At 62.7% G+C, this 54438-nt stretch carries 50 protein-coding genes, 2 tRNA genes, 1 pseudogene and 1 riboswitch; of the genes and pseudogenes, 34 read left to right on the forward strand and 19 right to left on the reverse strand.

Annotated features, from left to right (window positions below):
• A pseudogene (locus J1C49_RS17080) lies at positions 1-91 on the forward strand (IS5/IS1182 family transposase); the annotation flags it as partial.
• 71 nt (positions 92-162) lie between these two features.
• On the opposite strand, the gene thyX reads toward J1C49_RS17080, so the two are convergent.
• Positions 163-1068: an FAD-dependent thymidylate synthase gene (gene thyX, locus J1C49_RS17085; protein WP_227447053.1), complete on the reverse strand. Its 906-nt coding sequence runs from the start codon at positions 1066-1068 to the stop codon at positions 163-165.
• Between the two features lie 203 nt (positions 1069-1271).
• Here thyX and J1C49_RS17090 point away from each other — a divergent pair, with 203 nt between their 5' ends.
• The 5 genes from J1C49_RS17090 to J1C49_RS17110 all read left to right on the forward strand — a co-directional run bounded on the left by J1C49_RS17090 (position 1272) and on the right by J1C49_RS17110 (position 6014).
• Positions 1272-2384, forward strand: a complete 1113-nt coding sequence (locus tag J1C49_RS17090) for a hypothetical protein (protein ID WP_227447054.1) — start codon at positions 1272-1274, stop codon at positions 2382-2384.
• Between the two features lie 5 nt (positions 2385-2389).
• On the forward strand, positions 2390-3853 hold the full coding sequence (locus J1C49_RS17095) for a M48 family metallopeptidase (RefSeq protein ID WP_227447055.1): 1464 nt from the start codon (positions 2390-2392) through the stop codon (positions 3851-3853).
• A gap of 154 nt (positions 3854-4007) precedes the next feature.
• Complete coding sequence (locus tag J1C49_RS17100; protein ID WP_227447056.1) at positions 4008-4442, forward strand: VOC family protein; 435 nt, start codon at positions 4008-4010, stop codon at positions 4440-4442.
• Positions 4442-5188, forward strand: coding sequence for a DUF1194 domain-containing protein (locus J1C49_RS17105; protein WP_227447057.1), 747 nt, complete (start codon positions 4442-4444; stop codon positions 5186-5188). The genes J1C49_RS17100 and J1C49_RS17105 overlap by 1 nt, the downstream gene beginning before the upstream one ends.
• Positions 5175-6014 (forward strand): DUF1194 domain-containing protein, encoded by an 840-nt coding sequence (locus tag J1C49_RS17110; RefSeq protein WP_227447058.1) that lies wholly within the window; start codon positions 5175-5177, stop codon positions 6012-6014. The genes J1C49_RS17105 and J1C49_RS17110 overlap by 14 nt, the downstream gene beginning before the upstream one ends.
• Before the next feature lie 160 nt (positions 6015-6174).
• Here J1C49_RS17110 and J1C49_RS17115 read toward each other — a convergent pair whose 3' ends face one another.
• The 3 genes from J1C49_RS17115 to J1C49_RS17125 form a co-directional block, all read right to left on the reverse strand.
• Positions 6175-6672 carry a MarR family winged helix-turn-helix transcriptional regulator gene (locus J1C49_RS17115; protein WP_227447059.1) on the reverse strand — a complete coding sequence of 166 codons (498 nt, stop codon included), beginning with the start codon at positions 6670-6672 and terminating at the stop codon, positions 6175-6177.
• Positions 6673-7373: 701 nt separating this feature from the next.
• Complete coding sequence (locus J1C49_RS17120; protein ID WP_227447060.1) at positions 7374-7676, reverse strand: succinate dehydrogenase assembly factor 2; 303 nt, start codon at positions 7674-7676, stop codon at positions 7374-7376.
• Positions 7677-7686: 10 nt separating this feature from the next.
• Positions 7687-8076, reverse strand: a complete 390-nt coding sequence (locus J1C49_RS17125) for a helix-turn-helix transcriptional regulator (protein ID WP_227447061.1) — start codon at positions 8074-8076, stop codon at positions 7687-7689.
• An 87-nt stretch (positions 8077-8163) separates the two neighbouring features.
• Here J1C49_RS17125 and J1C49_RS17130 point away from each other — a divergent pair, with 87 nt between their 5' ends.
• Entirely contained in the window at positions 8164-9366 is a 1203-nt protein-coding gene (locus J1C49_RS17130) for a pyridoxal phosphate-dependent aminotransferase (protein WP_227447062.1), read from the forward strand.
• 194 nt (positions 9367-9560) lie between these two features.
• On the opposite strand, the gene J1C49_RS17135 is transcribed toward J1C49_RS17130, so the two are convergent.
• Together J1C49_RS17135 and J1C49_RS17140 are read right to left on the reverse strand one after the other, a co-directional pair.
• Positions 9561-9836 (reverse strand): hypothetical protein, encoded by a 276-nt coding sequence (locus J1C49_RS17135; protein ID WP_227447063.1) that lies wholly within the window; start codon positions 9834-9836, stop codon positions 9561-9563.
• Between the two features lie 301 nt (positions 9837-10137).
• The gene (locus J1C49_RS17140) at positions 10138-10605 is read right to left on the reverse strand and encodes a YHS domain-containing (seleno)protein (protein ID WP_227447064.1); all 468 of its coding nucleotides are present in this window, start codon (positions 10603-10605) and stop codon (positions 10138-10140) included.
• 372 nt (positions 10606-10977) lie between these two features.
• On the opposite strand from J1C49_RS17140, the gene J1C49_RS17145 reads away from it, so the two are divergent.
• Positions 10978-11769 carry an inositol monophosphatase family protein gene (locus J1C49_RS17145; RefSeq protein ID WP_227447065.1) on the forward strand — a complete coding sequence of 264 codons (792 nt, stop codon included), beginning with the start codon at positions 10978-10980 and terminating at the stop codon, positions 11767-11769.
• Positions 11770-11951: 182 nt separating this feature from the next.
• Here J1C49_RS17145 and J1C49_RS17150 read toward each other — a convergent pair whose 3' ends face one another.
• From J1C49_RS17150 to putA, 3 genes are all read right to left on the reverse strand, one after another.
• On the reverse strand, positions 11952-12329 hold the full coding sequence (locus J1C49_RS17150; protein WP_227447066.1) for a GFA family protein: 378 nt from the start codon (positions 12327-12329) through the stop codon (positions 11952-11954).
• Between the two features lie 112 nt (positions 12330-12441).
• The gene (locus tag J1C49_RS17155) at positions 12442-13185 is read right to left on the reverse strand and encodes a rhomboid family intramembrane serine protease (protein WP_227447067.1); all 744 of its coding nucleotides are present in this window, start codon (positions 13183-13185) and stop codon (positions 12442-12444) included.
• Between the two features lie 411 nt (positions 13186-13596).
• The gene (gene putA, locus J1C49_RS17160) at positions 13597-17031 is read right to left on the reverse strand and encodes a bifunctional proline dehydrogenase/L-glutamate gamma-semialdehyde dehydrogenase PutA (protein WP_227447068.1); all 3435 of its coding nucleotides are present in this window, start codon (positions 17029-17031) and stop codon (positions 13597-13599) included.
• Positions 17032-17142: 111 nt separating this feature from the next.
• Between putA and J1C49_RS17165 the strand changes: the two genes are divergently transcribed.
• The 3 genes from J1C49_RS17165 to J1C49_RS17175 all read left to right on the forward strand — a co-directional run bounded on the left by J1C49_RS17165 (position 17143) and on the right by J1C49_RS17175 (position 18382).
• Positions 17143-17613 carry an Lrp/AsnC family transcriptional regulator gene (locus tag J1C49_RS17165; RefSeq protein ID WP_227447069.1) on the forward strand — a complete coding sequence of 157 codons (471 nt, stop codon included), beginning with the start codon at positions 17143-17145 and terminating at the stop codon, positions 17611-17613.
• Complete coding sequence (locus tag J1C49_RS17170) at positions 17603-18217, forward strand: tetratricopeptide repeat protein (RefSeq protein ID WP_227447070.1); 615 nt, start codon at positions 17603-17605, stop codon at positions 18215-18217. The genes J1C49_RS17165 and J1C49_RS17170 overlap by 11 nt, the downstream gene beginning before the upstream one ends.
• Positions 18218-18296: 79 nt before the next feature.
• Positions 18297-18382 (forward strand) — tRNA-Leu (locus J1C49_RS17175).
• 355 nt (positions 18383-18737) lie between these two features.
• On the opposite strand, the gene irrA is transcribed toward J1C49_RS17175, so the two are convergent.
• A complete protein-coding gene (gene irrA / locus J1C49_RS17180) occupies positions 18738-19187 on the reverse strand; it encodes an iron response transcriptional regulator IrrA (RefSeq protein ID WP_227447100.1) in 450 nt (149 codons plus the stop codon).
• Positions 19188-19478: 291 nt separating this feature from the next.
• On the opposite strand from irrA, the gene fabA reads away from it, so the two are divergent.
• Positions 19479-19988 carry a bifunctional 3-hydroxydecanoyl-ACP dehydratase/trans-2-decenoyl-ACP isomerase gene (gene fabA, locus J1C49_RS17185; RefSeq protein WP_227447071.1) on the forward strand — a complete coding sequence of 170 codons (510 nt, stop codon included), beginning with the start codon at positions 19479-19481 and terminating at the stop codon, positions 19986-19988.
• 61 nt (positions 19989-20049) lie between these two features.
• Here fabA and J1C49_RS17190 read toward each other — a convergent pair whose 3' ends face one another.
• Complete coding sequence (locus J1C49_RS17190; RefSeq protein WP_227447072.1) at positions 20050-20511, reverse strand: hypothetical protein; 462 nt, start codon at positions 20509-20511, stop codon at positions 20050-20052.
• A gap of 208 nt (positions 20512-20719) precedes the next feature.
• Between J1C49_RS17190 and J1C49_RS17195 the strand changes: the two genes are divergently transcribed.
• The 3 genes from J1C49_RS17195 (at position 20720) to J1C49_RS17205 (ending at position 23252) form a co-directional block, all read left to right on the forward strand.
• A complete protein-coding gene (locus J1C49_RS17195; RefSeq protein WP_227447073.1) occupies positions 20720-21949 on the forward strand; it encodes a beta-ketoacyl synthase N-terminal-like domain-containing protein in 1230 nt (409 codons plus the stop codon).
• Between the two features lie 66 nt (positions 21950-22015).
• A complete protein-coding gene (locus J1C49_RS17200) occupies positions 22016-22804 on the forward strand; it encodes an enoyl-ACP reductase (RefSeq protein ID WP_370639430.1) in 789 nt (262 codons plus the stop codon).
• 136 nt (positions 22805-22940) lie between these two features.
• Positions 22941-23252: a hypothetical protein gene (locus tag J1C49_RS17205; RefSeq protein ID WP_227447074.1), complete on the forward strand. Its 312-nt coding sequence runs from the start codon at positions 22941-22943 to the stop codon at positions 23250-23252.
• 33 nt (positions 23253-23285) lie between these two features.
• Here J1C49_RS17205 and J1C49_RS17210 read toward each other — a convergent pair whose 3' ends face one another.
• Complete coding sequence (locus J1C49_RS17210; RefSeq protein WP_227447075.1) at positions 23286-24173, reverse strand: hypothetical protein; 888 nt, start codon at positions 24171-24173, stop codon at positions 23286-23288.
• Positions 24174-24424: 251 nt separating this feature from the next.
• Between J1C49_RS17210 and miaB the strand changes: the two genes are divergently transcribed.
• The 15 genes from miaB (at position 24425) to J1C49_RS17285 (ending at position 39948) form a co-directional block, all read left to right on the forward strand.
• Positions 24425-25726, forward strand: coding sequence for a tRNA (N6-isopentenyl adenosine(37)-C2)-methylthiotransferase MiaB (miaB, locus tag J1C49_RS17215; protein WP_227447102.1), 1302 nt, complete (start codon positions 24425-24427; stop codon positions 25724-25726).
• A gap of 105 nt (positions 25727-25831) precedes the next feature.
• Positions 25832-26809: a PhoH family protein gene (locus J1C49_RS17220; RefSeq protein WP_227447076.1), complete on the forward strand. Its 978-nt coding sequence runs from the start codon at positions 25832-25834 to the stop codon at positions 26807-26809.
• Positions 26810-26957: 148 nt separating this feature from the next.
• Positions 26958-27461 carry an rRNA maturation RNase YbeY gene (ybeY, locus tag J1C49_RS17225; RefSeq protein ID WP_227447077.1) on the forward strand — a complete coding sequence of 168 codons (504 nt, stop codon included), beginning with the start codon at positions 26958-26960 and terminating at the stop codon, positions 27459-27461.
• Between the two features lie 42 nt (positions 27462-27503).
• The gene (locus tag J1C49_RS17230; RefSeq protein WP_227447078.1) at positions 27504-28490 is read left to right on the forward strand and encodes a hemolysin family protein; all 987 of its coding nucleotides are present in this window, start codon (positions 27504-27506) and stop codon (positions 28488-28490) included.
• Positions 28483-30063, forward strand: a complete 1581-nt coding sequence (lnt, locus tag J1C49_RS17235; protein ID WP_227447079.1) for an apolipoprotein N-acyltransferase — start codon at positions 28483-28485, stop codon at positions 30061-30063. Before J1C49_RS17230 ends, lnt begins: the two co-directional genes overlap by 8 nt.
• A 22-nt stretch (positions 30064-30085) precedes the next feature.
• Positions 30086-30133, forward strand: a riboswitch (SAM-SAH riboswitch).
• Positions 30134-30138: 5 nt separating this feature from the next.
• Entirely contained in the window at positions 30139-31317 is a 1179-nt protein-coding gene (gene metK / locus J1C49_RS17240; protein ID WP_227447080.1) for a methionine adenosyltransferase, read from the forward strand.
• A gap of 144 nt (positions 31318-31461) precedes the next feature.
• Positions 31462-32091, forward strand: coding sequence for a hypothetical protein (locus tag J1C49_RS17245; protein ID WP_227447081.1), 630 nt, complete (start codon positions 31462-31464; stop codon positions 32089-32091).
• 44 nt (positions 32092-32135) lie between these two features.
• Entirely contained in the window at positions 32136-32861 is a 726-nt protein-coding gene (locus J1C49_RS17250; RefSeq protein WP_227447082.1) for a tRNA (guanosine(46)-N(7))-methyltransferase TrmB, read from the forward strand.
• Positions 32862-33055: 194 nt separating this feature from the next.
• Complete coding sequence (aroA, locus tag J1C49_RS17255) at positions 33056-34405, forward strand: 3-phosphoshikimate 1-carboxyvinyltransferase (RefSeq protein ID WP_227447083.1); 1350 nt, start codon at positions 33056-33058, stop codon at positions 34403-34405.
• Positions 34406-34428: 23 nt separating this feature from the next.
• Positions 34429-35037, forward strand: a complete 609-nt coding sequence (locus J1C49_RS17260) for a d(CMP) kinase (protein ID WP_227447084.1) — start codon at positions 34429-34431, stop codon at positions 35035-35037.
• A 450-nt stretch (positions 35038-35487) separates the two neighbouring features.
• Positions 35488-37167: a 30S ribosomal protein S1 gene (gene rpsA / locus J1C49_RS17265; RefSeq protein ID WP_227447085.1), complete on the forward strand. Its 1680-nt coding sequence runs from the start codon at positions 35488-35490 to the stop codon at positions 37165-37167.
• A 131-nt stretch (positions 37168-37298) separates the two neighbouring features.
• Positions 37299-38360, forward strand: a complete 1062-nt coding sequence (locus J1C49_RS17270; RefSeq protein WP_227447086.1) for a hypothetical protein — start codon at positions 37299-37301, stop codon at positions 38358-38360.
• A gap of 241 nt (positions 38361-38601) precedes the next feature.
• Positions 38602-38883, forward strand: coding sequence for an integration host factor subunit beta (ihfB, locus tag J1C49_RS17275; protein WP_227447087.1), 282 nt, complete (start codon positions 38602-38604; stop codon positions 38881-38883).
• A gap of 3 nt (positions 38884-38886) precedes the next feature.
• Complete coding sequence (locus J1C49_RS17280; protein ID WP_227447088.1) at positions 38887-39255, forward strand: lipopolysaccharide assembly LapA domain-containing protein; 369 nt, start codon at positions 38887-38889, stop codon at positions 39253-39255.
• A gap of 36 nt (positions 39256-39291) precedes the next feature.
• Complete coding sequence (locus J1C49_RS17285; protein WP_227447089.1) at positions 39292-39948, forward strand: phosphoribosylanthranilate isomerase; 657 nt, start codon at positions 39292-39294, stop codon at positions 39946-39948.
• A 400-nt stretch (positions 39949-40348) separates the two neighbouring features.
• Here J1C49_RS17285 and J1C49_RS17290 read toward each other — a convergent pair whose 3' ends face one another.
• Together J1C49_RS17290 and J1C49_RS17295 are read right to left on the reverse strand one after the other, a co-directional pair.
• Positions 40349-41407 carry a quinone-dependent dihydroorotate dehydrogenase gene (locus J1C49_RS17290; RefSeq protein ID WP_227447090.1) on the reverse strand — a complete coding sequence of 353 codons (1059 nt, stop codon included), beginning with the start codon at positions 41405-41407 and terminating at the stop codon, positions 40349-40351.
• A gap of 70 nt (positions 41408-41477) precedes the next feature.
• Positions 41478-41816, reverse strand: coding sequence for a DUF952 domain-containing protein (locus J1C49_RS17295; RefSeq protein ID WP_227447091.1), 339 nt, complete (start codon positions 41814-41816; stop codon positions 41478-41480).
• A gap of 156 nt (positions 41817-41972) precedes the next feature.
• Here J1C49_RS17295 and J1C49_RS17300 point away from each other — a divergent pair, with 156 nt between their 5' ends.
• Positions 41973-43538, forward strand: coding sequence for a bifunctional UDP-sugar hydrolase/5'-nucleotidase (locus tag J1C49_RS17300; RefSeq protein WP_227447092.1), 1566 nt, complete (start codon positions 41973-41975; stop codon positions 43536-43538).
• Positions 43539-43908: 370 nt separating this feature from the next.
• Here J1C49_RS17300 and J1C49_RS17305 read toward each other — a convergent pair whose 3' ends face one another.
• Positions 43909-45714 carry an ABC transporter transmembrane domain-containing protein gene (locus tag J1C49_RS17305; RefSeq protein WP_227447093.1) on the reverse strand — a complete coding sequence of 602 codons (1806 nt, stop codon included), beginning with the start codon at positions 45712-45714 and terminating at the stop codon, positions 43909-43911.
• A gap of 288 nt (positions 45715-46002) precedes the next feature.
• A tRNA-Gly gene (locus tag J1C49_RS17310) sits at positions 46003-46076 on the reverse strand.
• Between the two features lie 73 nt (positions 46077-46149).
• On the opposite strand from J1C49_RS17310, the gene J1C49_RS17315 reads away from it, so the two are divergent.
• Entirely contained in the window at positions 46150-46845 is a 696-nt protein-coding gene (locus tag J1C49_RS17315; RefSeq protein WP_227447094.1) for an SDR family NAD(P)-dependent oxidoreductase, read from the forward strand.
• A 181-nt stretch (positions 46846-47026) separates the two neighbouring features.
• Here the strand turns inward: J1C49_RS17315 and J1C49_RS17320 are convergent, their stop codons facing one another.
• From J1C49_RS17320 to J1C49_RS17330, 3 genes are all read right to left on the reverse strand, one after another.
• Complete coding sequence (locus tag J1C49_RS17320; protein WP_227447095.1) at positions 47027-48082, reverse strand: hypothetical protein; 1056 nt, start codon at positions 48080-48082, stop codon at positions 47027-47029.
• Between the two features lie 459 nt (positions 48083-48541).
• A complete protein-coding gene (locus J1C49_RS17325) occupies positions 48542-50833 on the reverse strand; it encodes a TRAP transporter fused permease subunit (RefSeq protein ID WP_227447096.1) in 2292 nt (763 codons plus the stop codon).
• Between the two features lie 25 nt (positions 50834-50858).
• Positions 50859-52088: a TAXI family TRAP transporter solute-binding subunit gene (locus tag J1C49_RS17330; RefSeq protein WP_227447097.1), complete on the reverse strand. Its 1230-nt coding sequence runs from the start codon at positions 52086-52088 to the stop codon at positions 50859-50861.
• Positions 52089-52170: 82 nt separating this feature from the next.
• Here J1C49_RS17330 and J1C49_RS17335 point away from each other — a divergent pair, with 82 nt between their 5' ends.
• Together J1C49_RS17335 and J1C49_RS17340 are read left to right on the forward strand one after the other, a co-directional pair.
• Positions 52171-52560 (forward strand): MarR family winged helix-turn-helix transcriptional regulator, encoded by a 390-nt coding sequence (locus tag J1C49_RS17335; RefSeq protein ID WP_227447098.1) that lies wholly within the window; start codon positions 52171-52173, stop codon positions 52558-52560.
• Entirely contained in the window at positions 52557-54203 is a 1647-nt protein-coding gene (locus J1C49_RS17340) for a sulfatase-like hydrolase/transferase (protein WP_227447099.1), read from the forward strand. The genes J1C49_RS17335 and J1C49_RS17340 overlap by 4 nt, the downstream gene beginning before the upstream one ends.
• Positions 54204-54438: the final 235 nt, after the last annotated feature.

A 54438-nucleotide genomic window follows, 5' to 3' on the forward strand; every position in this document is an offset into this window, starting at 1 on the left:
CGCAACCCGCTACGACAAGACCGCTGAAAGTTTCCTCGGCTTCATAGACATCACGTCCATCCGCCTCTGGCTGCGTCTTTTGTCAACATGACCTAGAGCTATAGTTGTCCGTCGGATGGATTTGAGCTCAGAGTCGTCAAATATCAGCGAAAGCAATTCAAATTACCCCAAAATCCCCATGAACTCCCGCCATTCCCCCTTCGACATCCCCGACGTCTCCTGCGTGACTTCTTCGCCCTTGAGCATGCGTCGCAAGCAGTCCAGAGCGGTGCCGGACAAAGTCGCGCCGCCCATGCGGTAATCCTCAAAGGCGCGGTAGGCAAAAGGCACCCAGTCGGCCACGAGTTTGCAGATCTCTTCGGCATAGACGCGGATTTCGTATTGGGCGTGGGCATCGGCGCGCAGGCGCAGGAAATGCAGAAGGTTGTGCAGGTCGACCTTCCAATACCATTGGGTGTAGACATTGGCGGGCAGGTTCATGCGGGCCAATTCGCGGGCGAGGCCCTGTTGGCCGTCATCGGAAATCATCTCTTCGTAATGGTCATAGCAGCGCATGGCGTCGTCGCGCAGGTAGCGCAACACGCGGTCGGCCTCTTCGCCGGAAAGCGCCTCGCCCCGGCCCTGGTTGTTGGTCACCGATTGCGCATTCAACGCGTCGCGCTCGGGGATGTAGAATTCGCGGTCGAGGATCGAATAGCGCGCGGAATATTCATTCACGTTGGCGGTGCGGTGGCGGATCCACTGGCGGGCGACAAAGACCGGCAGTTTGACGTGCAGCTTGATTTCGCACATCTCGAAGGGCGTCGAGTGCCAGTGGCGCATGAGGTAGCGGATGAGGCCTTCGTCATTGGAGACGGACTTGGTGCCCTTGCCGTAAGAGACGCGCGCGGCCTGACAAATGGCGGCATCGTCGCCCATGTAATCGATGACGCGGACGAAGCCGTGATCGAGCACCGGGTGGGCGGTGTAGAGATGGGCTTCCATGCCGGGCGCGGTGGCGCGCAGGGTCTGAACGGGCGTCGCGCGGGTGGCGTCGATTTCGGCCTGCTGTTCGGGCGAGAGGGGCATGGCGCGAATCCTTTTCCTACCAGATGAGTCGCGGGCTACTTTATCTTGTGGTCCGGGCCGATCAAACACCCAAGTGGTGGTGGCGATATTTTGGCGACAGGGGGGTGGAAAAGTGGCGGTCGCGGGGTTGCCGCGATTGACTTTTCCACAGGGTCTGGGGATTTTCGTTCCAAACAAAACGTAAAAAACGTTGAGGCAGCAGTATGACTTTCCGATATGTAGGCGCTCTTTGCGCCCTGCTCGTGCTTGCGGGCTGCGACACCGGGGGCAATCCTCTGGAGGATCCCGAGGACGAGGCGACCGAGGGCGGCGGGGACGGCGCGGGCGGTGGCGAGACGCCGACCGATGAGGGCGCGCCCATTGACACGGATCGGGTGCTGCCGCCGGGCACGGCCAGCCCAGAACCGCGTGTCAGCATCTTCCGGCGTGAACAGCAGGACCTGGACGACCAGACATCCGACACGTATGGCAACGGCTTCGCCCAGAACTTCGCCTATGACAGCGCGACGGATACGTTTTTCGTTGACGGGCTGGCCTTTGACGGCAGCCAGCCGGAGGGCACGCGGTTCGCACGCGGCGTTCCGGGGACGCTGGCGACAAATTTCGCGCTCTACGAAGGGCCGGCGGTTGAGCCCGACTTCTTCTCGGGTGTGCCGATTGGCCAGTTCCGCCACCGCGCGCTTTACGGCATCAGCGACAGCGGCAACACCGAATTCGCGATTGTCCGCACGGGCAGCTATATCGAATACGGCTTCGGCGGCTTCATCTACCAGCGCAACAACGGTGTCGAATTGCCCGAAGGCGGGCAGGCGTCCTATAGCGGCGACTATGCCGGGATCCGGGACTTCCTTGGCCAGGGCGGGTTGGAATATGTCGAAGGCGACATGGAGCTCGATATCGACTACGGCGCGTTTGACGGCAATTGCACAGCCGATGCGGCCTGCGGCAACGCGGTGCGCGGCGTGGTGCTCAACCGGACGGTCTATGACGTGGACGGCAACGACGTGACGGCGACGATCGTCGACGCGCTCGACGAGGCCAACGAAGACGTGACGGTCACCGAATTGCCGGTGCTGCGGTTCCGCATCGGGCCGGGTGTCATGGACATCAACGGCGAGGCGACCGGTGAGGTGTTCTCTGTCGTGGCTGGCGACAACTACGAGGAAGGCACCTATTACATGGTCATGTCGGGTGACCACAACACGGCCGAGGGCGAGATCGTCGGCGTGGTCGTGGTCGAAGCCGACGATGTGCGCGCCGAGGACGGGATCACCGTGCGTGAGACCGGCGGTTTCATCGTGAACCGGAACGAGTAGAGCCGATGCGTGTGGGGGCACGCCGGGTCGGGCTTTGGGCGGGCGGCATCATGCTGGCCGCTCTCGGATTTGGCCTTGCAGCAGACGGCACCATGGCCGCGCCCGATACGGGCGCGGTTTCCCGCGTTGAGGGCGGCGCTTCGGACGGTGCCGGGGTCAGGCCGGAAGGCAGCGCCATGTCGCCGTCGCAGATGCGCATGCTGGCCATGCAGGCGCTGGACGCCGGGCGCCCCGACGTGGCGGGCGCCATCGCCAACGCATTGTTGCAACGCGACCCGGAGGACAGCCTCGCGCTTGCCATCGCCGCCAAGGCCAATCGGGCGGTCGGCAACCTGCAGGGCGCACGGGAGTCGGCGCGGCAGGCGTGGCGCGTGGCCGAAACAGACGAAGAGCGCTATGAGGCGGCGATGGCGCGGGCGCAGGCGCTGGCCTCCGGCAACAACCGCACGGCGGCGATGCTGTGGCTGCGTCGGGCGGCACAGAACGCGCCGACCAAGGGCCACGAGGCGGTGGCGCGGGACGATTTCCGCTATGTCCGGGCGCGCAACCCGCTTGGGGTGTCGCTGCATTTCTCGCTGGCCCCGGTCTCCAATCTCAACAACGGATCGCGTCGCGAGCAGGGAACCTTCCAGCTGCCGGCTTTTGGCGTTGTCGAGGCCGATCTCGACGGCACCGCGCAGGCGCTTTCGGGGATCGAGTTGTCGGCGGGTGTGACGCTGCGCTACCGGCTTGGGCGGACCGAAAAGGGCCACCAGACCGACCTGGTCTTTGGCGCCTCCACCCGGCAATACCAGCTGTCCGACGATGCCAAGGACAAGGCGCCCGACGCCAAGGGCAGCGACTATGCTTTCAGCCTCGTTCAGGTGGGGCTGTCCCATCGCGGGCGCTGGGACGCGAAGCGGCCTTTCCGGTTGTCGGCGATGGTCGGTCAGACGCGCTATGGCGGCGAGGATTACACGCGGTTCTATGATTTTGGCGGCAAGCAGAGCTTTGCCTTCGAGAACGGCGTTCTGAGCTTTGGCGCGGGGTTGCGCCGGTCGGAGGCGCTCAGTGTGCGGACGACGGATTCGGATCGCTGGCGGGCGGATCTGAGCTGGACGCAGCCGGTCTGGGACAATCATCGGCTGACGCTGGCGCTTGAGGCAGAGCGCGGCGTGTCTGACTCCTCGTCGCTCGATTACGAAGGGGCTGCGGCGGCGGCGCGGCTGGCGCTGGGACAGCCGGTGATGGGGATGGGGCTCGAATTCGGCGTGAGCTATGGCGAGCGGTGGTACGATCAGGGGCCGGTGGCCGGGCTTGGACGGCTTGACGCGCGGACCACGCTTGACGCCACCGCGGTGATCGATCCGCTGGAGCAGTTTGGCTTTGTGCCCACGGTGTCGGTCACGGCGCGACGGGTGGAGAGCGATTTCGGGCAATACGATTCCGACGAGTTCGGTGTACGGATCGGGCTGCGCTCCGCCTTCTGAGACCGCCCGCGCCCCCGGAGATGGCCGGACGGAAAGCGCGCCGCATCGACGCCGGTTCCGGGGTGGGCGATGCGTTTGGGGAAAAGCCGCTTCCACTTTCCGCTCTGCGCTCTAGTGTTATGCCAAACACGCAACAACAAGGGGGCGCGGCGCCATGGGCATTCGCTATCTGCATACGATGGTTCGGGTGAAGGACCTGGAGGCATCCATCGCATTTTACGAACTTCTGGGTCTCAAGGAGCGGCGGCGCTCTGAGAATGAAAAAGGGCGGTTCACGCTGGTTTTCATGTGCCCCCCGGAGCAGGCCGATGGCCATGCAGATGTCGAGCTGACCTATAACTGGGATGGCGATGACGGGTTGCCGTCCGACAGCCGGCATTTTGGTCACCTGGCCTATACGGTTCCCAATATTTATGAGGCATGTCAGACGCTTATGGATGCGGGGGTGACCATCAACCGCCCGCCGCGCGACGGGCACATGGCCTTTGTGCGCTCGCCTGACAACGTGTCGGTCGAGCTCTTGCAGCAGGGCGATGCGTTGCCGCCGCAGGAGCCGTGGGCAAGCATGGAAAACACCGGACATTGGTGATGCGTGCCGCGCATCTGCCACGGGCCTTGGGGCTGGCGATCGTTTGCGCGGCCGCATTCTGCGTGTCGGCGCTGGCGCCGCAGGGGGCCGCCGCGCAGCCGATGTGCCGGCTGGCTCTGGCGCTGGCGCTGGATGTTTCGTCTTCGGTGGACGGGCGGGAATACGCGTTGCAGCGCGATGGGCTGGCCGCGGCGCTCCTGGATCCGGAGGTGAAGGGCGCGATCCTGTCTCAGGGCGGACCCGTGGCGCTGGCAGTCTATGAATGGTCCGGGCGGCGGCAATCGGTTGTGATCCAGGATTGGGTTTTGTTGCAGGACGAGGCGGCGATCGAGCAAGCGTCGGCCCGGATCGCGGCGGCGGAGCGGTCCTACACCCGCTTCCCCACGGCGCTCGGCTATGCGCTGGGGTTTGGTGCGGGGCTGTTGCGCGAGGCCCCGGCCTGTGAGCGGCAGGTGATCGACGTGTCGGGCGACGGCATCACCAATGACGGGTTCTGGCCGCAGCTGGCTTACAAGCATTTTCCGTTTGACGGGGTGACCGTGAACGGGCTGGCGGTTCTTGGTGCGGATCCGATGGTCATGGATCATTATCTTTACGAGTTGCGGCATGGGCCGGGGGCCTTCGTGGAAACCGCCGATGGTTACGAGGGGTTTCGCAACGCCATGGCGCGCAAGCTGTTTCGCGAGATCCGGGACCGGGTGGTTGGCCAGGGTGCCCCGGTGATGCCGGTTGATGCGCCTGGCTGACCGGGGCACGGCGTCTGAAGCGCCGCGCGGCGTTGCGATGGCGGTTGCGCGCTGGGGCCGGGGCGCGCTTCGGGGCGCGGGTCTTTGCGCGCTTCTGGCGGTGAACGCAGGGGCGGCTGGCGCGTCCTGCCGTCTGGCCTTGGCGCTTGGGCTCGACGTGTCGGGATCGGTCGATGCGCGCGAATACCGGTTGCAAGTGGATGGGTTGGCCGCGGCGCTCGGCGATCCGCGGGTCGTGGAGGCCTTTCTCGCCTTGCCGGATCATAGGGTGCAGCTTGCGGTGTTCGAGTGGAGTGGCCCGGCGGATCAGCGGGTCATTCTCGGATGGAGAGAGATTGCGGAGCCTGCGGATCTGCGCCGGATTGCGGGGGCGCTGCGTCTGGTGCGGCGTTCGGTGGTCGAGGACAGCACCGCGCTGGGCGCGGCCAAGCTTTTTGGCGCGGCGCTTTTGCGGCAACGGGATGGCTGTGCGCGGCTGGTGCTGGATTTGTCCGGGGACGGTGTGTCCAATGTGGGCCCGCATCCGGCATCGGTGCGACCGGAGCGGGTCACGATCAATGGCCTCGTGATCGGCGTGCCAGAGCGGCGGGATCAGCGGAGCCCGGGGCTGGGGGAGCTTTCCGCCTATTACAATGCCCATGTCATCGAAGGACCCGGCGCGTTCGTGGAAACGGCGCTTGGCTTCGAGGCTTTTGCCACGGCGATGACGCGCAAGCTGCTCCGCGAGGTAGAGGCTGTTGTGTTCGGGCAGGGAGGGGACGTCCGGCACGGAGGTTTTGAAGATCCGCGTGAGGCCCGTTTTTCCGGGGCCGTGTCCGATGAATGAGAGGGACGGGGTTGACTGAAATGAAGAAACAAATCTTGGCAGCGAATAAATGACTGCCTTGGGTGGCCGTCCTTCTGGACGGAGGCACGCGCCCGGTCAATCAGGGGCGTGGAGCGATGCTTGATCGGTCTGGCATCTTTGATGGGGATCCGTGCCGCTATCAGTAGATGTAGCGGATCTGGTCTGTCCAATATCGTTCCACCCGGCGGAGCGAGGAGGTGATATCCTCAAGCCGCGTCATGTCCAGAACCTGCTTGTTTTGCAGCCCGTCCGCATGGCGCGAGAACAGCTCTTCCACGATGTTGCGGATTTCGCGGCCCCGCTGGGTCAGACGCACGCGCACGGAGCGGCGGTCAATCTCGCAGCGCTGGTGGTGCATATACCCCATTTCGACAAGTTTCTTGAGGTTGTAGCTGACATTACTGCCCTGATAATAGCCGCGGGATTTCAACTCCCCCGCGGTAACCTCGTTTTCTCCGATGTTAAAGAGCAGGAGGGCCTGCACCGCGTTGAGATCGATGATCCCGACGCGCTCAAACTCGTCCTTGATAACATCGAGCAGCAACCGGTGCAGTCGTTCCACCAGTGCCAATGCGTCCAGATAGCCCGTCATGAAGGCTTGTTCGGGGCCTTTACCTACCGCCGAGTGAATGCTCATATCCGTCTCCGCCTGTTTGCTTTCGGCTGAACTTTGAGCAAAATTCCGAATATTGCGTTAAATCGCCTGATGGTTTCGGAAAAACCGTTTTGGATTTGACTCAACGCAGGCGGTTCAGAGGGAGAGTCGGCCCGGTTTGACGGGCGCGCCCGGCCGCAGGCGGACCGGGTCGTCGTGAAGGGTGAAAGACGCTCTGGCGGATCGTTTGATGCGCCCCGGTTTGGCGGGGCGGGTGGTGCTGAGTGTGGACGCGCCTGCGTGGCGCCATGCGCCATTCGGGACCCGGGCAGGCCACGGACCCGAAGCGAGGTCGGCACGCCGCGCAGTCGACGCGGCGCACAAGGACCGGCGTGCCAGAGGGAAAACGAGGCCGAGAGCCGGGGAAGATCAAGGCGCGGGCCAACCGGACCGCCGACACAGGCGGCCCACCGCGAGAAGACGACCTTTGCCACATGCGCCCTTCCGCCAGAGCTGTCCCGCCACAAGACACGGGAGCGCCCCAGGACGCGCACCGGCCCAAGACGCGGACAGCCCCAACACGCGCAGAGTCTCGAGACGCAGCCCGTCCCAAGACACGGGAGCGCCATAAGGCGCGGCCCTCCCAAGACGCGGACCCGCCACGGGACGGGGCCCGTATCACGGGCGGGGACATCACCGGGCTTCAGCCGCCGCGCGCTTTGTGCCCGTCGCGCCGGCCGCGATCAGCCGCGTGTGGCGATATCCTGAATGGCCGCGACGATTGTCTGATGCGGAGCGGGGGCGGCGGCCTGGCCGCTGATCCAGCGATAAAGATCCTGATCGTTTTCCGACAGCAGGGCCTCGTAGGAGTCGAGCCGCGCGTCGTCGAGCTCGGCAAGCGCGGCATCGGTGAAGCGGATCAGGAGGATATCCATCTCCTTGGTGCCGCGCCGCATCGAGCGCATCCGAAGCCGCTTGATCCGTGTTTCCCGGTCCTCGCCCTGTGGTGCGGTTTCGCGCAGGGCGCGCTGCTCGTCGGGTGTCATGCCAAACCTCTCAGTCGCTGTCTGCCCGCTGATGTTGGCGCAGGCGTTTTTCCAGGCGAGCGGCTTTTTCCGCGCCCGCCCGAAGATGCAGCCGCAGAGCGCGAAGCTCAAGCATGATGTCGTCGATATCCGGGGATCCGGCCTCTTCCGGGGCTGTGAGGTCGTCGCCTTCGCCGGTGATGAGCCAGACCATCGACACATTCAGAATGCCCGCGGTGGTCGACAGCTTGTTGGCGCGCGGTTCGGACATGTCCTGCTCCCAGGCCTGAATCGTGCGCAGCTTGACGCCAAGCCGGCGCGCCAGATCGCTTTGGGACATGCCGGCGGCTTCGCGTGCCGCGGCGAGCCTGTCACCGAAAGTGGCCGCTTCCGGGCCATACCAGTCTATCGCATCGTCCATCGCCATACTCCTTGCAGTGCGCTCCGCGCTTGATCGGACGGAGGCCGCATCCTAAGACGGGGCAGACCCCCAACAGGCGGAGCCCCGATGTCATTCCTATCCGACACGCTTGCGCGCGTGAAACCGTCCCCCACCGTCGCAGTCACACAGCTTGCGCGAGAGCTCAAGGAACAGGGGCGTGACATAATCTCGCTTGGTGCCGGTGAGCCCGACTTTGACACACCCGAGCCGATCAAGGCTGCTGCGATTGCGGCAATCAAGGCGGGAAAAACGAAATACACCGCGCCAGACGGGATTGCGGAACTCAAGGCCGCGATCTGTGCCAAGTTCGCGCGTGACAACGCGCTCACCTACACGCCCGCCCAGATCAGCGTCAGCACGGGCGGCAAGCAGGTGCTGTACAACGCGCTGATGGCGACGCTGAACCCCGGCGACGAGGTGGTGATTCCGGCGCCTTACTGGGTCAGCTATCCGGATATGGTGCGGCTTGGTGGTGGCGAGCCGGTGATTGTCGAGGGGGAACGGCAGCTGGGCTACAAGATCACGGCCGAAGCGCTGGAGGCGGCGATCACGCCCCGGACCAAATGGGTGATCTTCAATTCGCCGTCGAACCCCACCGGTGCGGGCTATGCGCGCGACGAACTCAAGGCGATCACCGATGTGCTGATGCGGCACCCCCATGTCTGGGTCATGTCGGACGACATGTATGAACATCTCGCCTATGACGGGTTTCAATTTGTCACCCCCGCGCAGGTGGAGCCCGGTCTGTATGACCGGACGCTGACCGTGAACGGCGTGTCGAAAGCCTATGCAATGACCGGCTGGCGGATCGGCTATGCCGGCGGGCCGAAGATCCTTATCGACGCCATGCGCAAGATCCAGTCGCAATCCACCACCAACCCGTCGTCGATCAGCCAGTGGGCGGCGGTCGAGGCGCTGAACGGCGATCAGGGGTTCCTAGCAGAGCGCAACGCCGCCTTTGTCGCGCGGCGCGATCTTGTGGTGTCGCGGCTCAACGGCTGCGCCGGGGTCGAATGCGCGGTGCCGGAAGGGGCGTTCTACGTCTATCCGTCGATTGCCGATTGCATGGGCAAGACCTCTGAAGGGGGGCGCCGGATCGAGACGGATGAGGATTTCTGCACCGCGCTGCTTGAAGAGCAGGGGGTGGCGGTGGTGTTTGGCGCGGCCTTTGGGCTGTCACCAAATTTCCGCGTGAGCTATGCGGCGTCGGAGGCGGACCTGACAGCGGCCTGTGACCGGATCGAGGCGTTCTGCAAGGGCTTGCGCTGATCGTCCGGCGCAGCGCGGGCGCTTGCGCCCGGTGGCCTCGGGAGCGCGCGGCTTGATCAATCAGCGGCGCGGGCCACGCGGCGCTGAGGGCGTCTCTGACGATGGCAAAACCCCCGCGATGAGGGGCGGGCCCTCGAAATCCCAAGGGCTGGGCGCGGGGAGGGCGACGGTTTGACGGGACCGCGGGGCCTGCGTCAGCCGATGCCCAGACGGGAACGGGCATCGCGGCGCATCTCGCGCACCAGATCGTCATTGATCGCTTCCCAGGCCTTGAACCCGGCATAGCCAAGACGGTTTTGCGCCGCGCGTTCGGGCGTTCCGACGCGGGCGGGTGCTTCATCGATGAATTCGAGCTTGATGGCGTCGTAATTGGCCATGCAGCGCGTGACTTCGGCGGGCGAAAGGTTGCCATGCGCGGCGGCCTGATCGCAGAGGTAATAGAGCGAGAGCATTGCAATGAGAGAGGACATCGGGAGGCTCCTTGGCAGTTGTGTCGTGCTCCTCCCTGTGACGGGCGGGTCGGACATCAGCCTAGGACCCAATCCTTACGCGGTCTTAACGCAGCGTTCGGTCATACACGCATCATAGCACAGGTCCCTTTTGTGAAGCCTTAATCGCTGTCTTGCTATGGCGGGCCACCGCGAGGGTGCCCGGAAACGCAGCGCTGTGCCGTATTTCCGGGCGGTTTTTGGACGCGGCGCCGGAGCGTCCGGGCGACAGCGGCGCCGCCGCGTCGGACAGGCGGCGCCAACGCAGACGGGCGCAGCCCGATCAGCCGAGAATGCCCGGCCAGTTGCTGCGTGCCTTGGCGATATTGGCCTCGAGATCCTCGAGAAAGAGCGCGCGGGCGCGCAGGTTTGCATTCAGGTACAAAGCACCGTCATGGATTGTCCAGGCCTCCGGCGTGGTCGGGGCCAGATAGCCGCGCGAGGCGGCGAAGGCGCAATAGCCGCCAAATTGCGGGGCGAAGCGGGTGGGATCGGTCTTGAAACGTGCCGCGTTCTCGGCGTTGGCAAAGCGCCAGGTGGCGCCTTTCCAGTCGAGTGCCGTGCCGCGTTGACCGGGCACGGGGCCTTGCTCTGCGAAATAGGCGACGGGATCGGAGCCGTCGATTGCAATGCCGCGCTCGGCGTAGATTTCAGGTTCCGCGGCCATGGCGTGGCGCGGCAGCAGGGCGAGGGCCGGTGCGGCCAGGGCGGCACCGAGCAGGGTGCGGCGGGTCAGGGACGGGGTGATCATGGTGTGGACCTTTCGGGACAAGGCGTTTCAGGGATGGCGGGCTGCCGGGGTCGTATGCCTGAAAACATGCGCCGGGCTTGATCCGCATGCCAGCAATGCTCGCGGCTTGGTGATGCGCCGTGGGCGGTCTGGCCTGGGTCTTGATAGAGCATGACCTTGGGTAAAATATTGGTTTCATGAAATATTCAGGCGAGAGTCCTTCTGGACGGCTGGCCTGGTCGCGCGCGGCATGTAACGCTTTTCCCGTGTCTGAGAAGCCTTGTGTTTCAATGCGCGGTCCAGAGCGGCGCGCACACGCTTGCCCCTTGGCAATCGCGGCATGCGGGCGTATAGCCGCGCCTTGATCCGAAGACACCGCGGGAGCCGTATGTCATGCAAGGCAGTGCCAACCTCAATATTATGATGAAGGCCGCGCGCAAGGCGGCGCGGTCCCTTGTCAAGGATTTCCGCGAGGTCGAGAACCTGCAGGTGTCGATGAAAGGGGCGGGTGATTTTGTCAGCCGCGCCGATCACGCCGCCGAGGAGATCTTGCGCGCCATGCTCATGGAGGCGCGCCCGTCCTACGGTTGGCTTGGCGAGGAAAGCGGCGAGACACCGGGGCAGGACCCGACGCGGCGCTGGATCGTCGATCCGCTCGATGGGACGACGAATTTCCTGCATGGCTTGCCGCATTGGGCGATTTCCATTGCGCTGGAACACAAGGGCGAGATCGTCTCCGCGGTGGTGTATGACGCGGCCAAGGACGAGATGTTCTACGCAGAAAAGGGTTCTGGCGCGTGGTTGAATGACAGCAAGCGCTTGCGGGTGTCCGGTCGCGCGCGGATGATCGAGGCGGTGTTTGCCACCGGTGTGCCGTTTGCAGCCAAGCGGACCCTGCCTGCAACGCTGAAGGATCTTGCGCGGTTGATGCCGGAATGCGCCGGCGTGCGGCGGTTCGGCTCGGCAGCGCTCGACCTCGCCTATGTCGCGGCTGGGCGCTACGATGGCTACTGGGAGCGGGAGCTCAACATCTGGGACATCGCTGCAGGCACGCTGATCGTAAAGGAAGCGGGTGGGCTGTTGCAGGGCGTGCGCGAGGATCAGGACCCGCTGGAGAGCGGCTCGGTTCTTTGTGCAAACGGTCAGTTGTTCGATCCACTGGCGCGGATCATTCGCGCCGCCTGATATCGGGAGCGCAACAGGGCGAAGACTGCCCTGTCTGGGCTTTGCGACCAGCGCCATGGTGCCGCCGAGACCATCGTGGCCTTGTCCTCGACAGTGCCGGTGCCCCTGTCCTTGACCAATTCCGTGTCCGTGGCGATGCCCGGCCCAAGTGCAGGTGCGTGGTTTTGGCCACTGCGCCAGTATCAGCCGTCGCTGCGGTCGGACGGGTGGTTGATACCGTCCACCCAGGGGACGGGTTCCACATCCTGCGGCAGCACGCCCTCCAGCGCATAGAGATTGACGCCGAATTCATTCGGGTTCGAGCGGCGCTTGTGGAACATGTAGATGCCGCAACGGGCGCAGAAGTGATGCTGTGCGGTATGAGTGCCAAAACTGTAGAGCGTCAGCGCGTCGGCCCCGCGAATGACCGCGACCCCGTTCAGCGGTGCCGAAACGGCAGGGGCTCCGCGGCGGCGACAGAAAGAGCAATCGCAGCGGCGCGCGGTGTTGAACCCGTCGCTCAGAGTGACGCTGAGTTCGACCGCGCCGCAATGGCAGGTGGCCTTGATCGGGTCTGACATGACCGGTGTCCTTTCTCGGGGAAGGCGTGGGATCTCGGGGGGGAGGCGTGGGGGGCGGTGTTTGACCTGATGCTGGCCGCACCGGGTCAGCGGACGGGCATGCGGCGCGGGATCAGCGGCGCGGCACCCGGGGCACGGCGCTGCGGGCCAGCCTGTATTGCGCTTCGGGATGCGGTGGGTGCCCCTCGGTGTCGACCCAGAAGCGCGGGCCGCCGCGCCGAAGCCAGATGGGCACCGTGAGCACGAGTCCCACGAGGAAGCCGCCGGCATGGGCCCAGTAGGCGACCCCGCCCATATCCGCCGGTTGGCTGAACCCGCCAAAGAGCTGCATGGCAAACCAGACGGCCAGAACGATCCACGCAGGCAGAGGCAGGATCTTGAAGATCACGACGAGGATGATGAGGATGTCGATCCTGGCCTTGGGAAAGAGCAGCAGATACCCGCCCATCACCCCGGCGATGGCACCGGATGCGCCGATTGTCGGCACCTGGGAATAGGGCTCCGACAGGTAGTGCAGCAGCCCGGCACCGACGCCCGCGGCAAGATAGAAGACAAGGAACGGCACATGGCCCATCTCGTCTTCCATGTTGTCGCCGAAGATGAACAGGAACAGCATGTTGCCCGCGAGATGCATGAAGCCGCCATGCAGGAACATCGAGGTCACGATACCTTCGAACCCCTGACCCTCGGAGATCAGCGCGGGGATCAGCGCATAGTCGAAATAGAGCTGCGCCAGCGCCCGCTGGTCGGACTCGTATTGCAGCGTCCAGACGAAGATCGCGATATTGGCGATCATCAACGCGTAGGTGATATAGGGCGTGCGGCCGGACGGGTTGTGATCGCGGATCGGTAACATACCCGAGAGAGTGGCACGCAGGCCAAGGAGGTCAAGCGACGATCACGCCCCGCACGCCGAAATGCGGCATGGGCCCGGTTTCAGGCACGGCAAGGCGCCCATTCGGTCTGCGCCAGCGAAGCAGAACCGACCCATCCTGTCATCCCGGCCGGTGCGGAGGGTGGTGAGCAACGATGACGGGACATCCGCACCAAAGCGGTCTGCCCCGCGCCCGTGGCGCCGCGTGCGGCCCATGTCGTGACACGTGGGGCGCCCGGCAGGAAAGGGCGACCAGCGCGGGGCCATCCCCTTGGCCCTGAACTCCGACGGGCACCCGGAGGCTGGCCCGCGCCGCGCCCCCACGTGCCCGGCCGCGGTGTGGTGTCTGTCGAGAGGGGGAGGCGCAGGCCGGGTCTGGCGTGCGCCATACCGTCACGTTTGCCCGGCCAGAAGGGCCGCATTGCCGCCGGCGGCGGTGGTATCGATGCAGACATGCCGTTCCGCGCGCGCGTGCCCGTGGTCCGGCATGCCCGTGATCAGCGTCAGGATCGGCCCGGACCGTGCGGCCAACGCGCGGCGGTAGGCGCGGCCCACGTCGTCCGGCCCCCACCAGAGAATGGCGGAAATCCCTTCCAGCGTTTCAAGCACTGCGGGATCCACATGCCCGGTGGCGCAGACCGCAACGCCGCCAAGCGCCTCGACCGCGGCGCGCTGCGCCTCGGCGGTATCCTGTCCCGGACCAAGACACAAAACCGGCGGGCGGGCGAAATGCGTGAGCGTGTTGCCTTCGCCGGTCGGGCCGGGCAGGCCTTGCTGAACGGGGGCAGGAGCCGCAGCGGCGTTCTCCAGCGCGGCGCGCAGCGTCTCTGGCGCCATCGGTGCGGACCACGCACCGGCGGCGCCCGGCGCCGGATATGCGCGAAAGCGATCGAGGTAGAACGGCCCGCCGGCCTTGGGGCCTGTGCCGGACAGCCCTTCACCGCCAAAGGGTTGTGATCCGACAATGGCGCCGATCTGGTTTCGGTTCACATAGAGATTGCCCGCCTGCACGCGCTCGGTCACGTGTTGGACGCGGTCGTCGATGCGGGTCATCAGCCCGAAGGTCAGCCCGTAGCCGGTGGCGTTGATCGCGTCGATCACCGCGTCGATCTCGCGCGCGGCAAAGGTGGCCACATGCAGCACAGGCCCGAATATCTCGGACTCCAGATCGCCGATTCCGGTCACGCGGATCAGGGTCGGCGCCACGAAATGCCCGCTGTCGCGGGTGGGGTAGCTTCGGATGACCCGCCCCTCCGCCTCGGCTTGGGCGATGTGGTTGAGAATGCCCTGCCGGGCTTCGGCGTCGATCACCGGCCCGAGATCGGTCGAGATCTGCCACGGGTCGCCCGTCACCAGCGCATCCATCGCCCCGGTCAGCATGGTCAGCAAATCCTCTGCGATATCCTCCTGCACATAGAGGCAACGCAGCGCGGAGCAGCGTTGACCGGCGGACTGGAAGGCGGATTCGACGATGGCCTGCACCGCTTGTTCGGGCAGCGCGGTGCTGTCGACGATCATCGCGTTGAGGCCGCCCGTCTCTGCGATAAAGGGCGTTCCGGGTGCAAGATGGGTGGCAATGGCGCGGTGTATCGTCATGGCGGTTTCGGTGGAGCCGGTAAAGGCGACGCCGCTGACGGACGGGTTGGCGGTCAGGGCCGCGCCCACATCCCCGGCGCCGGGCAGGCATTGCAGCGCGCGGGGGGGCACGCCGGCTTCGAGCAGCAGGGCCACCGCCCGGTGGGCGATAAGCGGCGTCTGTTCAGCGGGCTTGGCAAGCACGCCATTCCCGGCGGCGAGGGCCGCGCTGATCTGTCCGGTGAAGATCGCAAGCGGAAAATTCCACGGCGAGATACAGGCAAAGACGCCCCGCGCGGGCCCCTCGGCACGGGCGGCGTAGTAGCGCAGGAAATCCACCGCCTCGCGCAGCTCCGCGATGGCGTCCTGCAGTGTCTTGCCCGCCTCGCGGTGGAGCAGGGCAAAAAGCTCGCCAAAATGTTGCTCGTAAAGGTCGGCGCCCCGGTTGAGCACGGCGGCGCGGGTCGCCGGGTCGGCATCCCACGCAGTCGCGGCGTCGGCGGCGCGCGTCACGGTCTCGGCATTGGCCCAGGTCACTTGCCCGACCGTGTCCGCGGGCCGGGCGGGGTTGACCACCGGGCTGGCGGGGCCGGTGGGCGCGTCGCAGGCAACCACGGGCGTTGCCGTCCAAACATGCATGGCGAACCGGTCGCGCGCCTGAGTCATCCGGGCAAGATCGTTGGGGTCGCGCAGGTCGAACCCCTTCGAGTTTGGCCGCTCCGGCGCAAACAGGGCGCGGCCGGTGGTCAGACCCGCCGTGATCGAGGCCGCGAACGGGTCTGCGGCGACAACCTCCGGCGAAACGTCCGCGTCGACGATCTGGTTGACGAAAGAGCTGTTGGCACCGTTTTCCAGAAGGCGCCGCACCAGATAGGCCAGAAGGTCGCGATGCGCGCCCACCGGCGCGTAGATCCGGCAGCGGGTGCCGTTTTTCTGGCGCGTGATGTCATGCAGGGTTTCACCCATGCCATGCAGCCTCTGGAACTCGAAATCCGCCGGGTCGCGCCCCATGGCTTCGGCCATATGCAGGATCGCCGCCACCGTATGCGCGTTATGGGTCGCGAATTGCGGGTAGATCCGATCCGTCAGGGAGAGCAGCTTGCGGGCATTGGCGATATAGGAGATGTCTGTGGCGGCCTTGTCGGTGAAGACGGGAAACCCGGTCATGCCGGCGACCTGCGCACGTTTGATTTCCGTGTCCCAATAGGCGCCTTTGACCAGCCGCACCATGATCCGGCGGTCGAGCCGGGTCGCCAGCGCGTGCAGCCAGTCGACCACGTGGCCGGCGCGCTGTCCGTAGGCTTGCACCACAACGCCAAACCCGTCCCAACCGGCCAGCGAAGGCTCCGACAGCACGGCCTCGATCACGTCGAGCGAAAGCGAAAGGCGGTCCGCTTCTTCGGCGTCCACGTTGAGGCCGATCCCGGCGCTGCGCGCCAGTTGCGCAAGGGTGCGCAGACGCGGGACCAGTTCGGCCATCACCGTGTCCCTTTGCAGCAGGTCGTAGCGGGGATGCAGCGCGGAAAGCTTGACGGAAATGCCGGGATTGGTGCGGATGTCATTGCCGGTCGCGGCCTCCGCGATGGCGGTGATCGCGCGCGAATAGCTCAGGTGGTAGCGGCGCGCGTCGCGTTCGGTGCGGGCGGCTTCACCGAGCATGTCGTAGCTGTAGGTATAGCCCTTGGCTTCCATCCGCGCAGCGCGGGTCATCGCGTTCTGGATCGTTTCGCCGAGCACGAACTGCGCGCCCATTTCCTTCATCGCGCGCCCGACGGCGGTGCGGATGACCGGCTCACCCAGCCGTTTGATCGCGGCTCGGAGATGGCCGACCGGTCCGGGCGCATCGTCGTCCAGCACTTTGCCCGTCAGCATCAGGGCCCAGGTCGACGCATTGACCAGCGGCGAGGTGGAGTGCCCCAGATGCCGGCCCCAATCCGACGGGGCGATCTTGTCTTCGATCAGCGCGTCGATGGTCTCTGCATCGGGCACGCGCAACAGCGCCTCGGCCAGGCACATGAGCGCGACACCCTCATCGGTGGACAAGCCGTATTCCGCGAGGAACACTTCCATCAGGCCCGGTTGCGTATGGCCGCGAATGGCCCGCACGAGATCGGCCCCGCGGGCGCTGATGGTCGCGCGGTCAGCGCTGCTCAACCCGGCTTCCGCGATCAGGCGCGCAAGGGTTTCGTCCTGATCGGCATAGGTGGCGGCGTCGATCGACTGGCGCAACGTATCGCTGTGGTCCTTGGGCATGGCGCTCTCCAGAAGTTTCGGGCAGTCTATCGCAAAGCTTTCAGGCGTTTTGCCCGAAGTGTGGGTGATTTGAGGCCGAAACGTCTTTGTTTCGCGGGAGGCGCGCGCAAAATGAATATGGATGACCTTGACCAATTCGACCGGTCGATTCTCAAGATCCTGGCGAGTGACGGACGGATCTCGATCACCGAGCTTGCGCGGCGGATCGGATTGTCCAAATCGCCCACGCAGGCGCGGCTGCGGCGGCTGGAAGAGGCCGGCGTGATCCGCGGTTATCGCGCGATCCTCGATCCGATCCAACTTGGTGTCAATCACGTGGCTTTCGTGGAGGTGAAGCTGACCTCGACCCGCGAAGGCGACCTTGCGGCATTCAACGAAGCGGTCACGCGGGTGCCGGAGATCGAACAGGTGCATCTGATCGCGGGAAACTTCGATTACCTGCTGAAGGTGCGCACCTCGGACATGTCGCGCTATCGGCGCGTTCTGGCGGAGGTGATCTCTATCCTGCCCTGTGTCGCATCGACCTCGACCTACGTGGCGATGGAGGCGGTCAAGGAGGCCGGTCTGGCAGATGTCACTTGACCGACGCCCGGCGCGCATCACCTTTGTTTGCATGACGATACGCATGGGATTTCCGGCCAAAGCGGCCGCACTTGTTCTGGCGCTCTGCGTCCTGCCACGTGAGGCGGTTGCGGATGGGTGCCCCGTGGCCCCCGATCATTCCGAGACCCTAGCCGCACATCTGGCAGATCTTCAGACCGTGCAGGACGAGATGGCGGCGCGGGCGATTTCCGCGCAGATGTGGGAATTGTGGCTCCAGGCGCCCGATGAGCCGAGCCAGATGATGCTGGACGAGGGTATGCGCGCGCGCAACGTGTCGGACTTCCTGCGCGCCAAGGACCGCTTTGACCGGCTGGTGGGATACTGTCCGTTCTATGCGGAGGGATACAACCAGAGGGCATTCCTCCACTTCCTGCGCGGTGACTATGCGGCGGCGCTGCCGGACCTGGAACAGGCCTTGTCCATCAACCCCGAACATATTGGCGCGCTCTCGGGTAAGGCGCTGACATTGTTGAGGATGGGGCGCGATGAAGAGGGCCAGCGCGTGTTGCGCGAGGCGCTGGACTTGAACCCGTGGTTGGGCGAACGGGCCTTGCTGCGCCCGCTGCCGGGTGACGACCTCTGATCCGCGCACAATTTTTTGGTGCAAATTGGCGCGGGGGATCTGGCATGCCACGCGGGCTCTGGCTAGGGTAGGCCTGCTGGCCCGTGTGGTGGAATGGTAGACACAGGAGACTTAAAATCTCCAGGCCGTATGGCCGTGCCGGTTCGAGTCCGGCCGCGGGTACCAGCTTTTGGGCGCAATCGGAACAGATGCGCGTCTTCGTCACAGATTTCAGAGCACTGGACGGATGATGCAACCCCGCGGGTCGAGGGCGATACATCCTCGCGCGGACGGTTGGTGGGGGGACTGGTGCAGCGCGCACGCGGTTCGGTTCCGCCACGTGGTGTGCCCTGCGAATCTCCGGGCCAGAGACGCAGGCTTTACCGTGGAAAGTGTCGTTGCGAATGCACGGAAGTGGTGCCTGTGACGCCGGGCCAGTAAGCCGCCGCGAGCACGGTTTCTGGTGGGCCAGATATCAGGATTGCCGTTTCCGGAGGAGCGGCCGCAAGTCGGAGGAACCCGCGGGAAGAGAGATGGGGGGTCAGCGTGTCTTTCGCAGACGAATCACAACATCGACCGATGCGATTTCCGCACCGTCCGGCGCAGTCGGCAGGCGGGAAATCTCGAGCTGGTCAGCCGGCGCGTCCGTCAGCCGCCCTTCGTCTTCCCAGAAGAAATGCGGGTGGTCATGGGTGTTCGTGTCGAAATAGCTCTTGGAGCCATCCACGGTCACTTCCTGAATGAGGCCCGCATCGCAGAACGCCTTGAGCGTGTTGTAGACCGTCGCCAGCGAAACCGGATCTCCGTCATCCTTGGCAGCCTCGAACAGGCTTTCCGCAGTAACATGGCGGTCCTGCCCGTCGCCAACGAGAAGGGACGCCAGCGCAACCCGTTGGCGTGTCGGTCGCAGGTTTGCGCCGCGCAGCCAGCTCTGAGCCCGCTCCTGCCGGAGATGCGTGTCGCTGGTGGTGTGATCCGCGTGAGCCGCCATAAGGTCCGATGCCATCGCTGTTGTGCCTGTCTGTTCCATATAAAGCGCGCAGGCCGCCAATTTCAAACGAATTTGCAACCGGTTCTCAAGAACCGGCCCCGGGCTGCCGGAATCGAGACGGATCGCGACCACAGGCCGCATGTGCGCCTGGTGCGATCGTCCTGCCTTGGCAGCGGGGCGGCGGGGACATCGCCGTTGGCACGCCGGGCGCCGCCCTTGCAGGCTGCAGCTGTGCAATGCTATGGGCGGCGCTGATCCAACCCTAGTAATCCTTGATAGGAGCGCATCCGCATGGCCGATTATCCCACCAGTTTTGGCAAGGAAGACCTGCTGAAATGCGCCCGAGGCGAGCTTTTCGGTCCGGGCAATGCACAGTTGCCGGAGCCGCCGATGCTGATGATGGACCGCATCACCGATATTTCGGGCGATCGCGGGTTGCACGGGAAAGGGCATGTGGTGGCGGAGTTCGACATCACGCCGGACCTGTGGTTCTTTGACTGCCACTTTCCGGGCAATCCGATCATGCCCGGGTGCCTTGGCCTTGACGGGTTGTGGCAGCTGACCGGCTTTAATCTCGGCTGGCGCGGCTGGACGGGGCGCGGCTATGCGCTGGGCGTGGGCGAGGTCAAGCTGACCGGTATGGTGCGGCCCGATCGCAAGATGTTGACCTACAAGGTGGATTTCACCAAGGCCGTGCAGACTCGCCGGCTCACCATGGGGGTCGCCGATGGTATCGTCGAGGCCGATGGCGAGGTGATCTATCAGGTCAAGGACATGAAGGTCGCGCTGAGCGAGAGCTGAGCGGAGGCGCAGAGATTCTGCGTCGATCGCGCATGGGCGGCGGCGCGGGCCTCTGTGTGTGTCAGGTCCGCACGAGGCGCCGCAGCGTGCGGTTGAACGCGGCTTCCTGCGTGGCATAGCGGCATTCCGGAATCCGCCAGATCCCGTTTTCGTGCCGGAGCGTGCCGTGGCCGATCACCTCTTCGCTGAGACGGTAATCACGTGTCACATGCCGTGACACAAACGTCGCCTCGATCAGATCGCTGGTGATGAACTGGGCCGAGACCGTGTGCCGAGCGAGGTCGATCACCCCGCGTTCGTCGAGATAGGCGCGCATGTCGTCAAAGAGCCTGCGGATGTCTTCCTCGGTCTTCAGATCCACATCTCCGTCGAACGTGCCCAGCCTGTGCGGCAAGGACAGCCGCTTTCGATACCGCGGGAAGTCCCGGTTCATATAGGCGAGCCGGATCTCTTCGAGCAGGAAATCGACAACCTGTTTTGCCGTGCGAAACACAGGATCCCTGTCGTGTCGCTCGCTTGTCACGATGCGTATCCTCGTTTCGGGGTTGGCTGGGGCGGCTGGCGCCATGGCTGCGCAGACTGTGCCCGCGGCGCGCCCGTCGCTCAAGACTTGGTTCCGGACAGGGGCGACAACCGGCGGGAATTCGCGGAAAACCGTCGGGCTTCTATCGCCTTGCGCCCTTGCGGGGCGCTGTCATAAACAAGCGGCAGCCAAACAAAGGAGTGCGCCCATGCGCCGCGTTGTCGTCACCGGTCTCGGTATCGTGTCGTCCATCGGAACGAATGCTGATGAAGTCCTGGCTTCGCTCAAGGCGGGGCAGTCCGGGATTTCAGCCTCGGAAGAGATGGCCGAGCACGGGTTCCGCAGCCAGATCTCGGGGCAGATCGACCTCAATCCCGCCGATCATATCGACAAGCGCACATTGCGCTTCATGGGGCCGGGTTCGGCCTATGCCTATATCGCCATGGAACAGGCCATCAAGGATGCCGGCCTCGAGACTGCCGAGGTCGTCAACCCGATGACCGGCTTGATCGCGGGATCCGGTGGCCCCTCGACCTCTGCCATGCTTGCGGCACACCAGACCGTGCTCAAGAGCGGTGCAACCAAGCGGATCGGGCCCTTTGCGGTGCCGAAATGCATGTCGTCTACGGTGTCGGCGAACCTCGCGACCGCGTATCAGATCAAGGGCATGAACTTCTCGATCACCTCGGCCTGCTCGACCTCGTTGCATTGTATCGGCATGGCGGCGCAGCAGGTGGCGCTTGGCAATCAGGACGTGATGTTCGCAGGCGGCGGCGAAGAGCTCGACTGGACGCTCTCCTGCTTGTTTGACGCGATGGGCGCGATGTCGTCGAAATACAACGACACTCCGGAAAAGGCCTCGCGTGCCTTCGATGCGGGCCGCGATGGGTTCGTGATTTCGGGCGGCGGCGCAATTGTGGTGCTGGAAAGCCTTGAGCGGGCACAGGCGCGTGGCGCGAAGATCTATGCGGAAGTGACCGGGTTCTCGGCCACCTCTGACGGCGCGGACATGGTGGCCCCCTCGGGCGAGGGTGGCGAGCGCGCCATGCGCGGCGCTCTGCGCACGCTGCCAGAGGGGCGCGCGGTCAGCTACATCAACGCGCATGGCACCTCGACCCCGGTGGGCGATGTCGGCGAGATCGAAGCGGTGCGCCGGGTCTTTGGCGAAGGTCAGACCCCCCCGGTCTCTTCGACCAAGTCCATGACCGGCCACAGCCAAGGCGCCACGGGAGCGCAGGAAGCGATCTATTGTCTGCTCGCGCTGGAGCATGATTTCATCATCCCGTCGATCAATGTCGAAACGCTCGATCCCGCGCTGAAACCCGAAGAGATTGCCACGGCGCGGGTCGACAATGCCGGGCTGGATACGGTGATGACCAACTCCTTCGGATTTGGCGGCACCAACGGCTCGATGCTGTTGTCCAAATTGCGGGATTGAACCCGCGTGCCGGGCTCGGGCCCGATTTGAATACGATCAAGCATTTCAGACGAAAGGATCGCGTCCATGATGTCACTTGAGGGAAAACGCGGGCTCATCATGGGCGTTGCCAATGAACGCTCGATCGCTTGGGGCATCGCCAAGGCTTGCGCGGAAGCGGGCGCAGAGCTTGCCTTCACTTATCAAGGTGAGGCGTTCGGGAAGCGGCTGGAACCACTGGCGCAGTCTGTCGGGTCGGATTTCATGGTCGATGTCGATGTGACGGACGATGCGTCTCTCGATGCCGCGTTTGACGCGCTGGCACAGCGTTGGGACAGTCTCGATTTCGTCGTCCATGCCATTGCGTTTTCCGACAAATCCGAGCTCACGGGGCGCTTTCTGAATACCAGCCGCGCCAATTTCAAGAACTCCATGGATATCTCCGCCTACAGTTTTGTGGAGGTGGCCCGGCGGGCGCATCCGATGATGGTGGAGAAGGGCGGCACGCTGCTGACCCTGAGCTACATGGGCTCCACGCGCGTGACGCCGAATTATAACGTGATGGGCGTGGCCAAGGCCGCGCTCGAAGCCTGTGTGAAATACCTCGCCAACGATCTCGGGCCGGAAGGCATCCGGGTGAATGCGATTTCACCCGGTCCGATGAAGACCCTTGCCGGTGCGGCGATTGGCGGTGCGCGCAAGACCTACAAGCACACCGATCAGAATGCCCCCCTGCGGTCCAACGCGACGCTGGATGCGGTTGGCGGCACAGCGGTATACCTGATTTCCGATGCCGGGGCCTGCACGACCGGAGAGACGATCCGCGTCGATGGTGGCTTCCATGTGCTGGGCATGCCGCAATACGACAACCTGTAGCCGGTTCTGGCCCGCCTGGCGGGCAACCCGCTGCGGAGCTTGCGGGAATCGCGGGGTCGCGGTTAGGCTTGGGGCAGTCTTCCGAAAGGGATTTGTGATGCGCCTCGTACCCGGTTGTGCCGTTTTGACGTGTTTCATGCTGGTCGCATGCGGTGATGGCGTCGTCATGCCCGGCGGTGCGGGTGGCGGAGCTGGGGCTGCCGATGGCGAAGCCAACCGGCTTGACGCGGGCATGACCGAGGCGGAAGTGCTGGAGAAGATGGGCCCGGAAAATGGCTTCGAGCGCAATCCGGTCAATCTCGATCAGACCTGCCTGAGCTTCAACTACGGCAGCGAGGCCGCTCCAAGATACGTGCATGCCCTGATGGAAAGGAACGTGCTCGTGCGCGCGACGGACGGCCATGGCGCGCTGTGCACCTTCGAAGCGGGTGCCGCCGGTCAGGCGTAGCCGGCGCGGCATCCCCTGACGGGCCGTATGCCCTCAGAACCACTGCCCGGGCTCCATCAGGCCAAGATCAAGCAATTGCCGCGAATGCCACCTGAAAGCGGTGGAGTGCCGCCAGTGAAAGCTGTCGATATCGAAGGTCGATCCGGGATTGGTCTTGAGCGCCTTCGCGGTCCGGAAAGACGCGACCGCCGCCGTCAGGGAATTGTGCCATGGACAGGCATAGGTGTTGTATTCCGGGTCTGACAGCGTGTGATCCGGTCGCAGCCGCAAGCCGGGCCGCGCCCGGAACAGGCTGATCCGGTCGATCCGGCGCTTGTCTTCGGGCACATGCTCCTCGAACCGCCATCGCAGACCGCCGAACACATTCAGTTGGCGGTCGAGCGTGCGGTCGGGATCAGCCGGATCCGGCCGGGCGAGCGCGTAATACCCGACCCTATCCAGCATGGCCCGGTCTCGGGACACGGCATTTGGGGCCGCTGCGAGGTCATCGGCGTAAAGGTCGATCACATAGGTCAACATCGCGGCACGCCGTTCCTCGGCATGGTGGGCGAGCATTTCCCCGACCGAGCGCGACTCGCAGAACGGGTAAAACAGGAATTCCGCATTATAGCAGTAGAAGAGCCATCGCCCCGGCGTGGCCTCGATCACACGATTGACGGCCTCGGGCATCGCGTCCGGGCGCGCCGTGGCATGGGGGACCAGATGGATGTGGGTTTCAAATTCGCGTGTTTCCTCCGGCATGTCAGGCAGGGCCAAGCCGGCGGGCAAAAAGGCGGCCACGGTTTCAAACCCCTTCTCGCAATGGTGCCGCAAGGTGCTTCCAAGTTCGACGCCATCCTCCGCGAAGATCAGCGCAATTGGCCCGGTTTGCGGGCTGCGGCGCAGAAAGAGCGCAAAACTGTCAAGGCCGTCATGCTGCATTGCGGGCGCGTGTGTCTCCTTGCCGGGCGGGATACCGGATACCGGTGGGATATCCCATCGCGGGTGAAGATCGGGTTACCAGACGTGACCGGCGCGGGCCCTCCTTGTCGCCCAAGGCGCGGGGCCATTGCGCAAGGCAGAGGTTTCGCGCTATGGCGCGCGTTCAACCGGCCCCTTGGCGCATGACCGTCGCGGCAGCAAAGCGGCGCATCGAAGGCATCGGGATCCGGCGGATATCGGCGAGGCACGAGATGACTAAGAAGCTCTACATCAAGACCTATGGCTGTCAGATGAACGTCTATGACAGCGAGCGTATGGCCGAGGCCATGGGCGGCGAAGGTTATGTCACCACGTCGACGCCGGACGATGCCGACATGATCCTGCTCAATACCTGCCATATCCGTGAAAAGGCCGCGGAGAAGGTGTATTCCGAGCTTGGCCGCTACAAGACCCTCAAGGCAGAGAACCCGGATCTCAAGATCGGCGTGGCCGGTTGCGTGGCACAGGCCGAAGGCGCGGAGATCATGCGCCGTCAGCCGATGGTCGATCTTGTGGTCGGCCCGCAAAGCTACCATCGCCTGCCCGCTCTCGAAGCCAAGGCGCGTGCCGGGCAAAAGGCGCTCGACACGGATTTTCCCGAAGAGGACAAGTTCGAGCACCTCAAGGCGCGTCCCAAGGCCAAGCGCGGCCCGAGCGCCTTCCTGACCGTGCAGGAAGGCTGTGACAAGTTCTGTGCTTTTTGTGTCGTGCCATACACACGCGGAGCCGAAGTGTCGCGCCCGGCGGATCGCATCGTGACCGAGGCGCGCGATCTCGTGGCGCGCGGCGTGCGGGAGATCACCTTGCTGGGCCAGAACGTCAATGCCTACCATGGCCATGAGGGCGGGCTGGCCGGGCTGATCTACGCGCTGAGTGACATCGACGATCTTGCCCGGATCCGGTTCACCACTTCGCACCCCAATGACATGGACGAGGCTTTGATCGCGGCGCATGGCGACTGCGAAAAGCTGATGCCATATCTGCATCTGCCGGTTCAGGCGGGCTCCGACCGGATCCTCAAGCGCATGAATCGCCAGCATACGCGCGACGATTATTTCCGCATCATTGACCGGCTGCGCGCGGTGCGCCCCGACCTGCATCTCTCCGGAGATTTCATCGTCGGGTTCCCCGAAGAAACGGATGCGGATTTTGAGGATACGCTCGACCTGATCGAACGCGTGCAATACGGCTCGGCGTTTTCATTCAAATACTCCACCCGCCCCGGCACGCCGGCAGCGGAGCGCGATCAGGTATCCGAGGCCGTCAAGGACGAGCGGCTGCAACGGCTTCAGGCGCTCCTGACCCGCCAGCAACGCGCCCTGCAGGACGCGATGGTGGGCCGCGATGTCGCGGTGCTGTTCGAAAAGCCCGGCCGCATGCCCGGACAGATGGTCGGCAAATCGGAATACCTGCATGCGGTGCATGTCGAAGCCGAGGGCGTTTCTGCTGGCGATCTGCGCCGCGTGCGGATTGTGGAAAGTGGCCCGAATTCGCTCAAGGGTGCCCTGATCTAGTTTAATTGCACCGCGGATCGCATGCGGGGCGCGGATTGCGCCTTGCGCCCATGATCCGGTCGGGCCACCATATCGCCAAACCGCCGCGCGCCGCAGGAGACCGGATTGGATACAGCGCCTTCAACCGAAGCGATCCTCGAATTCCCCGACAACCGATTGCTGATCGATCTGTGCGGCGAATATGACCGCAACCTGACAGATATCGAAGCCCGGACAGGCGTGCAGATTCTGCGCCGTGGCAATGTTCTGACCGTGCATGGCACGCCCGAGGCGCAGGCCGAGGCGACGGAAGTGCTGCATGCGCTCTACGAGCGTCTCGAAGCGGGCCGCGATGTTGGCGGCGCGGAGATCGATCGGCAGTTCCGCATGGCCACGGAGGCTGACGTGCCGGAAGGTCAGCTGGAGATGTTTGCCGGCGGGCCGGTTGAAATCAAGACGCGCAAGAAACTTGTCGAGCCGCGTACCGATGCGCAAAAGGCTTATGTACGGGCGCTCTATGCCAATGAGCTGGCGTTCGGAATCGGCCCGGCGGGCACCGGTAAAACCTATCTGGCGGTTGCTGTGGGCGTGAACATGCTGATCACCGGGCAGGTCGACAAGATCATCCTCAGCCGTCCCGCGGTCGAGGCGGGCGAGAAGCTCGGCTATCTTCCCGGCGACATGAAGGACAAGGTCGATCCCTACATGCAGCCGCTATACGATGCGCTGAATGATTTCCTGCCCGGCAAGCAGCTGGCCAAGATGATCGAGGAAAAGACCGTCGAGATCGCACCGCTGGCCTTCATGCGGGGGCGCACCTTGTCGAACGCCTTCGTTGTGCTCGACGAAGCCCAGAATGCCACGTCGATGCAGATGAAGATGTTTCTTACCCGTCTGGGTGAAGGCTCGCGCATGGTGATTACCGGCGACCGCACGCAGATCGACCTGCCGCGTGGAGTGCCTTCCGGTCTGGCCGATGCGGAACGCCTGCTCAACCGGATTCCGAATATCGCCTTCAACTACTTCACGTCCAGCGACGTCGTCCGCCACCCGCTGGTGGCGGCCATCATCGAGGCCTACGAACAAGATGCGGCCACGGGCTGACCGGCGCCACATCGAGAGCGTATTGTTCAAGGACGCGTGTGGTCGGTTTCTTTGGGCCGGAAATATCCCGGGGGTCCGGGGCTGGCCCCCGGCGCTTCGATGCTGTGCGACGTTCTTCTGAAGGGGGCAGACTGATGAAGGCAAACCGGTGATTGTCGATACGATCTACGAGGATCCGCGCTGGGAAGACGCGGGCCTTGCGGCGTTGGCGGAGTGCGCGCTGGATGCAATGGCCGCACATCTCGGTCTTGACCCCTCGGGCTATGAACTGGCGCTTCTGGCCTGTGACGATGCCCGGATTGCCGCTCTGAACGGCAATTTCCGCGACAAGCCACGCCCGACCAACGTGCTGTCCTGGCCCGAGGAAGACCGGAGCCCCGAAACGCCGGGCGCAGTGCCGGAGCGTCCGGACCCCGGCAGCGCGGAGGATCCCGCCTATCTCGGGGATATAGCCATTGCCTATGACACCTGCGCCCGCGAAGCCATGGCGCAGGGCAAGCCATTTCCCGCTCATGTCATGCATCTTGTTGTTCATGGCGCGTTACATCTTCTGGGTTATGATCATGTCCGTGACGCAGACGCCACGCTTATGGAGCGGGTTGAGGCGGAAATACTTGGCAAACTGGGTCTGCCCGACCCATATAGGGAGTGACGGAACGGGATGCTTCCGGCTGCAACGGATTTGGCAGAAGACATGGGTGATACTGACGGCTCGTCTAAAGCAGCGCAAAGCGCGCGCATCGAAGAGCATAACGACCACGCTACCCCTCATCGCAGCGATGAGGACATGCAACATCACAGGCCGGGATTTTTCCGACGGGTCTTCGGCTGGCCGAAGGCTGACATGGTCGGGTATGAAGCCGACACGCCACGCACCGCCACCGACACCGTGGCGCACACGCATGGGATGATCAACCTGCGCCGCTTGCGGGTCGAAGATGTCGCCATTCCCAAGATCGAAATCATCGCCGTTCCGGTCACCATCACCAAGAACGATCTGGTGCAGGTCTTCCGCGACAGTGGCCTGACGCGCTTGCCCGTCTACGAGGGCACGCTCGACACGCCCATCGGGATGGTGCATCTCAAGGACCTCGCGCTGCTGCACGGGTTCGACGGCACGTCGACACGATTCAACCTCAAACGCATGTTGCGTCCGCTCGTCTATGTGCCGCCCTCCATGCCGATCGGGGTCCTTCTCACCAAGATGCAGACAGAGCGCCGGCACATGGCGCTTGTCATCGATGAATACGGAGGGGTGGACGGGCTCGTCACAATCGAAGACCTGATCGAACAGGTCATCGGGGAGATCGAGGATGAGCACGACACCGACGAGGCCCAGAACTGGACCCGGGAGAAATCGGGCTGTTACCTGGTGCAGGCCAAGACTCCGCTGGACGAATTCGAATCGGAAATCGGACTCGCCCTGACCGATCACGACGACATCGACGAAGAGGAAATCGACACGCTTGGCGGTCTCGTCTTCATGCTGGCGGGCCACGTGCCCGCACGCGGCGAAGTGGTGCCGCATCCGGAAGGCGTCGATTTCGAAGTGGTGGACGCGGATCCGCGCCGGATCAAACGCTTGCGGGTGCGCCTGCCGGGCAGTCTTTCGGGCGCGGTAACCAAACCGGCGCCGCAACCCCGTCCCACAGAAGCCACACCGCAAGCCGAGCATGGCTGAAACGGCGGAGGCGCGGCCCCGGCGCGCGCCCCTGTCGCGTGCGATCCGCATCGCAATCGGCTTTGTGGCGGGCCTGCTTCTCGCGCTGGGCACGGCACCTTACAACCTTCTGATCCTTGCGCTGGCGGGCCTCGTCATGGCCTGTTGGCTGTTTTTGCGCACGCGCTGCGGGCGCAGCGCGGCACTTGCAGGCTGGACCGTCGGGCTGGGCTATTTCGGTCTCTCGCTCGGCTGGATCGTGGAGCCGTTCCTCGTCGACGCGGCCGTGACGGGCTGGATGGCGCCCATCGGGCTGCTTGGCCTGGGCGGTGGGCTGGCGCTTTTTTGGGGCCTCGCCTTTTGGCTGGCCGCGCAGTTCGGGCGCGTGCGGGCGCCGGCGCTGGTTGTCGCGTGGTGTGCGGTAGAGCTTCTGCGCGCCTATGTGTTCACCGGGTTCCCATGGGGATTGCTGTCCTATGTCTGGCTCGACACGCCGGTGCTGCAATGGGTCTCGGTGATCGGACCGCACGGGCTTGTGGCGGCGACCGTGGCGCTGGGCATGTTGCTCGCTCTGGCGGTGGATGGTCTTCAGCGCGGTGCCGATGCAGGGCGGACAAACCGAAGCGTCGCGCTGGCAGGGCTTGGCGCAGTGTTTGTCGGGGGGCTCTGGTTTGGCGGGCTGTCACTCTTGCCACCCCCGGACAGCCTTGAAAACCGTCCCTTCATCCGGTTGATCCAGCCCAATGCCCCGCAGCATCAGAAATGGGATCCGGCCCACATCCCGACCTTCTTTGACCGGCAAATGCGGTTTACCGAGGCACCAAGCAACGCAGCGACGCCGCCCGTTCTGATCGTCTGGCCGGAAACGGCCCTACCGGTTCTGCTCAACCGGGCAGACGCCACCCTGGCGTTGATTGCGCAGGCATCAGGCGGTGTGCCCGTGGCGCTTGGCATCCAGCGCGAGGACGCCGGCAATTGGTATAACTCCATGGTCGTTCTGGATGCACAAGGCGGTGTGGCACAGACCTATGACAAGCACCATCTGGTGCCGTTTGGCGAATACATGCCCTTTCCGGCCTTCTTCCGGATGTTCGAGATCGGCGGCCTCGCAGCGCGGGCCAATAGCGGATATGCGGCCGGGCCCGGCCCCGACTTGCTCGATCTGGGACCGGGGCTGGGCCGGGCGCTGCCGCTGATCTGTTACGAGGCGGTCTTCCCCCAGGATGTCCGGGGCACGCCGGACCGGCCGGACTTCCTGTTGCAGCTGACCAATGACGCGTGGTTCGGTCATTGGTCCGGCCCCTATCAGCATCTTGCACAGGCCCGCATCCGCGCAGTCGAGATGGGGTTGCCGATGGTGCGCGCGGCCAATACCGGCGTCTCCGCGATGATCGATCGCGGCGGGCGGGTGCTGGGCGCAATTCCGTTGGGGCAAGCGGGGTTGCTGGACGCGGCCTTGCCCCCGCCCGGGCCACCCACACTCTACAGTCGCACGGGGGACTGGCCGGTCGCGCTCTGGCTCTGTCTTGCAGCCCTTGCACTAATTGGCGCGGTGCGCGGCTTTCCGATTGACCCTGCTGGCACAGGGGCATAATCCCGACGACAGCGTTTTTTATGCCCCGTCACAACGGCTTCCTGGCGTGACGGAGATCATCAATGGAGCACTCCAATGGCCCGAGAGAACTATATTTTCACCTCCGAAAGCGTCTCGGAGGGCCACCCGGACAAAGTCTGCGACCGGATCTCCGATGCGGTGCTGGATGCCCTGATTTCCGAAGACCCCCTGGCGCGCGTTGCCTGTGAGACCTTCGCGACCACGAATCGTGTCGTGATCGGCGGAGAAGTCGGGTTGAGCGACCAGGACAAGCTCTCCGAATACATGGAGCGTATCCCGGATATCGCCCGCGCCTGCATTCGGGATATCGGGTATGAACAGGACAAGTTCCATTACGCGACCTGTGAGATCACGAACCTTTTGCACGAGCAATCCGCGCATATCGCCCAGGGCGTGACCGGTGAACGGGGCGATGAGGGGGCCGGCGATCAGGGGATCATGTTTGGCTATGCCACCGATGAGACCGAGGCGCTCATGCCCGCGCCGATCCAGTATTCCCACGCCATCCTGCGCCGCCTTGCCGAGGCGCGGAAATCCGGCGAATCGCCCTTGCTGCGTCCCGACGCCAAGAGCCAGATTTCCGTACGCTACAAGAACGGCACGCCCGTTGGCGTGACCTCCATCGTGCTTTCCACGCAGCATGAGAGCGAGGCGCAGTCGAGCGCGGATATTCGCGCAATCGTCGAGCCTTATATCCGCGAAGTCCTGCCGGAAGACTGGATCAGCGACGCCACGGAATGGTGGGTCAATCCGACAGGCACCTTTGTGATCGGTGGCCCGGACGGAGACGCGGGCTTGACCGGGCGCAAGATCATTGTCGACACCTATGGCGGCGCGGCACCCCACGGGGGCGGCGCGTTCTCCGGCAAGGATCCGACCAAGGTGGATCGCTCTGCCGCCTATGCGGCGCGCTACATTGCCAAGAACGTCGTGGCGGCCGGTATGGCGCGGCGCTGCACCGTGCAGCTCAGCTATGCCATTGGCGTGGCAAAGCCGCTTTCGATCTATGTAGACACCCACACAACGGGCGAAGTGGACGCCGCGGCGATCGAACGCGCGATACCACAGGTCATGGATCTGACACCCCGGGGCATCCGCACCCATCTTGATCTCAACCGTCCGATCTATCAGCGCACGGCGGCTTACGGGCACTTTGGCCGTGCTCCGGAAGCGGATGGCGGCTTCAGCTGGGAAAAGACAGATCTTGCCGAGGCGCTTGCCAAGGCCGTCTGATCGGACGTTGTCCGCATCGCATCGCATCGTATCGTATCGCGCGCCCGCAACCGGCCACGGTTGCGGGATTGGGTGCGGCGGTCCCCTTGTCAGCGGGCGGCGGGAGCGGTTTGATGGCGGGATCGGCAAGACGGGGCATTGGCCATGATACGGGGCATCCTTTTCGCCAGCGCGCTCTGCGCGGCGGCGCAGGCGGCAGTCGCGGATGACAGCGGCAAGTTCGACATCCAAGGCAGCACGCTGGTCTATGACACCGAGGCTGCGCGCCTCGGACCGGCGCGCGAGATCCAGAACCGGGATGTCGATGTGTTGCGGGATCTGCTCAGGGCCAATCCCGGGATCCGCACGCTGAAACTCAACAGCACCGGCGGGTCTGTCTGGGCCGGGATCGAAATGGCGCATATCGTGCAGGATTTCGAGCTCAATACCGTGACGGATGGCGCCTGCTCCAGCGCCTGCGTCACCGTGTTTCTGGCGGGGGCCCGTCGGACGATGACACGGGGCTCCAAGATCGGGTTTCATCAGCGCAGCTGGAATGCCGATGCGATGGCGGATTATTATGAGAGCGTCCGCGAGGAGGAAGGGTGGGAAACGCCCTTCGATTTTGGCTCATGGGTTTATTCCGACACGCAGACGGAAACCTTCGAGGAGTTGCGTTACATGATCGGGCGCGGGGTGGATCCGGTCTTTGCCATCGAGACAAAGCGCATGCGCGGCGATCTTTGGTTTCCAAGCCGGGCCGAGCTTGAAGAGGCAGGCGTGCTCGTCGAGTAGCGGCGGCTTGCCCTGCGGGCCGGGCTTGGGTAGAGGCTCCGCGCATGACCATGTCGAACAAGCACCCGAAGGCGCCGTGGCGCAACTTTTATGGCCGTGTGAAGGGCAAGACGCTGCGCCCGTCGCAGGAAGCCTATCTCGCGCAGGATCTTGAGACGCTGTCGCCGGGACCGGTGGATTGGGACGTCAACCCGGACCGTGTGCCGCTTGATCTCGCGGCGCGGTTTGGCGGGCGTCCGGTCTGGCTCGAGATTGGTTTCGGGGGTGGAGAGCACCTCGTCCACCAGGCGCAATTGAACCCGGATGTGGCGATCATTGGGTGTGAACCCTTCCTCAACGGGGTTGCAATGCTGTTGGGCAAGATCCGTGCGGCAGGGGTCGAGAATGTCGCGGTTTATCCCGGGGATGCTCGCGACCTCATGGATGTCTTGCCGAGCGCCTCCATCGCGCGGGCGTTCCTGCTCTACCCTGATCCCTGGCCCAAAAAGAAGCACCACCGGCGCCGCTTTGTCACGGCAGAGCATCTTGCGCCGCTTGCGCGGGCCATGCAGCCCGGCGCGCAGTTCCGGGTGGCGACGGACATTCCCGACTACGTTCGGCAGACCATGGTTGAGGTGCCCCGGGCAGGGTTTTCCTGGACCGCGGAAAGGCCGGCGGACTGGCGCCACCCCTGGGGGGACTGGATTTCCACGCGCTACGAGCAAAAGGCACTGCGCGAAGGCCGGGTGCCGCATTACATGACGTTCGAGCTGCAACACGCGCCGGGATAGGGCAGGGGGCGTTGCCCCCGCCGGCGCAAGCGCCGACTCCCCCAGGATATTTGAGGCCCAAAGAAGTCCGGCCGCGCGCGCCACAAGCGGGCCGGGGCCGGGGCGGTCGCACAGGTGGTGGCGGTCCTCGCAGCCATGGACAGCGCGGAGCGGCTCGTCTATCCCGCGCGGAAACGATTAGCGAAAGGTTTCCCATGTCGGCACACGGCGATCCGATTCCCATGATCTCGCACAAATCCGCAGGGCTGTCCGGCACGGCGCAGGTGCCGGGCGACAAGTCGATCTCGCACCGCTCGCTGATTCTCGGAGCCATGACCGTCGGGGAAACCGTGGTGACCGGTCTTCTTGAGGGGCAGGACGTTCTGGATACGGCGTCGGCGATGCGTGCCTTTGGCGCCCAGATCGAGAAGCGTGACGGTGCATGGCATGTGCACGGGGTTGGCGTTGGCGGGTTCGGGGAACCGGATCATGTGATCGATTGCGGCAATTCCGGCACTGGCGTGCGGTTGATCATGGGGGCGATGGCAACGACGCCGATTGCCGCGACCTTTACCGGCGACGCGAGCCTGAACGGGCGTCCGATGGCGCGCGTCACGGATCCGCTTGCGCAGTTCGGGACGCGTGCCTATGGCCGGTCCGGAGGCCGTCTTCCGATGACGATCCTTGGGGCGCGCGATCCGCAGCCAGTGCGCTACACGGTGCCCGTTCCTTCCGCGCAGGTGAAATCGGCGGTCCTTCTGGCGGGTCTGAACGCGCCGGGGGAGACGGTGGTCATCGAGCGGGAAGCAACGCGCGATCACTCCGAGCGCATGCTGGCCGGGTTTGGCGCGACAATCCGGCGCGAGGACAGCGCGGAGGGGCATGTCATCACGCTTGTCGGGCAGCCGGAGTTCCGCCCCCAGACCATTGCGGTTCCGCGCGACCCGAGTTCTGCGGCTTTCCCGGTCTGCGCGGCGCTGGTCACGGAAGGATCGGATGTGCTGGTGCCCAATATCGGGCTCAATCCGACGCGCGCCGGTCTCTTTTACACGTTGCAGGACATGGGGGCGGAGCTCAGTTTCGAAAACCCGCGCGAAGAGGGCGGCGAACCGGTCGCCGATCTGCGCGCGAAGTTCTCGCCGGATCTGCGTGGGATCGAGGTGCCGCCAGAGCGCGCGGCCTCGATGATCGACGAATACCCGGTCCTGTCCTGTGTTGCCGCCTTTGCGGCGGGAAAGACCCATATGCCGGGCGTCAAGGAGCTGCGCGTCAAGGAAAGCGACCGGATTGACGCGATGGCGCGCGGCCTGCGCGCCGCTGGACTGCGCGTCGACGAGGGCGAGGATTGGTGGACGGTGCACGGGCTCGGCCATGGCGCGGTGCCCGGGGGGGCGACGGTGCAGAGTTTCCTCGACCACCGCATTGCCATGTCCTTTCTCGTCCTTGGGCTTGCGACCAATGCGCCGATGACGGTTGACGATGGTGGGCCGATTGCAACGTCTTTCCCGATCTTCGAGACGTTGATGGCGGATCTTGGCGCGCGGATCGACCGGGTTGCGCGGTGAGCGGAGCGGCGGGAGACCAACCGATGCCGTTCACCATCGCCATTGATGGCCCCGCAGCCAGCGGCAAGGGCACGTTGAGCCGGGCGATCGCAGAACATTTCGGGTTTGCGCATCTCGATACGGGATTGCTCTACCGCGCGGTGGGACGGCGCGTTCTGGAAGGCGTGTCACCGATCGATGCGGCGCTTGCGTTGAGGGCCGAAGACCTCGCGGAGGACGGCTTGCGCACGCCGGCGGTTGCACAGGCGGCTTCCAAGGTGGCGGTGATTGCCGAGGTGCGGGCCGCGCTGGTGGATTTTCAACGCGCCTTTGCACGCCGGAGCGGTGGCGCGGTGCTGGACGGGCGCGATATCGGCACGGTGATTTGCCCCGAGGCCGAGGTGAAGCTCTTTGTGACAGCCAGTGCCGAGGTGCGCGCCGAGAGACGGTGGCGGGAGCTGATCGCGGCCGGGCATGATGTGGCGCTCGACGACGTGTTGCGGGATGTAAAGACGCGGGATGCCCGCGACATGGGACGCAAGGATGCGCCTTTGAAACCGGCGGAGGACGCGGTGACGCTCGATACATCGGCGCTGTCGATCGAGGCGGCACTTGCCGAGGCGCGTTCGATCGTGGAGGCACGGCTCCGCTGACAGGAGCGACCGCGCGGGTCAATTTTTGCGAATCGTCGCAGAAGACGGGGCCTGTGTCCGCGCGCCGGAACGCGGGACGATCCGTCTGCGCGGTCCTTGCATCTGTCGAGCGCTTAGGGGGCAGTGGTCGCGCGGCCCTGCGTTGGAGGCGAACGCCCTTGAGAGCCGTCGGCATGGATCAGGGGCATCGGCAGGCTTTGGCGTGACGGGCGACGGGTGGTCAACAGGCTTGCGGAGAGGGCCCTTTGGGCCTATAGAGCCTCTCGTCGAGACGGCGCCAAGCCGCAAACGTTAAAGAGATCGAGCAGGGTCGGGACAGCACCGGCCCTCTTTACGTTTGATGCGCGTCCCATTGACCAATTCAGCCCAAGCAGAAGCGCGGGCCTCATTCAGACCGGTGGAGACAACCACCCGGCCAGTCAAATGCACATAAAGGATACGATCAGCCACATGGCTCAGAATGCAAGCATGGAGGAGTTCGAGGCCCTCCTGAACGAAAGCCTCGAAATGGACACGCCCGAAGAGGGGTCTGTTGTCAAAGGCAAGGTCATCGCAATCGAAGCGGGCCAAGCCATTATCGATGTCGGCTACAAGATGGAAGGCCGCGTCGAACTCAAGGAATTCGCGAATCCCGGTGAAGCGCCCGACATTTCTGTCGGTGACGACGTCGAAGTGTATCTTCGTTCTGCCGAGAACGCCCGTGGCGAAGCCGTCATTTCCCGCGAAATGGCGCGCCGCGAAGAAGCTTGGGACCGTCTCGAAAAGGCCTATGCCGACGACGCACGCGTCGAAGGCGCGATCTTTGGCCGGGTCAAAGGCGGCTTCACCGTCGATCTGGGCGGCGCCGTGGCATTCCTGCCCGGCTCGCAGGTTGATGTGCGCCCGGTGCGCGATGCAGGCCCGCTCATGGGTCTCAAGCAGCCGTTCCAGATCCTCAAGATGGACCGTCGCCGTGGCAACATCGTTGTTTCGCGCCGCGCGATCCTCGAAGAGAGCCGTGCCGAGCAGCGCGCCGAGGTCATTGCCAACCTCACCGAAGGTCAGGCCGTGGACGGCGTGGTCAAGAACATCACCGAGTACGGCGCATTCGTCGACCTTGGCGGCGTCGATGGCCTGCTGCACGTGACCGACATGGCATGGCGCCGTGTGAACCACCCCTCCGAGATCCTGTCGATCGGCGAGACCGTCAAGGTTCAGGTCATCAAGATCAACAAGGAAACCCACCGTATCAGCCTCGGCATGAAGCAGCTGCAGGAAGATCCGTGGGATCTGGTTGGCGCCAAGTATCCGCTCTCCTCGGTCCACAAGGGCCGCGTGACGAACATCACCGATTACGGTGCGTTTGTTGAGCTGGAGCCGGGTGTCGAGGGGCTCGTGCACGTCTCCGAGATGAGCTGGACCAAGAAGAACGTCCATCCGGGCAAGATCGTCTCCACCTCTCAGGAAGTGGACGTGATGGTTCTGGAAATCGACGGTGCGAAGCGTCGCGTTTCGCTCGGTCTCAAGCAGACCATGCGCAACCCGTGGGAAGTCTTCTCCGAGACCCACCCCGAGGGCACCCAGGTCGAGGGCGAGGTCAAGAACATCACCGAGTTCGGTCTGTTCATCGGTCTCGAAGGCGAGATCGACGGCATGGTGCACCTCTCCGACCTCAGCTGGGACCAGCGTGGCGAAGAAGCCATCCAGGAATACCGCAAGGGCGATATTGTTCAGGCGGTTGTCTCCGAGGTTGATGTCGAGAAGGAGCGCATCTCGCTCTCCATCAAGGCGCTGGGCGGCGACAAGTTTGCCGACGCAGCCGGTGGCATCAAGCGTGGCTCCATCGTGACCGTCGAAGTGACGGCGATCGAAGACGGCGGCATCGAGGTCGAATACGAGGGTATGAAGTCCTTCATCCGCCGTTCCGACCTGTCGCGTGACCGCTCCGAGCAGCGCCCCGAGCGTTTCTCTGTCGGTGACAAGGTGGATGTGCGCGTGACAAACGTGGACATGAAAACCCGCCGTCTGGGCTTGTCGATCAAGGCGCGCGAGATCGCCGAAGAGAAGGAAGCCGTCGAACAGTTCGGTTCCTCCGATTCCGGTGCATCGCTTGGCGATATCCTCGGCGCAGCGTTGAACCGCGACGACTGATCGTCTTAACCCGTTTGTGTTGCAAAGGTGGGCTTCCTCGGAGGCCCACCTTTCTTCGATAGTTACTTCCGGCCTACGCTTGCGGCATACGATGTGTAGACGTTCGCTTTCCTTCGTCAGACAGGTGAACCATGGCAAAAGTTCTGGGCGATCGACACCTTATCTTGCATGTCGGTACTACCAAAACGGGAACCACAAGCCTGCAACGCGCGCTTGCCGACTCCACTTTTGGCGAGGAAGATGGCTGGTCATATCCGATCAAAGACCGTCTGATCCTTAAGGCGCACCATAACCTTGCTTACGAAGTGGGCTCATTGTTCCAGGAACTGGGGCGGTTTCAAGAGAGTAAGGGGACGTGGCGGGAGATGCGTCAGGAAGTTCTGGCGAGCGATCTGCGGACGGTTATCCTATCCTCCGAGGCGTTTTCCTTCCTGTCCAGTGAGGATCTTGTCCGCTTGAAGCGGGAAGTCAGCCACTTTGGGCGATTAACCATCCACATCTATTTGCGTCGGATCGACCTGTGGCTTCATAGCCGTTATATCCAGAAGGCAAAGTTTGGGCGCGTTGCACTCGATGGCAACATTCGCACGCTAAAGGCTGATGCGCGAACGGATATCTTCGATGTCGATGTCGCTTTTCAAGGCGCCTTGGTGCGTCGATGGCGAGAAGCATTCGGGGCGGACGCGGTCGCGGTCAGCCTCTATGGCCCGCAAGATGCAGGGCATGATGTCATCGCACATTTCATGCGCTATCATGGACTTGATGGGGGCCGCGACTGGACGGTTAGTCAGCGGGCGAACGTGTCCCCGTCGCTGAAATCACTTCTTGGCACCTACCAATTTCTTCGTATCTGCAGCGACGCGATTGGAGAGCAAGCCACCATAACGCCAGCCATGGGCGTGGCCTTGTCGGAGTATTTCGGCGCTCAGCCGGACGTTGTCAGCGGGCGCTACCGCTTGTTTTCCCACTATCTTGCCCAGCAATTCTATGACGAATTCGCGGAGGACCAGGTCCAGCTTGCCGAAATGCTTGGGCGTGACGTGCCGATATTCGATCCGCCAACCCGTGCCGAGTACAAGGGCTATGTGAAGGAACCTCTGGCGTTGATTGACCGCTTCACCGAGGACGATCACGCGTTTCTCAACCGCCTGAGCACAACCTACCTGCACCATAAGAGGGCAAAGCGCGCCTGAATCGGCGGTCATGACATCGACGAATCGAAGACCGACTGCTTTGCGCCGATCTCCGGGGCTTGCGCCGTCTTTGCCGCCACGATGGCAATTCAGGCTTCCGCAAAACACTGCAAAATCGCCTTTTTTCCGAATCCTCTGCAGAGAATTCGCAGATGGGCATTCCCGTAAGCGGTTCTTCTTCCTATAGTTATGGCACAAGGCGCGCGGGTTGACGGCCTGTGACAATCGGGGGAGATGTTTGATGATCCGGTCGGAATTGATCCAGAAGATTGCAGATGACAATCCGCATCTTTATCAACGGGACGTGGAGCGGATCGTGAACACGATCTTCGACGAAATCACAAACGCCATGGCTCGGGGCGATCGGGTCGAGTTGCGGGGCTTCGGGGCCTTTTCGGTCAAGAAGCGAGATGCGCGCATTGGCCGGAACCCGAGGACTGGTGAATCGGTTCAGGTTGAAGAAAAACATGTGCCGTTCTTCAAGACCGGCAAGCTGCTGCGTGACCGCCTCAACGGGAAGTAATCCATGCGCTACATTCGCTACGCCATCTATGCGGGCCTGACTATTCTTCTGACAATCGTGTCGGTCGCCAACCTGCAACCGGTGACGCTGAACACGTTGCCGTCGGGCATGTCCGGGCTTGACCCGATCGCATGGATGGGCGTCTCGGTCCAGGTGCCGCTTTTCATCGTTGTACTCGCGTCGCTGTTGCTGGGCTTCGTGCTGGGCGAGGTGTTCGAATGGCTGCGCGAACACAAGCACCGCGCCGAAGCCCGCACCAAAGGGGCCGAGGTCAAGAAGCTCGAACGTGAGCTCAAGCGCACCCAGGCGGAGCGTGACAAGGACAAGGACGAGGTTCTGGCCCTTCTGGATCAGAGCTCTTCCCGCGTCTGACCACCCGGTCTCTGATGCCATTGAAAAGGAACGGTCGTGGACGTGCGCACCAAGATCTGCGGCCTGACACGCCTCGCTGATGTCGAGGCGGCGGCATCCGCCGATGCGTCTTATGTCGGGTTTGTTTTCTTTCCGAAATCGCCGCGCAATCTTTCTTTTGAAGCGGCGCGGGACCTTGCGATTGCGGTGCCAGCGGGGATCGTCAAGGTTGGGCTAGTTGTCGACCCCGATGATACCATGCTTGATAGTCTCATGGCGCAGGTTCCGCTCGACATGCTCCAATTGCACGGGCACGAAACTCCGGCGCGGGTGGCCGACATCCGCGCGCGTTACGGCTTGCCCGTGATGAAAGCCGTCGGTGTGGCAGAGGAAAGCGATCTTGAACAGGTTGCGCTTTTTTCCGGCGTCGCGGATCAAATCCTGATCGACGCGAAACCCCCAAGAGACGGTGACCTGCCCGGCGGCAATGGCCTTGCGTTTGATTGGCGTCTCGTTGCGGGCCGTCGGTTCGGAAAGCCATGGATGCTTGCTGGCGGGCTGACACCGGAAACGGTCGGCACAGCGATCTCCATGACCGGGGTTCAGCAAGTGGATGTGTCGTCCGGGGTTGAAAGCGCGCCGGGCGTCAAAGACGCCGAAAAGATCGCGGCCTTTGTTGCCGCCACGCGCGCCCCGTCGGTCCCACGACTCTGAACGGCCGTTCACGGCCTACGCGCCGAACCACGCGGCTGATGTTCGTCGCGGGTCATCCACCGGCAGGGCTTCGTCGGTCGAAGGATCACCCGCCTCGCTCCTCGAAGTCTCGCCTGAACCCCGGCCAGCCTGTGCCCCGCATTGTTTCACGCCGCGCGGGGTGTCCCGTCCCAGCTTGGCAGTAGGGCGCGCGGTGTTTCCTGAGCGTTGGTATGGTTTGCGGCGGGCCTTTCAGAAGAGCTCTGGCTTTGAAGCGGGGGCCGAGCGCCACCTGTATCCGCTGACGGTCGTTTTGGAACAGGAGGCGTGTCTTGCTGTATGGATGGTGACCCTCTGCGTATAGGGTTCCGTTCGCACGGCAAGCCGCAACACCGATCAGACGCAGTCCCGCGGCTCCGGCTTAAAGCCAGCTCTCGCGATCCGTGCCAACCGCGTCAGAAACCGAGGCAAACCCATCGCGTTGCAGCAACCTGTCGAGACCTTCGGCAATCTCCGATACAAGGCTCACACCGCCGTATACAAGGGCCGTGTATAGCTGAACCGCAGCGGCGCCGGCACGGATCTTTGCATAGGCCTGTTCGGCGGATCCGACACCGCCGACGCCGATCAGCGGCATCGTTCCGTCGGTCAGCTTGGAGAGCTGTGCCAACACCCGAGTTGAACGCTCGAAGAGAGGCGCGCCGGAAAGGCCGCCCGCTTCGGCCGCGTGGGGAGAGCGCAAACCGTCTCGGTTGAGCGTTGTATTTGTCGCGATAACACCGGCCACGCCGGAGCTCATGGCGATTTCTGCGACGTCCTCAAGACCCTGCTGATCGAGGTCGGGCGCAATCTTCAGGAAAACCGGCACAGGCTCTGGCAAAGTGGCCCGGGTGGTCATCACCCCATCAAGCAAAGCGGCCAGCGCAGCTTTGCCCTGAAGGTCACGCAGCTTTTCGGTGTTGGGCGAACTCACATTCACCGTCGCGAAATCGACGAAAGGGCCGCAATGCGCCAGGACCTTCGCAAAATCGCCTGCGCGGTCCTCCGACGTCTTGTTGGCGCCCAGATTGAGGCCAACAACCGCATTCGATGGCCGTTTGGCCAGACGTGCAGCGATTGCGTGCATCCCGTCGTTGTTGAAGCCGAAACGGTTGATGGCGGCGCGGTCTTCGCTCAGTCGGAACAGGCGGGGTTTGGGGTTGCCCGGTTGCGCAAGCGGGGTTGCCGCGCCGACCTCCAGAAAGCCGAACCCACTGCGGGCGAGACCATCCAGCGCCTCAGCGTTCTTGTCGAACCCTGCCGCGAGGCCAATCGGGTTCGGCAGATCCAGACCCGCGAGCGTGGTCTTGAGCCGCGGGCTGCTGGCCACCCCGCCGGACGGTCCGATACCGGCTCGCAAAGCGCGCAGCGCCAAACCGTGAGCTTTTTCCGGATCCATTCGGCGCAACACGGACAAACCAAGGCTTTCGATCAGGCGCATCACGCTCACTCTTTTCTGTTTGGACCGTCAGGCCGGGTTTGCCCTTCTGGCGGTGATGTCTCGGACCGGCTCAAGGGATGTCTTCAGGAAAGACGTGCCCGGAGGGTCCCAGATCCAGCGGCTTGGACCAGACCACATCCCTAAGACGCAAAGGCCCGTAGAGATGCGGGAAGAGCGCTCCGCCACGGGATTCCTCCCACCGCAGGTCTGGACCGAGAGCGTCGGCCTCCAGTGCCAGCAGTGTCAGGTTATCTTCTTTCGCAAAATGCTTGGCGGCGGTTTCCCGAACCAGATCGGCGGGCGAAAAATGGATATAGCCGTCCGCCACATCGACGGGCGCGCCGCTGGTTTCGCCTTGCGCCTGAAGGGCGGCCCATTCGTCCGCCCGGAGGATCTTGTAAATAAGCATGGGGAGTGAATGCCGTGCGTTGCCGGTCTGGTCAAGCAATCGGCATCGATTGGTTCCGTGCCGCTGTTGCATCCTCTGCCCTAGCGTAGGCTTTGACTCCGACCGAGTGGCACGGCACCATCGCGGCAATAACAAAACACGACAGAGAGGAAGACCATGTCCCTGAAAACCCTGACCAGTGCAGCCGCGCTGGCATTGGCATCAACGGTTGCCCATGCCGACTATTCGCTGACCATCCTGCACACAAACGATTTTCATGACCGGTTCGAGCCGATCAACCGCTTCGATTCGACCTGCTCGCCGGATGACAATGCCGAAGGCAAGTGTTTTGGCGGCATTGCGCGGATGATCACCGCGATCAACGAGGCAAAGGCCCGGGCCGAGGGCGATGTGCTCTTGCTTGACGCGGGCGACCAGTTTCAGGGTTCGCTGTTCTACACCCAGTATGGCGGTGATCTGGCCGCCGAATTCATGACGCAGCTTGGCTATGATGCGATGGCCGTCGGGAATCACGAATTCGACGATGGCCCCGAGGGCCTGGCCGCGTTCCTCGACCAGGTGGAGTTCCCGGTCCTGTCTGCAAATATCGATGTCAGTCAGAACAATCTGCTGGCGGGCAAGGTGCGCAAATCCACGATTCTGAGCCGCGGCGATGAGCGGATCGGCGTGGTGTCCGTGCTTGCGGAAGACACACCAGAAACTTCCTCTCCGGGTGCGAGCGTGGTCTTTTCCTCCGCCGTTGACGCGGCTCAGGCGGAGATTGACGCCCTGACTGAAGATGGCGTGAACAAGATCATCCTTCTGACCCATGTGGGCCTCCCGGCTGACCGGCGACTGGCCGAAGCCCTGACCGGGGTTGATCTGATCATCGGGGGGCATTCGCACACCCTGTTGTCCAATACCGATGAAGATGCCGAGGGAACCTACCCCACAGTCGTGAACGATGTGCCGATCGTTCAGGCTTACGCCTACAGCAAGTATCTTGGCGAGCTTCAGGTCACGTTTGACGATGATGGAAACCTGACCGAGATCAGTGGTGATCCGATCCTGCTGGATGCCTCTGTGGCCGAGGATGAAGCCGCCGTTGCGCGTGTGGCCGAGCTGGCACAGCCGCTTGAGGAGTTGCGCAACCGTGTCGTGGCGGAAGCCTCTGAGCCGATCGAAGGGGCGCGCGAAGTCTGCCGCGCGATGGAATGCCCGATGGGCAACCTCGTCGCGGATGCGATGCTCGACCGTGTGAAGGACCAGGGTGTCGAAATCGCGATCCAGAATGGCGGCGGTCTGCGCGCGTCCATTGATGCTGGAGAGGTCACGATGGGCGAGGTCCTGACCGTTCTGCCGTTCCAGAACACGTTGTCCACCTTCGAAGTCTCGGGCGCGACCATTGTCGAGGCCCTCGAAAACGGTGTCAGCCAGGTCGAAGACGGTGCGGGACGCTTCCCGCAAGTGGCCGGCATGAGCTACACCGTGGATCTTTCCAAGGAGCCGGGGAGCCGGATTTCCGACGTCATGGTTGGCGGCGCGCCCATCGACATGGAAAAAGTCTATGGGGTTGTGTCCAACAACTACGTGCGCAATGGCGGAGATGGCTATGGCATGTTTGTGGATGCAGCCAACGCTTATGACTTCGGACCCGATCTTGCGGATGTGACCGCCGAGTTCATCGCGTCCAACGCACCGTATCAGCCGTACACGGATGGCAGGATCACCGTTAACAAGTAAACCGGCAATCGCTTGGGCCGACTTCCGAACCGGCCGAGGGACCCCCCTGCCTTGATGGGCAGGGGGGTCTTTTTGTTTTCCTCCCGTGCAATGGATTGCGTGCGGAGTGGCCCCGGTTCGTTCAACCTTAAACACCTATGGTCTAACCTCCGCCCGTGGTCGGCAGTCGGCCCGTGCTTGATCGGTCCGGAGGGAGAGGGAGGATGATGAAAAAGCAGTCCTGCGAATGCTGGGCTTGTCGGGGGTTTAGCGCGCCCGCATGTCTCCAAACATGGCCGCTGAAAGCGACGCAGCCAAAACCTGCGCCTTCCTGAGCCCCTTTGGGCTTGGCGCGGTCTGGGTTTGCGGCCTGATGTGCGGGTTCGTTGCGCTATTCTGCGGCCATGCCATCCGTGAACTGGAGCCGAGCCAGCCGGGCATAGAGCCCGCCTTCGGCCACAAGCGCGTCATGCGCGCCGGTCGCGACAATGCGGCCCTGATCCATCACGATGATGCGGTCGGCTTTTTTCACCGTTGCAAGGCGGTGGGCGACAATGACCGTCGTGCGTCCTTCCGCCAGCGCGTCGACGGCGGTTTGCACCGCGCGTTCGCTTTCTGCATCCAGCGCAGAGGTCGCCTCATCCAGAAGCAGAACGGGCGCGTCGCGCAAGATGGCACGCGCAATGGCGATCCGCTGTTTCTGTCCGCCCGACAACATGACGCCCCGCTCTCCAACCCATGTTTCATAGCCCTCTGGCAGGGCCACAAGGAAGTCATGTGCGGCAGCGGCCTTGGCGGCGGCCTCGACTTCTGCGTCGCTGGCATCCGGACGGCCAAAGCGGATATTCTCGCGCGCTGTCGCCGCAAAAATCACCGGATCCTGCGGGACGAGCGCAAGATGCTTGCGAAAGTCAGTGCGAGAGAGGCTTTCAAGCGGCATTCCGTCAAGCCGGACGGTGCCGGAATCAGGGTCATAAAACCTCTGGATCATCTGGATCACGGTTGTCTTGCCGGCACCGGAAGGACCCACGAGCGCGACGGTCTCTCCCGGGGTGATCGTGAGGTTTACCGCGTCCAACGCGGCAATTCCCGGACGGGACGGGTAGGAGAAAGTCACGTTGTCAAACATGATCTCGCCACGCACGGGCGTTGGAAGAGTGGCCGGGTCGGGCTGGTCGCGGACGCTGTCTTCGGCGTTGAGAAGCTCGACCAATCGCTCGGTCGCGCCGGCTGCGCGCTGCAATTCGCCGAACACCTCCGAAAGCGCGGCGACCGCGCCGGCGACCATCACGGCATAGATCACGAACTGGATCAGGGTGCCGGCCGTCATACCGCCCGCGCGCACGTCCCATGCGCCGATCCACAGCACGCCGACAATGCCTGTGAACACCAGGAAGATCACAATCACCGTCATCAACGCGCGGGTCCAGATACGGCGCCGTGCGGCGTCGAAGCTTCTTTCGGTCACATCGGAAAAGGCCGTTTGCGATATCAATTCGTGCGTATAGGCCTGCACCGTCTGGACGGAGGTCAGCGCTTCCGAGGCATTGCCCGAGCTTTCCGCGATCCAGTCCTGGTTTTCGCGTGACAGCTTGCGCAGCCGCCGCCCGAGCACCATGATCGGGATGATCACCGCTGGCACGATCAACAGCACAAGCCCGGTGAGCTTCGGAGCCGTGATCAGCATAAGCACAAGTCCCCCGATGAACAGCAAGACGTTGCGCAAGGCGATGGAAATCGACGATCCGATCACCGACAGAATCAAGGTGGTGTCGGTGGTGATCCGGCTGAGGACCTCGCCCGTCATGATCTTCTCATAGAAGGCGGGGCTGAGCGAGATGACCTTGTTGAAGACCGCTTTACGCACATCCGCGACGACCCGTTCGCCGAAGCGTGTCACCAGCGCGTAGCGCAACGCCGTGCCAAGCGCGAGAAGGGCCGCGATTCCGAGGGCCGCGCCGAAATACAGGTTGAGCAGCTCGCCCGATTTTGTGTTGAAATTGTCCACCACGCGCCGCACCGCCAAGGGCAGGACCAGCGAGACACCAGCTGTGGCCGTCAAGGCAAGCAGCGCCAAACCCATCAAGAGCTTGTAGGGTCTCATGAACGGCCAGAGTGCCCGCAGAGCCCCGAGATTTCGTGACTTTTCGCGGTCTTCTGTCTTGTTGGGCCCGTTTGGGGTCGTTCTTCGGGCCATGGGGCCTCCGTCCTTGCCTACGCAACGGTTTTTCAATGCCGGGCGCTGCGGGTCAAGCGCAGGATTGACGCGGTTACGGTCAAATCGACGCTGGTGCGACGATCACTGACCAGACCGTGACCCGATTACGGTAACTCGATCAGGAAGCAGACGGCGCGGGCGACGTAGACCGAACCCGTATCAGTTGCTTGGAAGTCCTGTGTCCAGATGCTGATTTTCTTTGAATAATCAGGAGCATACCGTTTGATCGGTATTCGATTTGCAGGCGATATGTCGGAAGAAAGTTTCTGGAGCGGGCGGCGGGAATCGAACCCGCGTCATTAGCTTGGAAGGCTAAGGTCTTACCACTACACAACGCCCGCTCAGCGAACACCCTCCTATGCTATACGCGAAAGAGGGTCAAGATCAGGAGCCACTCTGGAGTAGGAAAGAACCATGAACAAACCAAGGGCCGTGATCATTGGTGCGGGTGCAGGGTTATCCGCTGCTGTTGCCCGCGATCTTTCGCAGGACCACGCATTGACGCTTGCTGCACGCGGTGGCGAACAGATGCGCGCTGTGGCAGAGGAGATCGGCGCCCGCTCCGTTCTTCTGGATGCGACGGACGAGGGCGCAGTGGCGCGGCTCTTCGACGAACTTCCAGAGGCGCCGCGCGTCGTGGTCTACAACCCCTCGGCGAGGGTGCGGGGACCGGTTGCGGAACTGCCGGTGGAAGAGGTCCGCCGGGCCGTCGACGTGACGGCGATTGGCGCGTTCATCTGCGGCAAACATGCCGCGCGGCGCATGCTCGAAGCAGAGCCGCTGGATGGGGTGCGCGGCACGATCCTCTTTACCGGGGCCTCGGCGGGGGTGAAGGGCTTCCCGCAGTCCGCGCCCTTCGCCATGGGCAAGTTTGCGCAGCGAGGCCTCGCCGAGAGTATGGCGCGGGAGCTGCATCCGCAGGGCATTCACGTGGTATGGATCAACATCGACGGTGCGATCCTGAACCCGGGTCGGGTGGAGCCTGCGGACAAGCCGGGGTCGATGCTGCGCCCCGAGGCGATCGCCCGCACCTACCGGCACCTGATCGAACAGGACCGCAGCGCTTGGACGAATGAGGTCGCCCTGCGGCCTTGGCTCGAGCGTTTCTGAAGATATGAGACCCATGCCGGTGTGCTTGCTTCGGCGGCCTCGGATAATCACAGTTATGGTCGAAACGCGACGCATGCCAAGGTGCTCTGCGCTACAGTGCAACGTTCCTGAATTGGTCGTTTGCTTCAGCGACATACGAGTGCATAAAGGAACCCATCTTAGAAGCATTTGCTTGCCATGACTATTCAGATGGAGCGAATTCGATCTTCTGATCAGGAAAGGAATCTCGCAAGTTTTTCATTGCCTGAAGCCATGTAGGGCCGCCCCACTGGTTTATGAAAGCATACGTACGATTATCGAAATATAGCAGTTCTTCTTCACCGCAGAACAATCGGGTGCGAGTAAAACTGAGCTCCATCTTTTGCCGTGTTTCTTGGGCAAGCGTATAGAATTCGTCAGCGTTCACTGCGCCGCTGACTGAAACAAGAGAACGATCAATCGACTGACCAAGGTGTTTTGCAACGTCCTCCGGTGCAAAGCCATTTTCAACCAAATAGCGGAATGTCTGATAGATCGCGTGCCGCTTTCGCAAACCTAGTATTTTACGCCCACCGAGCGTCACATCATACTTCGTCCAATCCGAGCGCGCCTTTCGCTCTTTACGCTTCTTTTCGGTTACTCGTATCTGATATTCAGCCATCTCAGGAAGTGGGATGATCTGTTGGACATCCACAAAAACTCGACTTTCATGGTCGTATGGCTGGAGTCGCACACATCGAATATCAATATCACGCTCAATCAACCAAAGAACGGATGTCGTCAATTCACGAGCGAATTCAGCGGAGGCAAGAACGATGCGCACATCCTGGGCGAAGGCGTCCTCATCAGGTTCATCCCAACCGAGGAAATCCAATAATTCACTTCGCGCATCGACATCGGAGCAGCCTATCTGTCCTTGGTAACGAGCGAAGACGTCTACGGCTTGATCAAAGGTCATGGTCGAGACCATCGCAGCATAGCGGATCGCTTGGAGTTCCATATGCCCGCCGTCTTCAGTACGCTTGAGTTCAACTACGACGAGATTGGCATCGCGATCAATGCCATGGAGGTCGATACGACGTCGCGATTCGTCCCATTCCCCGAACTCTTCCGCGATAACCAGCGTGTCGGGTGCGACAACAGAGATGTTCGCTCGCAGAAGGCGTTGAAGATCACGCCGTTCCTGTAGTTCCATCTGACTGAATGTGGTCTTGATCAGTGGGCGAATTTCTTCTTGGGCAAACTCGTATATAGGCATTTGCGATCCCTACCTTTCTGACGACTCAATGGACGTACATGCCAATGGCCACACACCATCACCAATCACGGCCATAACGGACCCGGGAGTAGACTGTACCCAATGACTGTTTTCAGACAACATGTATTGTTGCTGTTTTCAGGCAATGTCCCTAGAATCCGATGTGCCGCAATACATGACGCTAAAGCCAGAAACTTCTCCAATGTCAGGCCAAAATGCTCTTAGTCGTTGGCGACTCGGGCCGAATTTTTCCAGTGCGCAGAACAGTATCGTTTTCTGCGCTTTGATTGTCTTATCCGCTTCACAACATGGCGGGGTAAGCTGCGCCTTCAACTAATCAAAAACCCATCTACAATCCAACGATATGCGACAAACAAATGGGTGGATGTCCGTTCGGGGCCATAAAAGCACCTTGTCAGAAAACCTTCGCGTGGTGCGAACCGAATTGTCGATCAGGACTCATTCTTGCTGCTGCGTTCTGCTTCGCAAATAGTGCACGGCCACCAAAACGCAGGCCAGAAGCCCTCCGACGGATATGATCAATGGCGTCTTCCAGAGAATGAGTATCGCTGCGAGAATTCGCAATGACATTTCCCAACCGGATAGTGCTGTATGATCGTAGCGGGCCAGAGCGGAGGCCAACAGGTATAGCGCCACAAAGAGCCGGAGGAGGAGCAACGCAAGCGCCCCGAGGTCAGTTTCGCCTGAATATCCTTCCATGAACACACGCCGTCCGGTTTCATCGGCGATCGTGACGGCCTCGGGTATCAGCAACAATTCGGGGTACCAGGCAAACACAAATGGGATCGTGAACATGACGATGCCCACGCGCACCGCCGAAAATGCGGTACGCATGGGTTCTGACCCTGTGATCGACGACGCGGCAAAGGCGGCGACCGCAACCGGCGGCGTAATGGCCGAGGCCACGGCGAAATAGAAGACGAACATATTTGCGGTGAAGAAGCTGACACCGAGCTGCGCCAGAAGCGGCCCAAGAAGCAGGGCGACGTTCACGTAAGCCGGAACGGTTGGCATCCCCATGCCCAGAAGGATTGCGCAGAACATGGCGCAAACCAGGGCGAGCATCAGATAAACGCCGCCGGCTATCTGGATCTCATACCCCAGAATGCGGATCGACGTGACCTGCTCCAGCCACGTCGTGACTGCGCGGGTCAGCTCGCCCGTCAGGCCACTCTCGTTCAGGAAAGCCGCGATGATCGACACCGCGAAGAGCAAGAGAAACAAGCGCGATATGAGAATGCCACCCTCGCCAAGGGCGATTGCAATCTTGCGGGGGTGCGCGCGCGTTTCTGGATCAAGAAGCATCAGAGGCAGCAGGATCGCCACGGCCCACCAACCCGCCGACACGGCGTCACCAGTTGCATTGACGATGGTTTGTACGACCGCATCAGGAAGCACAAAGGCGATCCAGCTTTCTCCGATCGCATCCTTGTTCCCCAGAAGCAGGAACAGGATCACCAATATGGGCAGGAAGATGATCCAGAGGTTCCGCCAGTCTTGCCGTTTCATGATCAAATCGTCAGGGATGGTCCGCATCGGCTCGACTCTTTCGCGACGGGCCTGGAACATGACCGCGAGGAAGATCGAGAAGAAGAACGCGATGGCCGGGATGAAGGCTGCTGTGATGACCTTGGTGTACGGCACTGCGGTCAGTGCGACGAGGACAAAGGCTGCAATTCCCATGACCGGTGGCATGATCTGCCCACCTGAAGAGGCCGCCGCCTCAACCCCGCCTGCGAATTGCGGAGAAAAGCCATTGCGCCGCATCATCGGGATGGTGAGCCGACCGGTCGAGAGCACATTCGTGACCGGCCCACCGGTGATCGTGCCAAACATGGCCGAGGAGACAATCGCGGCATGCGCGGGGCCGCCGCGCAGGTTCCGCGTCAGGCGCACAGCGAGTTTGATCAGGGACGTGCCGCCCGCCGATGATCCGAAAAGCGCGCCCAGCACAACGTAGGGGAACACCTGGTTTATGATGATATCCATGAACCGGCCCATAAACCCATCGGGCGTGATGAACACATTTGTGGCCTTCTGGATCGCCGCGGCCAGCGCGTCTCCTCCATCCGCGCCCAGTTTGGTCAGGAGGAAGTTGTTGTCGCTCAGATCGAAGACCCACACGAGGGCTGTCGAAACGGTGTAGAGCACGACAATGCTCGCCACGATGACCAGCGGCAGTCCCCAGACGCGCACGTTGTAAAGAAAGAACAAAAGGATGATGGTGAACAGCAGCGGCAGAACCCAGAGACCCAGACGGGCCTGGCAGGCAGGCACCTCGGCGTCGAGGGTCATGCCGGGGATCAGATTGACGGATCGCGCCATCGCTTCTTCGATCAATCGGGCCCGTTCGCCCGTGATCTGGTCCACCAGACAGACGGAATCGATTTCGATCCAGAATCCCACCGCGCCAGCCAGTGCTGCAAAAATGAGACCGACATCCAACACAAGACCCAACCACGCGCGCTCCGGACGCGTCGTGCGCCATGTGCGATAAAGGCTCGCGTCGAGTGCGACGATCACCATCATCAGCACGAAGACCGGCGGAAAGAAGAATTCGGTCGGAAAGCCGGAAATGCGGAAGAACCGGATGCCAGTGATCTCGCGCGCCCAATCCTGTAGTCCCGGGATTTCGGGCAGGGTGTTGAGCATACCCACAAACACAAGAACAAATGCAAGGAACAGCGCGATGCGCTGTCCCCTGGGTTTCATGCTCTGTGCGTCGGTCATGGGTGCCCCGGAAGCGCTGAGGTCTTCAGGGACGGGCGCAATCGGCGACCGCATGTCCGGCCTCTTCATAGGCGCGGATCGCACCGGGGTGCATCGTCAGGGCGACGGCGCCACAAATGCCCTGGGGCGCGCCTTCAATGTCGCCGAAGCTCAGGAAGAGGTATGGGCCGCGCGGCGATCCCGTCAGAAACCGCTCCTGCCCCGCCAGATAGGCCTTGGTGATTTGATAGGCCAGTTCTTCGTCCATGGAGGCCGGAACGATCTGCGCAAACGCCAACGCAAATGTATCGAAGGTATCGTCATCGGTGACAATCTTGATGTCATTGCCGGCATAGGCGGCGCGATATTCGTCCACCGAAATGGAATAGGCGACGTTGCCGGGCGCGTTTACAATCTGCCGCCCGAGCTCGCTGTTCAGAATATCTGAAGGAATATCGTAGAGCGTCGTGCCACCCGCTGCGGCGATGGCGATCTGCCGGCCGGAGGGCAAGCCTTCCGGAAGCGTCCAGCCGTCGACCGCACCGCCCGTAATTGTTGAAACCGTATCCGGCCAAGGCGTTTGGACGCCTTCATAGCCTTCGCCATCCTTCAAACCGCTGAGCAACTGAATCGCTGCGCGACCCGTCGTCAACGCCGCACCACGCGGCGGGCCGTTGTAGATGCGCTTGCCCTCGATGTCGTCCGGGCTTTGAATGGTGCCGCTGTTGTAATGGCCAAAGATCTGAGCCGACGGTGCGGAAAAGAACAGCGCCCGCAAATTGCCAGCCAGCTCAGCTCCCCGCTCAGCGCCCAGGCCGGAATAGGGGCCTACGCCACGGGACAGCAGAAATGGCAGGATCAAGGGGGCCGGTGCCATATCCAGTTGGCCTTCGGCCACGGCCTGCACCGAATTCGTGAGTGTGGCGCCTTCGGTGATCTGCATCGTGGCAACGCCCGCTGCATCCAGAACAGCCGCCAGGGTTGTATCAATGTAATGCGGGGTCGACCCGGGCGAAGTTGTCTCTGCCGTAAGTGTCGCTTGCGCAAAACCGGCGGCTGGCAACGCGGCCAAAATCGCCCCGGCGATGGTATTTCTGATCATGGCGTCCTCCCAATGCAGCGCCGTAGCGCAGGCAAATGACCCGCTTGTTGCGGGTTTTCCTTGCGCATCGTTACAAAAATTATGTGACTTGTCACGTAAAAGTTTTGCTGATCTTATCCCTTTGTACGGAGGCCACATGACAAACCACACCAAACCTAGGCCAGACAGGGTCAAAGCCCGCCAGCTTGAACAGAACCGCAATCTGTTCGGCCGCCTGTCAGCAGCATCCTTGGCCTCCCGCGTTCAGGCGCAACGCATGCTGAAATCTGCCGGAGATCTGTCCATTACCGAATGGCGGGTCCTGTGGGATCTGGCGGAGGCCGGTCCGCTGACCGTGACCGAAATGGCCGCAATTCAGCGTACCGATCACGCCCTGATCAGCCGCGCGATTCCCGTGATGGTCCGCAAAGGATATGTGACCACGACCATCAGTCAGGCCGATCGCAGGGCGTCCCTGATTGAGCTGACCGACCATGGGCGCGAGGTTTTCACACGGACCTCGGTCGTCATGTCGGCCCGCCGCGCGGCCCTGTCGCGGACCTTTTCGGAAGAAGAGGTAAACACCTTCATCGGGCTCATCGACCGTTTCGAAGCCTTTGTCGAAGCCCCTTTGACCGAAAACCTGAAAACCGAGGCTACGCCATGACCGACCGCCCGAATGTGCTTTGGATTATGGCTGACCAACTCAGGTTTGATTACCTCAGCTGCTATGGACACCCACACCTGCACACGCCGCATATCGATGCGCTGGCCGCGCGCGGTGTGCGGTTTGACCGTGCCTATGTGCAGTCGCCGGTGTGCGGCCCTTCGCGGATGTCCGCCTATACCGGGCGATATGTGCGCAGCCATGGCTCGACCTGGAATGGCATGCCCCTGCGCGTCGGTGAGCCGACCTTGGGCGATCACCTGCGCGAGGCCGGGGCGCGGGCTGTGCTGGTGGGCAAGACACACATGATCGCAGACCGCGAAGGCATGGCGTGGCTTGGCATCGATCCGAAAAGCGAGATCGGCGTGCGACGGTCTGAATGCGGTTTCGAACCGTTCGAACGGGACGATGGCCTTCACCCTGATAGCCCGCGCCAGCAATGGTCGGCCTACGATGATTACCTGGTCGCCCATGGGTACGAGAGCGACAATCCTTGGGAAGACTTCGCCAATTCCGGCCTCGATGACGATGGTGAATTGCTTTCGGCCTGGCTGTTGAAGAACTCGCGCCTGCCGGCCAACGTGCCCGAAGAGCATTCCGAGACGGCCTATATGACCGACCGCGCCATGGACTTCATGCAGGAGGCCGAGGCCGATGGGCGGCCATGGATGTGTCACCTGAGTTATATCAAGCCACACTGGCCGTATATCGTTCCGGCGCCCTATCACGACATGTACGATGAGACGCATATCATCGATCCGGTCCGCTCAGACGCCGAACGTGAGACCGAGCACCCCTTGATGCGCGCTTATTTGGAGGCACGTGTATGCCGAAGCTTTTCGCGCGACCACGTGCGCGCCCATGTCATTCCGGCCTATATGGGGCTGATCAAACAGCTCGATGATAATCTTGGCCGTCTATTCTCCTGGATGGATCAAAAGGGGTTTAGCGAGAATACCATCATCGCCTTCACGTCGGATCACGGGGATTACATGGGCGATCACTGGATGGGCGATAAAGACTTCTACCATGAAATGGCGGTCAAGGTTCCGCTCATTATCAGCGATCCGAGAGCGCAGGCGGACGCTACCCGAGGGACAGTGTCAGATGCCTTGGTCGAGATGATCGACCTTGCTCCGACCTTCATGAATGCCTTGGGCTGCGAGGCCAAGCCGCACGTCATAGAAGGCCGTGATCTTACGCCAATTCTGCACGGAACCGACGGCTTTTCACGGAAGTATGTCATCAGCGAACATGATTACCACTGGTCCGAAATGGCGCGTGCGCTGGACGTGTCACAAGAACATGCGCACACGACAATGATCTTCGATGGTCGCTGGAAATACATACGATGCGAGGGGTTCGAACCGATCATGTTCGATGTTGAGACCGATCCGGGCGAACTCACGGACCTTGGCCAATCTGACAACCCTGAACATATCTCAATCCGAACACGAATGGAGGCCGCACTCCTTCACTGGGCGACGCGCCACCACACACGGATCACCGCAACACCAGCCGTCCTCGCCCGTCAAAAACGAGCTGCGAAAGATGGGATCCTGATCGGCTTTTGGGACGAAGCAGAATATGAGGCGGCCACCGGCCAAGCGTTTGCAGAGCTTCGGCCCGTGGGAAAGACCTGATTTGGTGCAGGAAAAGTGGTGTTTTCACCCAAGGCGTGCAGGGTAGGTGCTTTGGTGCCGTCTTTTGTAAAAGCGTCTTGCACCAAGGTATCCTCGAAGCAACCGCGGTCCATAGGATGCCTTTCGAGGATCACGTGCACTTAGCAACTGTATTTCTCAGACAGTCTGAGAAGTCCATTTTTGTCCTGACTTGACGAGGGCATTTGCGATTGTGGTGAGTTTTCGAGCGACGGCT

The organism is Cognatishimia sp. F0-27, from assembly GCF_020667845.1.
Taxonomy (GTDB): Bacteria; Pseudomonadota; Alphaproteobacteria; order Rhodobacterales; family Rhodobacteraceae; genus JAFMPQ01.

Excerpts from the sequence above, each read along its gene's own strand:
- J1C49_RS17135 (WP_227447063.1), bottom strand. The coding sequence starts at position 9,836 with ATGTCCTCTCTCATTGCAATGCTCTCGCTCTATTACCTCTGCGATCAG.
- J1C49_RS17335 (WP_227447098.1), top strand. The coding sequence starts at position 52,171 with ATGCTGAAATCTGCCGGAGATCTGTCCATTACCGAATGGCGGGTCCTG.
- J1C49_RS17245 (WP_227447081.1), top strand. The coding sequence starts at position 31,462 with ATGATACGGGGCATCCTTTTCGCCAGCGCGCTCTGCGCGGCGGCGCAG.
- J1C49_RS17170 (WP_227447070.1), top strand. The coding sequence starts at position 17,603 with ATGTCACTTGACCGACGCCCGGCGCGCATCACCTTTGTTTGCATGACG.
- J1C49_RS17325 (WP_227447096.1), bottom strand. The coding sequence starts at position 50,833 with ATGACCGACGCACAGAGCATGAAACCCAGGGGACAGCGCATCGCGCTG.
- miaB (WP_227447102.1), top strand. The coding sequence starts at position 24,425 with ATGACTAAGAAGCTCTACATCAAGACCTATGGCTGTCAGATGAACGTC.
- rpsA (WP_227447085.1), top strand. The coding sequence starts at position 35,488 with ATGGCTCAGAATGCAAGCATGGAGGAGTTCGAGGCCCTCCTGAACGAA.
- J1C49_RS17320 (WP_227447095.1), bottom strand. The coding sequence starts at position 48,082 with ATGCCTATATACGAGTTTGCCCAAGAAGAAATTCGCCCACTGATCAAG.
- J1C49_RS17260 (WP_227447084.1), top strand. The coding sequence starts at position 34,429 with ATGCCGTTCACCATCGCCATTGATGGCCCCGCAGCCAGCGGCAAGGGC.
- J1C49_RS17165 (WP_227447069.1), top strand. The coding sequence starts at position 17,143 with ATGAATATGGATGACCTTGACCAATTCGACCGGTCGATTCTCAAGATC.
- J1C49_RS17295 (WP_227447091.1), bottom strand. The coding sequence starts at position 41,816 with ATGCTTATTTACAAGATCCTCCGGGCGGACGAATGGGCCGCCCTTCAG.
- irrA (WP_227447100.1), bottom strand. The coding sequence starts at position 19,187 with ATGGCGGCTCACGCGGATCACACCACCAGCGACACGCATCTCCGGCAG.
- J1C49_RS17290 (WP_227447090.1), bottom strand. The coding sequence starts at position 41,407 with ATGCGCCTGATCGAAAGCCTTGGTTTGTCCGTGTTGCGCCGAATGGAT.
- J1C49_RS17100 (WP_227447056.1), top strand. The coding sequence starts at position 4,008 with ATGGGCATTCGCTATCTGCATACGATGGTTCGGGTGAAGGACCTGGAG.
- ihfB (WP_227447087.1), top strand. The coding sequence starts at position 38,602 with ATGATCCGGTCGGAATTGATCCAGAAGATTGCAGATGACAATCCGCAT.
- J1C49_RS17110 (WP_227447058.1), top strand. The coding sequence starts at position 5,175 with ATGCGCCTGGCTGACCGGGGCACGGCGTCTGAAGCGCCGCGCGGCGTT.
- J1C49_RS17205 (WP_227447074.1), top strand. The coding sequence starts at position 22,941 with ATGCTGGTCGCATGCGGTGATGGCGTCGTCATGCCCGGCGGTGCGGGT.
- J1C49_RS17145 (WP_227447065.1), top strand. The coding sequence starts at position 10,978 with ATGCAAGGCAGTGCCAACCTCAATATTATGATGAAGGCCGCGCGCAAG.
- J1C49_RS17250 (WP_227447082.1), top strand. The coding sequence starts at position 32,136 with ATGACCATGTCGAACAAGCACCCGAAGGCGCCGTGGCGCAACTTTTAT.
- J1C49_RS17140 (WP_227447064.1), bottom strand. The coding sequence starts at position 10,605 with ATGATCACCCCGTCCCTGACCCGCCGCACCCTGCTCGGTGCCGCCCTG.
- J1C49_RS17155 (WP_227447067.1), bottom strand. The coding sequence starts at position 13,185 with ATGTTACCGATCCGCGATCACAACCCGTCCGGCCGCACGCCCTATATC.
- metK (WP_227447080.1), top strand. The coding sequence starts at position 30,139 with ATGGCCCGAGAGAACTATATTTTCACCTCCGAAAGCGTCTCGGAGGGC.
- J1C49_RS17125 (WP_227447061.1), bottom strand. The coding sequence starts at position 8,076 with ATGGACGATGCGATAGACTGGTATGGCCCGGAAGCGGCCACTTTCGGT.
- aroA (WP_227447083.1), top strand. The coding sequence starts at position 33,056 with ATGTCGGCACACGGCGATCCGATTCCCATGATCTCGCACAAATCCGCA.
- J1C49_RS17305 (WP_227447093.1), bottom strand. The coding sequence starts at position 45,714 with ATGGCCCGAAGAACGACCCCAAACGGGCCCAACAAGACAGAAGACCGC.
- J1C49_RS17210 (WP_227447075.1), bottom strand. The coding sequence starts at position 24,173 with ATGCAGCATGACGGCCTTGACAGTTTTGCGCTCTTTCTGCGCCGCAGC.
- J1C49_RS17150 (WP_227447066.1), bottom strand. The coding sequence starts at position 12,329 with ATGTCAGACCCGATCAAGGCCACCTGCCATTGCGGCGCGGTCGAACTC.
- J1C49_RS17280 (WP_227447088.1), top strand. The coding sequence starts at position 38,887 with ATGCGCTACATTCGCTACGCCATCTATGCGGGCCTGACTATTCTTCTG.
- J1C49_RS17130 (WP_227447062.1), top strand. The coding sequence starts at position 8,164 with ATGTCATTCCTATCCGACACGCTTGCGCGCGTGAAACCGTCCCCCACC.
- J1C49_RS17195 (WP_227447073.1), top strand. The coding sequence starts at position 20,720 with ATGCGCCGCGTTGTCGTCACCGGTCTCGGTATCGTGTCGTCCATCGGA.
- J1C49_RS17270 (WP_227447086.1), top strand. The coding sequence starts at position 37,299 with ATGGCAAAAGTTCTGGGCGATCGACACCTTATCTTGCATGTCGGTACT.
- J1C49_RS17090 (WP_227447054.1), top strand. The coding sequence starts at position 1,272 with ATGACTTTCCGATATGTAGGCGCTCTTTGCGCCCTGCTCGTGCTTGCG.
- lnt (WP_227447079.1), top strand. The coding sequence starts at position 28,483 with ATGGCTGAAACGGCGGAGGCGCGGCCCCGGCGCGCGCCCCTGTCGCGT.
- J1C49_RS17105 (WP_227447057.1), top strand. The coding sequence starts at position 4,442 with ATGCGTGCCGCGCATCTGCCACGGGCCTTGGGGCTGGCGATCGTTTGC.
- putA (WP_227447068.1), bottom strand. The coding sequence starts at position 17,031 with ATGCCCAAGGACCACAGCGATACGTTGCGCCAGTCGATCGACGCCGCC.
- J1C49_RS17230 (WP_227447078.1), top strand. The coding sequence starts at position 27,504 with ATGGGTGATACTGACGGCTCGTCTAAAGCAGCGCAAAGCGCGCGCATC.
- J1C49_RS17095 (WP_227447055.1), top strand. The coding sequence starts at position 2,390 with ATGCGTGTGGGGGCACGCCGGGTCGGGCTTTGGGCGGGCGGCATCATG.
- fabA (WP_227447071.1), top strand. The coding sequence starts at position 19,479 with ATGGCCGATTATCCCACCAGTTTTGGCAAGGAAGACCTGCTGAAATGC.
- J1C49_RS17315 (WP_227447094.1), top strand. The coding sequence starts at position 46,150 with ATGAACAAACCAAGGGCCGTGATCATTGGTGCGGGTGCAGGGTTATCC.
- J1C49_RS17300 (WP_227447092.1), top strand. The coding sequence starts at position 41,973 with ATGTCCCTGAAAACCCTGACCAGTGCAGCCGCGCTGGCATTGGCATCA.
- J1C49_RS17115 (WP_227447059.1), bottom strand. The coding sequence starts at position 6,672 with ATGAGCATTCACTCGGCGGTAGGTAAAGGCCCCGAACAAGCCTTCATG.
- J1C49_RS17200 (WP_370639430.1), top strand. The coding sequence starts at position 22,016 with ATGATGTCACTTGAGGGAAAACGCGGGCTCATCATGGGCGTTGCCAAT.
- thyX (WP_227447053.1), bottom strand. The coding sequence starts at position 1,068 with ATGCCCCTCTCGCCCGAACAGCAGGCCGAAATCGACGCCACCCGCGCG.
- J1C49_RS17340 (WP_227447099.1), top strand. The coding sequence starts at position 52,557 with ATGACCGACCGCCCGAATGTGCTTTGGATTATGGCTGACCAACTCAGG.
- J1C49_RS17120 (WP_227447060.1), bottom strand. The coding sequence starts at position 7,676 with ATGACACCCGACGAGCAGCGCGCCCTGCGCGAAACCGCACCACAGGGC.